Source organism: Ktedonobacteraceae bacterium, from assembly GCA_035653615.1.
Taxonomy (GTDB): Bacteria; Chloroflexota; Ktedonobacteria; order Ktedonobacterales; family Ktedonobacteraceae; genus DASRBN01.
Map to the genome: position 1 here is coordinate 115,344 of DASRBN010000033.1, position 57,671 is coordinate 173,014.

At 53.7% G+C, this 57,671-nt stretch carries 50 protein-coding genes and 1 tRNA gene (2 of these 51 cut by a window edge); 26 read left to right on the forward strand and 25 right to left on the reverse strand.

The features are described 5' to 3' along the window. From VFA09_18725 to VFA09_18740, 4 genes are all read left to right on the forward strand, one after another. Positions 1–765, forward strand: the 3' portion of a protein-coding gene (locus tag VFA09_18725) for an ABC transporter ATP-binding protein (GenBank protein ID HZU69319.1). It extends 6 nt beyond the left edge of the window; 765 of the gene's 771 nt are visible here — the last part of the coding sequence; its start codon lies off the left edge, out of view; it ends in the stop codon at positions 763–765. After that, positions 762–1,535, forward strand: a complete 774-nt coding sequence (locus VFA09_18730) for an ABC transporter permease (protein HZU69320.1) — start codon at positions 762–764, stop codon at positions 1,533–1,535. Before VFA09_18725 ends, VFA09_18730 begins: the two co-directional genes overlap by 4 nt. Positions 1,536–1,553: 18 nt before the next feature. Then, positions 1,554–2,672: an ABC transporter substrate-binding protein gene (locus VFA09_18735; protein ID HZU69321.1), complete on the forward strand. Its 1,119-nt coding sequence runs from the start codon at positions 1,554–1,556 to the stop codon at positions 2,670–2,672. 104 nt (positions 2,673–2,776) lie between these two features. Further along, positions 2,777–3,784, forward strand: coding sequence for an alpha/beta hydrolase (locus tag VFA09_18740; GenBank protein HZU69322.1), 1,008 nt, complete (start codon positions 2,777–2,779; stop codon positions 3,782–3,784). A gap of 158 nt (positions 3,785–3,942) precedes the next feature. Here VFA09_18740 and VFA09_18745 read toward each other — a convergent pair whose 3' ends face one another. Both VFA09_18745 and argJ read right to left on the reverse strand, forming a co-directional pair. Beyond that, positions 3,943–5,181 (reverse strand): acetylornithine transaminase, encoded by a 1,239-nt coding sequence (locus VFA09_18745; protein HZU69323.1) that lies wholly within the window; start codon positions 5,179–5,181, stop codon positions 3,943–3,945. Between the two features lie 59 nt (positions 5,182–5,240). Beyond that, a complete protein-coding gene (gene argJ, locus VFA09_18750; protein ID HZU69324.1) occupies positions 5,241–6,452 on the reverse strand; it encodes a bifunctional glutamate N-acetyltransferase/amino-acid acetyltransferase ArgJ in 1,212 nt (403 codons plus the stop codon). Between the two features lie 237 nt (positions 6,453–6,689). Between argJ and VFA09_18755 the strand changes: the two genes are divergently transcribed. Beyond that, on the forward strand, positions 6,690–7,673 hold the full coding sequence (locus VFA09_18755) for a hypothetical protein (GenBank protein ID HZU69325.1): 984 nt from the start codon (positions 6,690–6,692) through the stop codon (positions 7,671–7,673). 64 nt (positions 7,674–7,737) lie between these two features. On the opposite strand, the gene VFA09_18760 is transcribed toward VFA09_18755, so the two are convergent. Continuing rightward, entirely contained in the window at positions 7,738–8,004 is a 267-nt protein-coding gene (locus VFA09_18760; GenBank protein HZU69326.1) for a DUF6582 domain-containing protein, read from the reverse strand. A 366-nt stretch (positions 8,005–8,370) separates the two neighbouring features. Between VFA09_18760 and VFA09_18765 the strand changes: the two genes are divergently transcribed. Further along, the gene (locus VFA09_18765; protein HZU69327.1) at positions 8,371–9,561 is read left to right on the forward strand and encodes a hypothetical protein; all 1,191 of its coding nucleotides are present in this window, start codon (positions 8,371–8,373) and stop codon (positions 9,559–9,561) included. Positions 9,562–9,793: 232 nt separating this feature from the next. Here the strand turns inward: VFA09_18765 and VFA09_18770 are convergent, their stop codons facing one another. From VFA09_18770 to VFA09_18780, 3 genes are all read right to left on the reverse strand, one after another. Beyond that, entirely contained in the window at positions 9,794–12,295 is a 2,502-nt protein-coding gene (locus VFA09_18770; GenBank protein HZU69328.1) for a mannose-1-phosphate guanyltransferase, read from the reverse strand. A 166-nt stretch (positions 12,296–12,461) separates the two neighbouring features. Continuing rightward, positions 12,462–12,644: a hypothetical protein gene (locus VFA09_18775; protein HZU69329.1), complete on the reverse strand. Its 183-nt coding sequence runs from the start codon at positions 12,642–12,644 to the stop codon at positions 12,462–12,464. Between the two features lie 274 nt (positions 12,645–12,918). After that, positions 12,919–13,167, reverse strand: a complete 249-nt coding sequence (locus VFA09_18780) for a DUF433 domain-containing protein (protein ID HZU69330.1) — start codon at positions 13,165–13,167, stop codon at positions 12,919–12,921. Between the two features lie 642 nt (positions 13,168–13,809). Between VFA09_18780 and VFA09_18785 the strand changes: the two genes are divergently transcribed. The 3 genes from VFA09_18785 (at position 13,810) to lysS (ending at position 16,873) form a co-directional block, all read left to right on the forward strand. Beyond that, positions 13,810–14,667, forward strand: coding sequence for a biotin--[acetyl-CoA-carboxylase] ligase (locus tag VFA09_18785; GenBank protein ID HZU69331.1), 858 nt, complete (start codon positions 13,810–13,812; stop codon positions 14,665–14,667). Positions 14,668–14,744: 77 nt separating this feature from the next. Next, on the forward strand, positions 14,745–15,209 hold the full coding sequence (gene greA, locus VFA09_18790) for a transcription elongation factor GreA (protein HZU69332.1): 465 nt from the start codon (positions 14,745–14,747) through the stop codon (positions 15,207–15,209). 185 nt (positions 15,210–15,394) lie between these two features. Then, on the forward strand, positions 15,395–16,873 hold the full coding sequence (gene lysS / locus VFA09_18795; GenBank protein HZU69333.1) for a lysine--tRNA ligase: 1,479 nt from the start codon (positions 15,395–15,397) through the stop codon (positions 16,871–16,873). Positions 16,874–17,027: 154 nt separating this feature from the next. On the opposite strand, the gene VFA09_18800 is transcribed toward lysS, so the two are convergent. Further along, positions 17,028–17,759 (reverse strand): phosphatase PAP2 family protein, encoded by a 732-nt coding sequence (locus VFA09_18800; protein ID HZU69334.1) that lies wholly within the window; start codon positions 17,757–17,759, stop codon positions 17,028–17,030. Between the two features lie 123 nt (positions 17,760–17,882). On the opposite strand from VFA09_18800, the gene VFA09_18805 reads away from it, so the two are divergent. The 3 genes from VFA09_18805 (at position 17,883) to VFA09_18815 (ending at position 19,379) form a co-directional block, all read left to right on the forward strand. Next, positions 17,883–17,954 (forward strand) — tRNA-Val (locus VFA09_18805). A gap of 161 nt (positions 17,955–18,115) precedes the next feature. Next, complete coding sequence (locus tag VFA09_18810) at positions 18,116–18,760, forward strand: protein-L-isoaspartate(D-aspartate) O-methyltransferase (protein ID HZU69335.1); 645 nt, start codon at positions 18,116–18,118, stop codon at positions 18,758–18,760. A gap of 97 nt (positions 18,761–18,857) precedes the next feature. Continuing rightward, positions 18,858–19,379, forward strand: coding sequence for a hypothetical protein (locus tag VFA09_18815; protein ID HZU69336.1), 522 nt, complete (start codon positions 18,858–18,860; stop codon positions 19,377–19,379). 15 nt (positions 19,380–19,394) lie between these two features. On the opposite strand, the gene VFA09_18820 is transcribed toward VFA09_18815, so the two are convergent. The 6 genes from VFA09_18820 to fdnG all read right to left on the reverse strand — a co-directional run bounded on the left by VFA09_18820 (position 19,395) and on the right by fdnG (position 29,990). Beyond that, the gene (locus VFA09_18820) at positions 19,395–21,158 is read right to left on the reverse strand and encodes an ATP-binding protein (GenBank protein ID HZU69337.1); all 1,764 of its coding nucleotides are present in this window, start codon (positions 21,156–21,158) and stop codon (positions 19,395–19,397) included. A 21-nt stretch (positions 21,159–21,179) separates the two neighbouring features. Beyond that, positions 21,180–21,563 carry a hypothetical protein gene (locus tag VFA09_18825; GenBank protein HZU69338.1) on the reverse strand — a complete coding sequence of 128 codons (384 nt, stop codon included), beginning with the start codon at positions 21,561–21,563 and terminating at the stop codon, positions 21,180–21,182. Between the two features lie 391 nt (positions 21,564–21,954). Further along, positions 21,955–24,603, reverse strand: coding sequence for a CDC48 family AAA ATPase (locus tag VFA09_18830; protein ID HZU69339.1), 2,649 nt, complete (start codon positions 24,601–24,603; stop codon positions 21,955–21,957). A 142-nt stretch (positions 24,604–24,745) separates the two neighbouring features. Then, positions 24,746–25,843, reverse strand: a complete 1,098-nt coding sequence (nrfD, locus tag VFA09_18835; protein HZU69340.1) for an NrfD/PsrC family molybdoenzyme membrane anchor subunit — start codon at positions 25,841–25,843, stop codon at positions 24,746–24,748. A gap of 17 nt (positions 25,844–25,860) precedes the next feature. Further along, positions 25,861–26,820, reverse strand: a complete 960-nt coding sequence (locus VFA09_18840; protein HZU69341.1) for a 4Fe-4S dicluster domain-containing protein — start codon at positions 26,818–26,820, stop codon at positions 25,861–25,863. 14 nt (positions 26,821–26,834) lie between these two features. Continuing rightward, positions 26,835–29,990: a formate dehydrogenase-N subunit alpha gene (gene fdnG / locus VFA09_18845; protein ID HZU69342.1), complete on the reverse strand. Its 3,156-nt coding sequence runs from the start codon at positions 29,988–29,990 to the stop codon at positions 26,835–26,837. Positions 29,991–30,900: 910 nt separating this feature from the next. Between fdnG and ftsH the strand changes: the two genes are divergently transcribed. Beyond that, the gene (ftsH, locus tag VFA09_18850; protein ID HZU69343.1) at positions 30,901–32,748 is read left to right on the forward strand and encodes an ATP-dependent zinc metalloprotease FtsH; all 1,848 of its coding nucleotides are present in this window, start codon (positions 30,901–30,903) and stop codon (positions 32,746–32,748) included. A gap of 5 nt (positions 32,749–32,753) precedes the next feature. Next, positions 32,754–33,356 carry an RNA 2',3'-cyclic phosphodiesterase gene (gene thpR / locus VFA09_18855; protein ID HZU69344.1) on the forward strand — a complete coding sequence of 201 codons (603 nt, stop codon included), beginning with the start codon at positions 32,754–32,756 and terminating at the stop codon, positions 33,354–33,356. Between the two features lie 211 nt (positions 33,357–33,567). Here the strand turns inward: thpR and VFA09_18860 are convergent, their stop codons facing one another. Further along, on the reverse strand, positions 33,568–35,127 hold the full coding sequence (locus tag VFA09_18860; protein HZU69345.1) for a hypothetical protein: 1,560 nt from the start codon (positions 35,125–35,127) through the stop codon (positions 33,568–33,570). Between the two features lie 503 nt (positions 35,128–35,630). Between VFA09_18860 and VFA09_18865 the strand changes: the two genes are divergently transcribed. After that, on the forward strand, positions 35,631–36,050 hold the full coding sequence (locus VFA09_18865) for a hypothetical protein (protein HZU69346.1): 420 nt from the start codon (positions 35,631–35,633) through the stop codon (positions 36,048–36,050). Here the strand turns inward: VFA09_18865 and VFA09_18870 are convergent. The 4 genes from VFA09_18870 to VFA09_18885 form a co-directional block, all read right to left on the reverse strand. After that, positions 36,047–37,105 carry a type I phosphomannose isomerase catalytic subunit gene (locus VFA09_18870; GenBank protein ID HZU69347.1) on the reverse strand — a complete coding sequence of 353 codons (1,059 nt, stop codon included), beginning with the start codon at positions 37,103–37,105 and terminating at the stop codon, positions 36,047–36,049. The two genes, VFA09_18865 and VFA09_18870, sit on opposite strands and share 4 nt — an antisense overlap. Next, positions 37,095–37,448, reverse strand: coding sequence for a thioredoxin domain-containing protein (locus tag VFA09_18875; GenBank protein HZU69348.1), 354 nt, complete (start codon positions 37,446–37,448; stop codon positions 37,095–37,097). The genes VFA09_18870 and VFA09_18875 overlap by 11 nt, the downstream gene beginning before the upstream one ends. A 100-nt stretch (positions 37,449–37,548) precedes the next feature. Next, positions 37,549–39,273, reverse strand: a complete 1,725-nt coding sequence (locus tag VFA09_18880; GenBank protein ID HZU69349.1) for a DNA repair helicase XPB — start codon at positions 39,271–39,273, stop codon at positions 37,549–37,551. 7 nt (positions 39,274–39,280) lie between these two features. After that, positions 39,281–39,973: an alpha/beta fold hydrolase gene (locus VFA09_18885; protein ID HZU69350.1), complete on the reverse strand. Its 693-nt coding sequence runs from the start codon at positions 39,971–39,973 to the stop codon at positions 39,281–39,283. A gap of 1,011 nt (positions 39,974–40,984) precedes the next feature. On the opposite strand from VFA09_18885, the gene VFA09_18890 reads away from it, so the two are divergent. After that, positions 40,985–42,058 carry a response regulator gene (locus VFA09_18890; protein HZU69351.1) on the forward strand — a complete coding sequence of 358 codons (1,074 nt, stop codon included), beginning with the start codon at positions 40,985–40,987 and terminating at the stop codon, positions 42,056–42,058. Positions 42,059–42,150: 92 nt separating this feature from the next. Then, a complete protein-coding gene (locus tag VFA09_18895; GenBank protein HZU69352.1) occupies positions 42,151–42,573 on the forward strand; it encodes a hypothetical protein in 423 nt (140 codons plus the stop codon). A gap of 9 nt (positions 42,574–42,582) precedes the next feature. Here VFA09_18895 and VFA09_18900 read toward each other — a convergent pair whose 3' ends face one another. Then, positions 42,583–43,281, reverse strand: coding sequence for a hypothetical protein (locus VFA09_18900; protein ID HZU69353.1), 699 nt, complete (start codon positions 43,279–43,281; stop codon positions 42,583–42,585). Between the two features lie 171 nt (positions 43,282–43,452). Between VFA09_18900 and thiL the strand changes: the two genes are divergently transcribed. Further along, positions 43,453–44,496, forward strand: a complete 1,044-nt coding sequence (gene thiL, locus VFA09_18905; protein HZU69354.1) for a thiamine-phosphate kinase — start codon at positions 43,453–43,455, stop codon at positions 44,494–44,496. Positions 44,497–44,647: 151 nt separating this feature from the next. Here thiL and VFA09_18910 read toward each other — a convergent pair whose 3' ends face one another. From VFA09_18910 to VFA09_18930, 5 genes are all read right to left on the reverse strand, one after another. After that, complete coding sequence (locus VFA09_18910; GenBank protein HZU69355.1) at positions 44,648–46,966, reverse strand: ABC transporter substrate-binding protein; 2,319 nt, start codon at positions 46,964–46,966, stop codon at positions 44,648–44,650. Between the two features lie 40 nt (positions 46,967–47,006). Next, the gene (gene ruvA, locus VFA09_18915; GenBank protein ID HZU69356.1) at positions 47,007–47,600 is read right to left on the reverse strand and encodes a Holliday junction branch migration protein RuvA; all 594 of its coding nucleotides are present in this window, start codon (positions 47,598–47,600) and stop codon (positions 47,007–47,009) included. Between the two features lie 101 nt (positions 47,601–47,701). Next, positions 47,702–48,235 carry a crossover junction endodeoxyribonuclease RuvC gene (ruvC, locus tag VFA09_18920; GenBank protein ID HZU69357.1) on the reverse strand — a complete coding sequence of 178 codons (534 nt, stop codon included), beginning with the start codon at positions 48,233–48,235 and terminating at the stop codon, positions 47,702–47,704. Between the two features lie 47 nt (positions 48,236–48,282). Continuing rightward, positions 48,283–49,047 (reverse strand): YebC/PmpR family DNA-binding transcriptional regulator, encoded by a 765-nt coding sequence (locus tag VFA09_18925; protein HZU69358.1) that lies wholly within the window; start codon positions 49,045–49,047, stop codon positions 48,283–48,285. A gap of 124 nt (positions 49,048–49,171) precedes the next feature. Continuing rightward, on the reverse strand, positions 49,172–49,882 hold the full coding sequence (locus tag VFA09_18930; GenBank protein HZU69359.1) for an alpha/beta hydrolase: 711 nt from the start codon (positions 49,880–49,882) through the stop codon (positions 49,172–49,174). A 311-nt stretch (positions 49,883–50,193) separates the two neighbouring features. Between VFA09_18930 and VFA09_18935 the strand changes: the two genes are divergently transcribed. The 8 genes from VFA09_18935 (at position 50,194) to VFA09_18970 (ending at position 56,475) form a co-directional block, all read left to right on the forward strand. Further along, positions 50,194–50,616, forward strand: a complete 423-nt coding sequence (locus VFA09_18935) for a YraN family protein (GenBank protein ID HZU69360.1) — start codon at positions 50,194–50,196, stop codon at positions 50,614–50,616. A gap of 121 nt (positions 50,617–50,737) precedes the next feature. Next, a complete protein-coding gene (locus tag VFA09_18940; protein HZU69361.1) occupies positions 50,738–51,235 on the forward strand; it encodes a zinc-ribbon domain-containing protein in 498 nt (165 codons plus the stop codon). A gap of 331 nt (positions 51,236–51,566) precedes the next feature. After that, complete coding sequence (gene tsaE, locus VFA09_18945; protein HZU69362.1) at positions 51,567–52,121, forward strand: tRNA (adenosine(37)-N6)-threonylcarbamoyltransferase complex ATPase subunit type 1 TsaE; 555 nt, start codon at positions 51,567–51,569, stop codon at positions 52,119–52,121. Further along, positions 52,102–52,932 (forward strand): tRNA (adenosine(37)-N6)-threonylcarbamoyltransferase complex dimerization subunit type 1 TsaB, encoded by an 831-nt coding sequence (tsaB, locus tag VFA09_18950; GenBank protein ID HZU69363.1) that lies wholly within the window; start codon positions 52,102–52,104, stop codon positions 52,930–52,932. The genes tsaE and tsaB overlap by 20 nt, the downstream gene beginning before the upstream one ends. After that, complete coding sequence (gene rimI / locus VFA09_18955) at positions 52,916–53,557, forward strand: ribosomal protein S18-alanine N-acetyltransferase (protein ID HZU69364.1); 642 nt, start codon at positions 52,916–52,918, stop codon at positions 53,555–53,557. The genes tsaB and rimI overlap by 17 nt, the downstream gene beginning before the upstream one ends. A 4-nt stretch (positions 53,558–53,561) precedes the next feature. After that, complete coding sequence (tsaD, locus tag VFA09_18960; GenBank protein HZU69365.1) at positions 53,562–54,797, forward strand: tRNA (adenosine(37)-N6)-threonylcarbamoyltransferase complex transferase subunit TsaD; 1,236 nt, start codon at positions 53,562–53,564, stop codon at positions 54,795–54,797. A gap of 15 nt (positions 54,798–54,812) precedes the next feature. Then, entirely contained in the window at positions 54,813–55,820 is a 1,008-nt protein-coding gene (locus tag VFA09_18965) for an ROK family protein (GenBank protein ID HZU69366.1), read from the forward strand. 46 nt (positions 55,821–55,866) lie between these two features. Continuing rightward, positions 55,867–56,475 carry a GNAT family N-acetyltransferase gene (locus VFA09_18970; protein ID HZU69367.1) on the forward strand — a complete coding sequence of 203 codons (609 nt, stop codon included), beginning with the start codon at positions 55,867–55,869 and terminating at the stop codon, positions 56,473–56,475. A gap of 1 nt (position 56,476) precedes the next feature. Here the strand turns inward: VFA09_18970 and metG are convergent, their stop codons facing one another. Then, positions 56,477–57,671: the 3' portion of a methionine--tRNA ligase gene (gene metG / locus VFA09_18975; GenBank protein HZU69368.1), read on the reverse strand. It continues 473 nt past the right edge of the window; 1,195 of the gene's 1,668 nt are visible here — the last part of the coding sequence; the start codon falls outside the window, past its right edge; it ends in the stop codon at positions 56,477–56,479.

Sequence of the window (57,671 nt, forward strand, 5' to 3'; positions counted from 1 at the left end):
GCACCGAAATTGCTGGTGCAGGAGGTGACAAAAACATTTCATCATGGAAGGCAAGAACTGGAGGCGCTGCATTGTATTGACCTGACCGTTGCCGGGGGAGAATTTGTTTCGATCATCGGGCCGAGTGGCTGTGGCAAGAGTACGCTGTTTAACATCATCGCGGGCGTAGAAGAACCCACTTCAGGCACGATTGCCATCGATGGAGAAATGAATACTTCCCGAGCAGGCAAGGCTGGATACATGCCCCAGCAGCCGCTCCTCCTTCCCTGGAGGACCGTCGAAGAGAATGTTCTGCTGGGATTGGATGTGCGCCATGTGCCGCGTAAGGAAGCACACCAGGAAGCATATAAGCTGCTCAAGCGCTTCGGACTGGCTGAATTTGCGGAGAGCTACCCCGCAACGCTCTCCGGCGGGATGCGCCAGCGCGTAGCCCTCCTGCGCACGGTACTGTTCAACCGTTCCTTCCTGCTATTAGATGAGCCATTTGGCGCGCTCGACGCGCTCACCCGGCTGGCAAGTCAAATGTGGCTGCTCAACGTCTGGAACGAGTTCCATTCCAGCGTCCTCTTTATCACGCACGATGTACGTGAAGCAATTTTGCTCTCCGATCGCATCTATGTCCTGAGCGCACGCCCGGCCCGCGTTTTGCGCGTGGTAGAAGTTGATCTCCCGCGCCCGCGCAAAACTGAACATCTCGCGCTCGAGCAATCCGTGCGACTGGAGCAAGACCTGGTAGCGCTACTGATGAAGGAGCAACGTCTATGAAACTGCGCTGGATAGCCAGCTATGGACCCGCTTTCGTGCTGGCCGTAGCGTTGTTAGCAATCTGGGAACTCTATGCCGGCATAGGGCATATCAGTCCCCGTGTGCTGCCCACTCCTATCGCCATTGTGCAAGGGTTAATCAACAATTGGGGCGTCATCTACGATAACACCATACAAACCTTGCTAGAGACGGTCCTGGGCATGGTAGCCGCCACTGTGGTTGGCCTGGCGCTGGCGATCATGCTCGATACCTCCAACTGGATGCGGCGGGCCATCTATCCATTGCTCATCACGTCGCAGACCATTCCCATCATCGCCCTTGCGCCGCTCCTGCTCATCTGGTTCGGCTACGATATCGGCCCCAAAGTGCTCGTCGTCGCTCTCTACAGCTTCTTTCCTATAGCCGTAGCATGTGCCGATGGATTGGCAAGCGCCGAGCCTGAACTGATGAAGCTCTTACGTAGCATGCGCGCGACACGCTGGCAAATGCTGTGGCTGGTACGCCTGCCCGGAGCGATGCCCTCGTTCTTCTCCGGCCTGCGCATCGCGGCGACATATAGCGTGACCGCGGCGATTTTCGGCGAGTACGTGGGTGCGGCAAAAGGCCTTGGCATCTACTTGCAGCTTGAAGCCAATTCTTTTGCCACCGTCCAGGTCTTTGCCGCCATTCTGGTGACGGCGATACTCAGTCTATTACTCTTCGGCCTTGTATCTTTGATCGAACGTATTGCTCTTCCCTGGTATCATGGCGCAATCGCGCGCACGATGTGAGTTATGAGGAGGTCGCTTATGAACAGGCGCACACGTTTATTCTTGAGTATTGGCATACCTGCACTCCTGGTCATCGTCGTTGCCGGCGCTTTCCTCTGGCAACAGTATGCCGCCGGATCAGGCGTAAAGCAATCACAACCCATTTCTGGAACGCTGGAGCCACAGTGTGCGGCATTGACAAAGTTCGATACGCCGTCAACACAGAATCTCACAGGCATGAGCCTTGCTCTCGACTGGACACCCAATACAAACCATACCGGCATCTATGTTGCGCTGGCCCAGCACTGGTATCAGGCTGAGGGTATCGACCTGCACCTGCTGCCCTATTCCGCCAGTGTCTCGCCCGATGTGCTGGTAAGCACAGGCAAGGCCGATGTGGGTGTCAGTTCAACAGAAGGCATTGTCGCCGATGCCGCGGTTGGCCAGCCCGTAGTTTCAATCGCCGCCATCATCCAGCATAACACCTCGGCACTGGTAACATTGGCAAGTTCTGGCCTGTCACGGCCGCGTGACCTCGACGGCAAAACCTACGGCGCGTTTGGCGCTCCCTATGAAACGGCGGTGGTGAGCGAGATTATTAAGCACGATGGTGGAACCGGGCAATTTAAGAGCGTGACGCTGGATGTCGATGCGATGCAGGCGCTCGAATCGCACCGCATCGATTTCGTCTGGGTCTTTGAGAGCTGGGAAGTCATCCAGGCGCAGCGCGAGGGCTACAAACTGAACGTCTTTCCGATCATCAACTATGGCATCCCCGACTACTACACGCCAAACCTGATCACCAGCCCAACCGAGATTCAGCAGAAGCCGGAGTTGCTGCGTAAATTCATGCTGGCTACCGCCTGTGGCTACGAATACGCGCGCGCGCACCCCAAAGAATCGGCGCAAATGTTGCTCGATCAAAATGCTAACGGGACGTTTCCTGATCCCGGGCTGGTCTTCGCGAGCCAGAATTTTCTCAGCCCGCGCTACGCCGAGCCCGGTCGCAAGTGGGGCTTGCAGGATGCATCGGCCTGGCACGGCTATCCACAATTCATGTTGAACTCCAACGGCGTCGATGATGCCTCCGGCAAGCCAATCCATAGCCTGAACTTCGATGCATTGTACACGAATCAGTTCTTGCCCTGGGGAAGTTGAAATGAATGCTTGCCTTTTTATCACAAGAATGCTACATTGCAGGAGGTATTCTATATCTTTGCGTTCATTACTCGCATTATCACCATAAATTACGGGAGATATTTATGCCCTCGCGTCCGCTTTCTCTCGCTGGAGCAGGTGGTAAAAAACACCGCTCACCCTGGCTCTTCGCTGTCCCATTGCTGGTCGCAGGGGTGCTGGCTTCCGGCTATGCCGCCATCTCATTGCTGATCGCGAAGAAACTGGCCTATGCGCCCCATGTCTTGCCTCACAGCACCCCGGATTCGCTGGGTCTGGAGTACCGGGACGTGACATTTCCCAGCCGGGAAGATCACCTGCAAATCCATGGCTGGTTTATTCCCGGCGTATTGCCTGATGGCAGCCTGACTACCCGGCGAACCATCATTATGGTGCATGGCGTCCGGACCAACCGTGCTGATAAAGACGCTGGCTTGCTGGAACTTAGCGGACATCTTGCGCGCCAGGGCTTTGCCGTGCTTGCCTTTGATATGCGCGGCTCAGGCGAATCGACCCGCGCGCCGCTCACGCTGGGCTTTTTTGAACAGCGCGACGTATTGGGCGCGGTGGATTTCTTGCAATCGGGGCCGCTGCCTTATCCTGAACTGGGGCGTCCGCGCGTCATCGGTGGTTGGGGAGTCTCCATGGGTGGTGCGACGCTGCTGTTAGCCGCGGCTCGCGAGCCTGCTATTCGCGCTATTGTCTCTGATAGCGCGTACTCGAATATCATTCCCATTCTTGAACGCGAAATCCCCCGCAATAGTCGTCTTCCACGCATATTTACGCCAGGAGCGCTGCTCGCCGGAAAAATTCTTTACGGCGCAAATTATTATGCCATCCGTCCGGTAGATGTAATAGCCAGCCTCGTGCCGCGCCCGGTCCTCTTTATTCATGGCGCTGAGGATCTTTATATTTCCCCATCGCATATGCATGAACTTGCTGCTTGCACCGCCACTGGCTCCTGTATCCAGGCATGGCTGGTGCCAGGAGCCGACCACGCGCAATCATTCAATACCCTGTTGGACGGATATGTAGCTCGCGTGGCCGCTTTTTATAACGAGGCATTGGGAACTGATAGTGAAGTTTTTCCTTGATAATGAATTTTCACCAGCAAAATGAGAAGCACTTGCTCCCCCCATGTCATTCTGAGCGCAGCGAAGAATCTGCATCCATGACCACGGAGCTTCTTCCCTTTCGCTGCGCTCAGGGCTTCGGCTTACTTGCTCAGAATGACATGGGGAGGCCTGAACTTCTACTCGTTCGCTACCGGCATCTGTGCCACGTCCGCCAGCGCCTTATCCAGTAAATCTGCCGCCTCGTCAACATCTGCCTGGCTCACAATCAGCGGCGGGACGATGCGCAAGGTGTTTGGGCCAAGCGCATTGAGCAGCAAACCGTGTTCGAGCGCCTGTTGCACAATCGCGTGGGCAAGCTCATGCTTCACATTGACCGCCTGCATCAGCCCCATGCCTCGCGGACTATCGATGAAAGGATATTTCGCGCAGAATTGCTCCAGCTTGCCGCGCCAGGTATTGCCCATCTTCGCGGCATTCTCCATCAGGTTTTCATCGAGGATGGTTTTGATGGTTGCTATCGCGGCAGCAGAGGCAACAGGGTTCCCGCCAAAAGTCGTACCGTGATCGCCAGGAGCGAAGACATCCGTGCGCGGTCCGGTCAGCATCGCGCCAATCGGAATGCCTCCGGCCAGGCCTTTCGCCATCGTCACGATATCCGGCACAACCCCGTAGTGTTCCCAGCTGAAGAACTTGCCGGTGCGGCCCATGCCTGCCTGTACCTCGTCACAAATCATCACCAGATTCTGCTCATCGCACCACTGGCGCACACCCTGGATGAACTCCTGCGTCCCAGGCCAGATACCGCCCTCGCCCTGGATCGCCTCCAGCAAAATACCGACCGTTTTCTTGCTTGTCGCCGCCTTCAGCGCCTCCAGGTCATTAAATGGCACCTGTTTAAAGCCATCTGGCAGCGGCACCCAGGTCGCCTGGTAGTATGCCTGACCCGTAGCTGCCGTTGTAGCCAGCGTTCGCCCATGGAAGCTGCGCTCCATGCTGATAATTTCAAAAGCTCCATCACGGTGGAGGCGTCCATATTTACGTGCCAGCTTGATGGCCCCCTCGTTGGCCTCGGCCCCGCTGTTGGAGAAGAACGAACGCATGCCGCTGCTCAACAGGCCAAGCTGCTCCGCCAGTTCAATCTGGCGTGTATTATAGTACAGATTAGAAACGTGTATAAGCTGCGTTACCTGCTCCTGTACCGCCTGCACAACGGCAGGATGGCAGTGCCCCAGCACATTGACGGCAATGCCTGCCACGAAATCGAGATACACTTTCCCATCAGCATCCCAGACACGCGTCCCCTCGCCCCGTACAAATGTAACAGGCTGGCGTTTGAAGGCGCTCTGATAATATTTGTGTTCCAGCGTCACCCAGTCGCGCTTGTTCACTTCTGTCTTCGCGTCTGTTGTTGTCATGTCGATTTTCTCCTTTGAAAATGCTACTATTCACCGGTCAAACTTTTACTTCTTAAAAACTAACGTGTATAGAGTGTGTTCTCATCAATATAGCCATGGGTCAGATCACAGCCCCATGCGGTTGCTGTGCCGTCGCCAAGGTGAAGGTCAATAGAAATAGTGACTTCGCTGCCCGCCATAGCCGCGCGCGCATCGTCCTGGTTGTATTGAGCGGCCAGCCCCTGCTGTACGATATGCACATCACCGATGAAGATGTCGAAGTTGTTCGTATCAAGCTGGCAACCACTGGCTCCCAGCGCGGCCACAATGCGTCCCCAGTTGGGATCTCCTCCGGCCAGCGCGCACTGCCACAATGGTGAAAGCGTGACCGCGCGTGCCGCTTTTATAGCATCGCTTTTATGTCGTGCCCCTTTCACATGCACCGTCATCAGCTTCGTTGCGCCCTCGCCGTCGCGAGCCATCTCGATTGCCAGGTACTGCGTCACATGCCGCAACGCGGCGCGGAATGTCTCCGCCTCTGGATGCTGCGCGTTGAGTGGTGTGTTGCCGGCCAGACCGTTGGCGAACAGGATGCAGCTATCATTTGTCGACATATCCCCATCCACTGAGATCATATTGAAGGTCTCCGCGACGGCTGCCTGCAATTCTGCCTCCAGCCATCCATGTTCGACGGCGGCATCGGTCGTCAGATAGCAGAGCATGGTCGCCATATTCGGGTAAATCATACCGGCGCCCTTAGTTACGCCGCCCAGTCGCACACTACGCCCCTCGATCTCAAATTCCAGCGCGATGCGTTTGGGGCACGTATCGGTCGTCAGAATCGCCTCTGAGAAGGCATTGCCCGCGTCAGCACTCAGCTCGATGGCTTTCACGCCTGCCTCGATCTTCTCAATAGGAAGTTGCCGGCCAATAATGCCGGTGGAGGAGCAGAGAACAAGCTCGTTCTCAATACCTAAACGTGCGGCGACAAATTCGGTCATACGATAGGCGTTGAGCAGGCCGGGGTTGCCGGTGGCGCAATTGGCGTTGCCGCTGTTCACAATCACCGCCTGAGCGCGACCACTGCGCAAATGTTCCTGGCAGACGATCACAGGCGCCGCTTTTGTTGCGCTGGTCGTGAACGTACCCGCTGCAATGCAAGGCACATCCGAGGCAAGGATAGCGAGGTCTTTGATCGAGGCATCAGATTTAATACCACAAGCGGTTACGCCCGCGCGAAAACCCTGGGGGGCCGTTACACAATTATCAATTTCGCGAAAAGTATGCGCCAACGAAGCTACCTCCTAAAAAATAAGAAAAGCATGAAAAAAACTGACTCTCGTGTGGAGTTCCCTATTAGCTGTTGCCGGAAGTGGGAACGGGAAACCAGGAACCTGCCTTTTCCTTCATTGTACAATGCGCAAGAGCGTTTTCACAACCCCTTCCTCAAACCCCGTTCAAGACTCTCGACAGCCCGTTTCCGTTATGTTACACTTCAGTAAGAAAGATGTATTGGAGTGTTCGTGTCTATGCCTAAACCCTGGGATCGCGAGATGAAGCGATTGTTTAGAAAAGCACCACGTGATATCGTGCAATGGCTTTTTCCTGGAGCAGAATTTCATGGCGTTGTATCAACCGAATTAGATGCGGAACCGATCTTCGCAGATCATCTATTTAATATTTCCCAAGATGGGAAACACTTTCTATTGCACCTTGAGTTTCAAAGTAGCCATGACCCGGATATGGCCCGGAGGTTGTGGAAATACAATGTACGTGCGACAATACAGTATGAACTTGCTGTCTGGTCGTGCGTAATCTATCTGAAAAAATGCAGTACGCTTCAAGAGCCTTTCCTTATAGTGAAGCTACCTGGTGGTAGATCCATCCATCAATTCGATTTTTCCATGATTCGATTATGGGAGGTGCCGACCAGGGAACTTAAAGAGAAAGGGCTTGCCGGATTGTTTCCTCTGCTGGTATTGACGCAAGAGGGTGCGAGACGAGAAGTAATTGAGGATGTCATTACAGGGTTACCGCCATCAGAGGAAGCATCAAAAGCTGATTTACTGGCGTTGACATTTGGATTAGCGTCGTTAGCATTTGACAATGAAGAAGACCAGCAATGGCTCATCAGGAGGTTCGCTATGTTGGATGATATCTTAATGGAGACACCTGCGTTCCAACACATCAGAAAAATGGCTCTTGAAGAAGGGCTTAAAGAGGGGCTGGAAAAGGGGCTTGAGAAAGGGCTTGAGAAAGGGCTTGAGAAAGGGCTGGAAAAGGGGCGAGAAGAAGGAAGACTGGAGGGGCTGCGTGAAGTCGCGCTCAGGGTTGTTCAAGTGCGTTTTCACGACCGCCGGCTCCAACAATTGGCGAAATTTCGGGCATCTCAAGTGGATGATCCAACAGTACTTGAGGACTTGATAACGAAGATCGCCCTTTCCCAGAGCGTCGAAGAAGCCCACAACATTCTTCTTGATGTATCCGATGCTGACGACGAGCAATTGGAGTAGCAACCAGCCAGATGACCCTTGCCTTCACCCTGGACATCTCCGGCAAGGGTCTTGCTGGATAAACTTAATCTTTGGGCACCGGGCGCCCATTGCGTTTAAAAAGTTCGCGCCAATCCTGCTCCTGCAGCTCGACATTAAACTTCTTTGCCGCCTTCTGGATGCGTTTCCAGGCTTCATCGCGTTCCTTGTTCGTCACTCCCTTAACCTGGTCGAATCGTGCCACAGCCTCTTGAACGTGGCGCGCATCTTCGAGCGGTTCTTTGCGTTCTTTCGGGAAAGCGAACTCTTTATCCGGCAGTTTTTCGCGCTCTTTGTTTGATAATTCGGCCATCGTTTGCTCCTTTTACAAGAATTTGTGAGCTATTTCACATCTTTTTACTTCCCTGTACTATATACTCAATAATGCACGGCAGCAAAATCCTGACGAGAACACCCGATGACCCTTGACAACCAAATGCAGGATTCCTGCGGAATGTTGATATCCGAAAGGGCAACGGCTGGAGAACCTGGTGATCTTTGGCAACCAGATCAGGAAATCCCTCTGCCCTGTAGGGCCAACCGCAGGCCTTACAGTCTTCTCCCGCAAGGAAAGCCCCTACCAGTACCAGCATATGTATGTAATACGTTTGAAAAAGGTCTCTTTAAGACAATGAATTGAAAAAAGCCGCCAATAAGCAAGCGGCAAAAGGAAAAAAGCATGAAAAAACTATGGCAAATGTTCTTCTTATCGATTGGTTTGTTCTTGCTGGTCTGTTCACAAGGGGATTTGGTACAGGCTGCTCCAGTAAGTAGTGGGAGCTGGAAGATCATTGCTAGCTCCAATCCTCCTGGTGACGATAGTCTGTTCGCGGTTGCTGCCATCTCTTTGAATGATGCCTGGGCGGTTGGCTCCTCCGGTCAGGATGGTCCTAGCCCTATGACATTAACGGAACACTTTAATGGCACGCAATGGAGCGTCATCCCAAGCCCCAACCCCGGCCCCAGCAGTAACAAGCTCTATAGCGTAGCTGCCACCACAATGAACGATGTCTGGGCCGTGGGGTACTCGTATAATAGTCCTCCCCAGACCTTGATCCTGCATTACGATGGCACGCAATGGAGTGTAATCGCCAGTCCATCTCCCGGATCATTCAACAACCAGTTACTGAGCGTGTCCGCCATCTCCGCTCATGATGCCTGGGCTGTAGGCTATGCCGCGAGCAATACGACGACCCAGGCATTGATCGAACACTACAATGGCAGTAGCTGGGAAGTTATTCCTGGCCCCGCGCTCAGCTCCTCGTATTATGAGCTGGATGCCGTAACCGCGCTCTCATCTACCAACGTCGTGGCTGTTGGAAGCTTTATCAATCAGCAAGGCAATTCACAGGCGTTGATTGAGCATTGGAACGGCTCGCGTTGGAAGGTGCTTTCCGGTCCAAATCCTGGTTCATCCAGCAGGCTGAATGGCGTGGTAGCCGTATCGTCCAGTGACATCTGGGCTGTGGGCGAATTTACCCCTCCACAAAGTAATGCAGCAACGCTGATCGAACACTTTGACGGCAACACCTGGCAGGTCGTCTCCAGCCCAAACCGGTCGGCTTTGAATTACAATGGCCTGGTGAGTGTGACTGCTCTTTCCGCCAGTGATGTCTGGGCTGTGGGTCAATCAGGCATTTCAAATGGAGATGCTCCACATGGCAGCTTCTCTCAGAGCCAGGTTTTTCCCCGCACCCTGATCGAGCACTTTGATGGGAGCAAGTGGCGCATTGCGGCCAGTCCAAACCTCGGTACGAGTGATACGCTTACAGGCGTCTCCAGCGTTTCCGGCACCGGCCATGCCTGGGCTGTAGGCTCCTACTATAATAGCGCGCCACCTGTGCAGACACTTACCGAGTTCTATGGCTAGCGGGCGGCTTTCTATTCCTTCAGATTGATTTCTGAGCAGTTCTCTACAGCGTACAATCAAACCGGCCATCCATTCTATCGAGTATTCCCCCGAAAGATGGAGAGCAGGATTGAACGATTGCTAAAAATCGTCCTATTCAGCACAGTTATGCTAAATAGGACGATTCGCGTCAGCACTATCCTCTATACAATGAGATCAGTTGACTGTAACAGTGTATCTGGTCGGAGTGCTACTACTGTTGCAAGCCGCTCACAACGCGCGCGTATTTCTCCGCCAGCGCCTGGGCCTGTTCGTTGGAAACGGACTCGGCCACCACGTGGAACAATGGGCGGTCGGCATCGGGCAGCACCAGCACCCATTCTTTGCCTAGATCGATCTTGATGCCGTCAATCGGCTTCGTGCGCCTGTCTCGATATTGCTCGCTCAGGATGCGCATCACCTTGCCCTTGCTTTCCCAGGGGCAATTCACCATGGTCCTGCTGATGTAGTAAGACGGCAGGTCATCGACTACCTCTGAAAGGCGCATCTCGAACGTCGCCAGCAACTCGAGTAACTTTATGACGGCGAGCATGCCATCGAAAGCAGGTTGCATGGCCGGGAAGACAAACCCTCCTGTACCATCACCGGCCAGCACCACACCTTCGCGTCCCGCGGCGCTCAATATCGCGTAGGTCTGCACGCGCGTATGCTGGATATGCCCTTCGTAGCGTTGCGCGATATGCTCTAACGCATTGGGAGCCGTCACCGGCGCCGCTACCGTCCCGCCGCGATATTTGCGCAAGAACAGGCTTGTCATCACGGCCAGCATCTTTGTCCCGTCCAGGATGCGGCCCCGATCATCGACTACCGAAAGCCGTTCGCCACCTGGGTCGATGCGTATGCCCATATCGTTGTTCAATGTCGCGGTAATCGTTGCCAGGCGTTGCAGGTCTTTCTCTATTTCTTCCATGGGACGCGAGAAACGCGATTCGTCCGTATTGTTATTCAGCACGATCACCTCGCAGCCAAGGCGATTGAAAAGCGCCGGCAGTATCTGCACGGTACTACCATTAGCGTAATCGACCACCAGTTGGAACCTGCGCTGCTGCACCAGCTGGGCATCAACGACTTTCGCTGTGCTGTCGATGTATGGATTGATGACATCTGAATTTTCCAGCACCTCGATTGATCCCAGGTCATCCAGGTACACGCGGCGGAAATCCTCCCGGAAGTAGAGATTTTCGATCTTGCGCTCGGTCGTCTTATTGATGTCAAGCCCATTCTGATCAAAGAACTTGATATCGACGATGCGCGGGTCATGCGGCGATAGCCGTACATGCACACCGCCAACCGCGTCGGTGGTACGCACAAAATAGCGCGCTACCGGTATCGGCACCTGGTTAATGTCATGTACATTAATCCCGGCAGAGGGTAAGCCCGCTACAATCGCGCGCTTGATCATGCGCGAGGTGCGATGCGATGAATCGCGGTTCAGGCAGACTGTAGAACCCTTGGGGAGAATTGCCCCATAAGCTGCCCCCAGCTTCGAGGCAAATTCAGGGGTAATATCGACATTGACCAGGCCCGTCACACCGAAGCGGCTGAACAGGCCGCGCCTCCCCTGCGACCCCCAGATGATGCTGCTATTGACCACAGCCCCGGATTCGATCTCCTTATCCGGCCAGATTTTCACGTTGGGCTGGATGATGGCCCCCTCCTGAACGATAGAGTTATCGCCGATGACCGAACCCTCAAACATAACCGCTTTACTCTTGATGTTCGTTGAGGAACCAACGATTGCTCCGCGCAGTTCGGCCCGTTCGCCAATGTACGAATTATTCCACACGATACTGCGATCTACCTGCGAGCGTTCGTCAAGGATGGTGTAGTGCCCAATCGTGCTTGGGCCATGCACGATTGCTCCCGATTTAATCTTGCAATCATGTGCCAGGTAGATTGGGCCATACAGTTGAGCATCTTCGTCGATTTCGACGCCTTCCTCGCACCAGATGTTCCCGCCCATGTTTTTCGCGGGTATCTCAACATCAACACGTCCCTGCAACACATCGGCATTGGCGCGCATATACTCAGGCAGGTTCCCCACATCGCACCAGTAGCCATTCGCGATATAGCCATAGATGGGATCGCCTTTATTCAGCATGAGGGGGAATAATTCCTGGCTAAAATCGTATTGTTTATTCTTCTCAAAATATGCAAAAATCTGTGGGTCCAGCACATAGATGCCGGTATTGATGGTATCGCTGAAAACCTCGCCCCAACTTGGTTTCTCCAGAAATTGCGTAATGTGTCCCTCTTCATTGGTAATAATCACGCCGTATTCCAATGGATTCGGTACATGGGCCAGCGTCAGTGTTGCCAGCGCCTTTTTCTCATGGTGATAGCGAATGATATCGGTCAGGTTGTAATCCGTCAGCGCATCGCCGCTGATGACCAGGAACGGCTCGGTCAACTGGTCCTCCGCGTTTTTCACGCTGCCGGCAGTACCCAGTGGCACATCTTCCCGTGAATAGGTAATGCGCATACCGAATTGAGATCCGTTGCCGAAATAGTCTTCGATACTGCTTGCCAGGTACTGGACGGTGACAATAACCTCGGTGATACCATGGCGCTTGAGTAGATGCAGAATATGTTCCATCACCGGTTTCCCGGCGATAGGTACCATTGGTTTAGGGCGTCGAATCGTCAGTGGACGTAGCCTCGATCCTTCCCCACCGGCCATAACAACCGCTTTCATAGAGGCCTCCTTGCATGTATGGTGAACCAGAAATAAAAACTCAGGAATATCAGAAAAATGAAGACGGCGCGGCTTGCCGCCTCGCCGTCTCAATTGTACAACAATGGTCAAATCAACTGCAAGTGAGCAAGAATACCTCACCCCATTGCAATCGGAGAAACTGGTTTCATCGCCAATCACTTATCCGGCCATGTTCGACAAGCCAGCGTACAAAACGATGATAATTCGTCTCTTCCGTGGCTTGCCTTTCTTCATACTCTTCGCGAAGTTGGATGAGCTTGCTGGCTTCTTCTACAGTAAAACCCTCGTCCAGGAGGGCGTCGATAAGCAGATCGATATACTGCTGCATATTTTTGGGTCCTCCTTTGCTTATTTACTTTAAAAGTGCGAACAAACCGTCTAACGAGTACAATCTTATACAGCATCCATGTGAAAGAGCAGGCACCCTTGCAATCGATTTGGATACTGATTAATTGACTGACCGAAACAGGAGTTCCGTAGGAGCTTCACTTCACCCAACCCTACCATCCAGTCGCTGATACCTCATTTTTGCTACCTACTATAGATAGTATAGCGTGAAAGCAAATTTTTTTAAAGAGGAAAACGAACAAACTGCGCTTAATTCATGCCCATGTCTCGTTGTGGATGTAGTGTTCGATCTCGGCATCGTTATCGTAGTAATAGCTCAGGGCATCGTAGACCTGTGCCAATGTCAGGCGATGAATATTAGCGATTTCCTCGGGGTCTTTTCCCGACTGGAACAGTAGAATGACATGGCGCACACCGGTGCGCGTTCCCTCGATAATAGGTTCCCCACCGTAAATAGCCGAATCACGAATAATATGTGGATGAGGTGTTCGTTCGATTGCCATGGTCCGCATGTCCTTTCTTCCTTTGTTTGTTTCTCCTAATCGTAGTGTAGTCTTAAAAAGCGTCCAGCGTCAATCTATGCTATTCCCTATCCCGAAATTCCTGGAAATTGCGTAGAAGAAGGTAAAAAACCCCTACCATATTTGCCTGTTTTCACAAAATATTCACAATGATGAGGTCGGCTTTATCCCAACTCACAAGCCAATTGACCGCACTTGCATGTCTGCTTGCTGTCAGTGAATTTTCATCAAAACCTTGACAGAAAACGAAATGCAATGTACAATAAACGCAACGAAAGGAGGTGGTGTGTAATGGACCAACGTAATCGCTGCACAGGCAGCGAGGTAATTTCCCACACCTTCCAGTTGAGAGGTGACCGGCGTTAAGCTGGTTTTCTGCCGCTGGTAGGTGAATTTCTTTCTCGACAGAGATTGAAAGACTTTATAATCCCTACCTGTGCAGCGTTCCCCAGAGTAATAGCAAAATCAGAATTGCCGTTACTCTGGGGTTTTTATCCACGATTTACTTCCCCTCCATTGCTTGCGCTGCAATAGGGCACCTTTTCCCGTCTCTATTTCCCTTGGTTTTTGTTAGCACTTACGCATATTTATAAATCTATACATAAAGAAGCAGGATTGTTGAACGTGCAGGGCGTTTCGCTCGCTTTAGGAACTCTTCAGCGTCATCTTACTACTCATTTGATCGGAGTTGGAGACCGGTTGGTCTATCTTCCAACCGTAGCATCAACAAATTCGTTGGCTATGCAGCTGGCTTTTGAAAGGCCAGACGAAGGGCTGGTGGTGCTTACTGATAATCAAACCGCTGGAAAAGGCAGGCAAGGTCACCGGTGGGTAGATGTGCCAGGATGGAATATCCTTTCTTCCACTGTACTGCGACCAGAATTCCCGCCTCACTTGCTCATAATGGTTGCTTCGCTTGCTGTCGTTGACGCGATCGCTGAAACCGCTCATATAGCTGCCACTATCAAATGGCCTAACGATGTTCTCATTGGAGAGCGAAAAGTTGCCGGTATTTTGATTGAAACCAGCCGTGATCCCTGGGGCCGCGTGGTTGCCGTCGTCGGAATAGGAATCAACGTCAACGGGCATATTCAGGATATGTCACAGAAGCTCTCTTCGCAGGCGTCTCTGCTGGTCAATGCAACCACCCTTGAGACAGAGTGCGGTCACCAGCTCAGCCGAGAGATTCTCCTGGCTCACCTGTTGCAGCATATTGAAAACGACTACCTTGCTTTGCAACAGGAAGCAGCAGGAACAAGTCCGGCGCAAATGCCAGCTTCTATGCCTTCCGCTCGGTTGCTTCGAGAGCGATGGAAAGGCCGATTATCAACCCTTGGACGCGCTATTACCGTCCGGCAAGGAGATTCCGTAATCAACGGGATCGCTGAGAATGTGGATGAGAATGGAGAGCTGTTACTCCGTAACCATTCAGGAGCATTGATCAGTATTACCTGGGGAACATTGGAGTATGCTGCCAGGTAAAACCTATCTTTAGAGATGGGCCTATAAGTTATGGTAGTGGAAGGAGCCCCTGCCATAGTAGAAGGGAAATATAGGAGATGGAGACACAGAACGTATTCCTAACAGATGACGGACGACAACGAGTACTCAATCAACTTGAGTTCCTGCGCACCGTGAGAAGGGCGGAAGTCGCTCAATATCTACATGATGCGAAGGAATCTGGCGATGTCATCGATAATGCCGCCTATGATGATGCAAAGAACGAGCAGGCCCGCCTGGAAGGGCGTATTATGGAGCTTGAGCAACTGCTGGCGAGGGCGATGCCGATCAGCAAGGTTGATACCGACGTCGTTTCGCTGGGGTCTGTTGTTCGCTTGCGCACCCCCGATGAGCGCGAGTATTGCTATACCATCGTGGGCGCTTTCGAGGCCAATCCGACTGCCGGCCGCATTTCCAATGAATCTCCGGTGGGTAAAGCACTGCTGGGCCATAGAGTAGGCGATCTGGTGATTGTATCTACGCCCGGCGGTGTGAAAGAATATACCATTATCTCCATCGAGTAACCCTCCCGGCTTTCTGGGCATACATTCGTAAACCATCGACCGACCTGTGGCTCACTTAAGGCAGCCGCAGGTCGGTTTTTGCTTTGAACAAGCTCACCCTGAACCTTTTGTATAGAGAGGATGCAAATTCCTGAAATCAATGTTACAATAGGTGGCACAATTCTGGCAAAGAAATGAGGTAACACATGGCCGAAGAACGTGAAATACGATTACAGCGCCTGCGCGAGTTGCGCGAGCGGGGCATCAACCCCTATCCCAACCGCGTTGAGCGCACGCACACTATCGCAGAAGTGCTGCGACATTTTGATGAATGGCAAGGACCCGAGGGTTCCTTTACCCTTGTTGGACGCATCCGTTCCATGCGCGACCAGGGCAAGATTACCTTCGCGCATATCGAAGATGGCACCGGACGCATCCAGGTCTTCTTCCGCATTAACGACATTGGAGAAGATGCCTATAATACCCTGAAATTACTGGATATTGGTGACTTCGTGCAGGTGAGCGGTTTCCTTTTCACCACAAAGAGAGGCGAGCGCACCCTGCATGTGCGCGATTTTCGCATCATCAGCAAGGGGTTGCGCCCATTACCCGAAAAGTATCATGGGCTTGAGGACGTGGAACTGCGCCAGCGCAAGCGTTACCTGGATTTGATCGCCAATGGCGAAGAGGCCAGGCAGGTCTTCATTATTCGCAGTCGCACGATCTCTGCCATGCGCCGTTACCTGGACGATCATGGCTTCATCGAGGTCGAAACCCCCATCCTGCAGCCCCTTTATGGTGGCGCTACCGCCCGTCCTTTCATCACACATCATAATGCCTTAGATCGTGATTTATATCTGCGTATCGCTGTAGAGCTATATCTCAAACGCTTAATTATTGGTGGCTTTGAGCGCGTCTATGAAATTGGCCGTGATTTTCGCAATGAGGGTATCGACCGCAGCCATAACCCTGAATTTACAATGATGGAATGCTATCAAGCCTATGCTGACTATAACGATATCATGGATCTGGTCGAGAATATGATTTGCTCTATCGCCCAGGAAGTAAAGGGCTCGCCGCGCATCACGTACCAGGGAACCGAAATTGATCTTACCCCTCCCTGGCCGCGCTATCGCCTGCTCGACGCCATCGAGGAGTTTACAGGCATCGACGTCAATCGCTTCCAGACAAGGGAAAGTCTGGCGACAGAGATGCGCAAGCATGGCTACGAAGCTGACCCCAAAGTTGGCCGCGGTCGCTTGATCGACGACCTCAAGAGCGCGATGTTCCGCAGCGGCATTCCGGTGTTGCGCCAGGCCCTGTTCCTGACCGATTATCCGCTGGATATCTCTCCCCTGGCCAAGCATCACCGCGAGATTCCAGGGATGGTCGAGCGCTTCCAGCCCTTCATCGGCGGCCTGGAAATGGGCAATGCCTTTACCGAATTGAATGATCCACTCGATCAACGCACTCGTTTCGAAGACCAGATGCGCCAGCGTGCCCAGGGCGACGATGAAGCCCAGGTGCTCGACGAAGATTACCTGGAGGCAATGGAGATTGGCATGCCCCCTACAGGCGGTCTAGGCATTGGCATCGACCGCCTGACCATGCTTCTTACCGATAAAGAGTCCATTCGCGACGTAATCCTGTTCCCGACGATGCGTAAGACAGCAGAAGAGCAATAGGAGCTTCCCTGGTAAGGGTCTGGCTTGGCAGGGTTTGCATCCCTTGGGAAGATAGATGTGGGGCCGGTTCGCCGTACACACCGCCGATTGATCGACCCCACGTCCATTACCACCGCACTTTATTAAAGCGCATCATCTTTTGCAAAAAAGCGGTTCATGGCTTCCTCAACTTCAAATAAGCCCGCAGCGCCAGCGCTAACCCTGACCCGCCTAGCAGGTAGCCTCCCAGCACATCACTTACCCAATGGTCACCCAGGTAAACGCGCGAAGGGCCAACAAGGATTATAATCACGGCCGGGACAGCTAACACAATTTTCTGCGCCCTGCCTTTCAAGTGTAGAAGGCCCAGGGCAAATAGCCATCCCCAAAAAGTGACCGATGATGCCACATTCCCACTGGGAAAACTCTTACCGCCCGCTCTTTTATAGACGCGCACAAGCGCCGGATTGGGGCGAGGACGGCCAACAAAATGTTTTATCGTCAATTTGATTATCTCGTTCAGGAAAGAGTTTGCCGCGAATACGACCACAGCTAAACGCAGGTGCTTCTTCCAGAAAAAAAGCGAAACTGGAACCTGAATCGGCATCATGATCTTGGGGCTACTGATATAACTACATATCAGCGCCGCATAGTGTAAGAAACGAGAATCCTTTTTTTGTAAAATATGCGTAATCCTCAAGTCCTGCACAGAAACTAAATGCTTACGAACCCACGCTGCTAGCAGGCCAAGGAGTGTAAGCTGTAAACTGGCCAGTGCCACCACTAATGCATCGGTCTTTCCAAAAACAAGATTCGAGGTGCGAACCTCAGAACCGATGCTTTTCAATACTTCAACAGGCTCTTGCCGAATTGCTTCAGCTTGTATACCGGGAATTATGCTTTTCATACCACCTCCAGGGGTCTAAACCTATCTATTTAGATACTAATAGCACGTTATAGATAGGCTTTTTGTTTCTGTAAAATCCTTGACAATATCCCTGTCTAATGCTATAGTTGCATGTGTCAGCAAGGGCGCTTAGCTCAGTGGAAGAGCGCTTCGTTCACACCGAAGAGGCCACTGGTTCGAGCCCAGTAGCGCCCACTTTTATCCCCCGCTGCTTGCTTCTCTTGACTATCTCCATTTCGCCAACTACACTACGTAACAAGAGCTTTCACTCGCAAGCACATTGTCCTTCGTACATTGAACCAGGCAAACACCTATCAACCCCGGCGCCGGCATATAGCTGGATGGAAGAGTCCGGTATGGCTGAAGACCTTGGAATACAACGCCAACAGATGATAGAAGCACTCCGCAAGTCAGGTGTGCATGATGAACGTCTTCTCTCCGTTATCGCAAGCACACCACGCGAGCTATTTGTCGATGAGGCGCAAGCTCGTCTCGCGTATGAAGACCGCGCATTGCCCATTGCCATGGGCCAGACAATCTCTCAACCCTTGATGGTCGCTTTAATGACACAGGCCCTGCAACTGCGTGGCCATGAGCGTGTGCTGGAAATCGGCACCGGCTCTGGCTACCAGACGGCTATCCTGGCTCAGTTGGCAGCCCATATCTACAGCGTCGAGCGTTTCCCGCAGCTTGCTTATACGGCAGCTAAGCGCCTATCGCAGCTTGGAGTGCAAAACGTGTCTATCTTTGTTGGTGATGGTTCATTAGGCCGGCCCGAATCAGCACCCTATGATCGCATTCTAGTCACCGCAGCTGCCCCGGAAATCCCTATGCACCTTTTGGCTCAGCTTGTGAACTGGGGGATCTTAGTAATACCTGTCGGCAGCCAGGAACGCCAGGAATTACTCGTCGTCCACCATGCACCCTGGGGCCCGGAGATACGCTCGTTAGGGACCTGCGTCTTTGTCCCTCTAGTCGGGGCAAAAGGCTGGAATAAGTAAATGTACAGTTGCTGATTGGTAAAAAAAAGTTATAATATAAGTAAGCGAAACTGTTTGCTCTCCAGGCTACGATGCACTCAGTGCAAGGAGAATTGACATGCCAACATCGATGACCGGCATTCATATCACAAATATTCTGGGGTTTATAGCTTTCCTGCTGGTATGGATTGTGCTGTGCGAGGTCGCCAAAATGCTGGTCCTATTGTTGCGCAATGACCCCTTGATTGGTTGGGGCATCGGCCCCCTGGGAATCTCGACCCTCTTTCTTTCCGAACCATCCGCCGCCTACATCATATTCAGGGCCCTGTTTCCCGCGCTCGTCTCAGGCTGCATACTCTACTTCGGCCTGTTCACCACATTTCCTGAGCCGGTCGTGATTCCGCACCACCCCTTTATCGAAATTCTCGTAGTTGCTGTCGGCGTGCTGCTGACCAGTACCGGGGATTTCCTGGATGCTCTGCGTGATATACGCTATCCTTTGTGGGGCGAGGCTCGTATCCTGCGTACCCTGCAATCTATGCGCGCGAGCTGGGCCACCATCCACTTCACTGCATTCGGTCTCTCCTACCTGCGCGACCACTTTCATTCCACGCCGACCGATATATTGCAGGCCTTCTAAGTTTGTTCCCAGCAATTAACCTAACTGCAACGTACTGGTCTTTGGAGCCCTTGGCAATGTAAAGTAAAAAGTGCTTCCCGCGCCTTGATTGCTCGAGAGCCAGATGCGCCCGCCGTGAGCCTCGACAATCGCGCGCGCGACAAACAGGCCCAGGCCGATGCCCGAATATTGCCGGCTGGCCGTATTGCGCACACGATAGAAACGCTCAAAAATGTGATCGAAATACTCCGGACTCACACCAATGCCCTCATCGATCACGCTGATCAGGTATTCGTTATTTTGCTCTTCCAATTTGACCGTTACCTGCCGGCCCTGCGGTGAGAACTTCACCGCATTATCCAGGATATTGCCGACAACCTGGCTAATACGGGCCTGATCGGCCACCACTTTGCTATCAAGCACCTGGATATCAAGGTAAATAGTATGCTGCTCCGCGCTTACCTGGGCCTGTCGCACGCGCTCTGACAACAAATCGGCAAGGTGGAAGTTGGAATATTGCAGGTGCAGCTCCCCCCATTGTACTCGTGAAAGATCGAGCAGATCATTCACCAACCGCTCGAGATGCTCGGTCTGGCTCTGCACAATATGCAGGCTGCGCAGGTCATAGCTTTCCGGCGGCTCAGCCAGTGAACCCGACTTCTTCTGTACCTGCCGCACCTCGCGTAAGCGTCGCTCGATGCGCCGCATTAGGTGCTGCGTGTAACCCTTGATGGCCGTTAATGGCGTGCGTAGCTCGTGTGAAACAACCGAGACAAACTCGTCCTTCAGTTTTTCGATCTGCTTATGATAGGTAATATCGTTTAGAACGGCCACCACACCCACAGGACGTATAGGAGAGACACTTGCATCGTGCAACGGCGCGGCGCTGATACTCAGCGTGAGCGGAACATTCTCCCCACTGATACCGGCGATCAACTCTCGATTCATCACCGTATTGCCTATCAAGGCCTGTTCAACAATTCCGGCCAGGTCAGATAACCAGCTCACGTTACTGCTGGCGGCCAGTTCGCGTAATGAGGTTGGAGTTTCCTGCTCTACATCTATTTGCGTCTGCGCAAACAATTCACGGGCCGAGCGATTCAAGGAAGTGATTGTACCCCTCGCATCGGTAATCAGCAATCCTTCCGCCATACTGCTGATAATGCGCTCGAGGCGATGACGTTCCAATTCCGCCGAGTGCCAGAGCGCCATCTCGCGTTCGTGCAGGCGCACATTCTCCAGGGCGACAGCAGCATAATCGGCAATCATCGTCGTGAGTTGTAGCAGATCTCTATCGAAAGCGCCCTCGCGCTCGTCAAAGAGGCTCAGCATGCCAATGATACGATTCTCCACGGTCAGGGGAATAGTGAGGGAATCACCGACGCTACTTGCTACGTGCGCAGCATCGGCATGTAAGGAGCTAAATTCATCCGGCGCATCCAGGTCGGCAACTGCGGCCAGTTCAGGGGCCGACACCTTTGGAAAATCGATCACACTGGCGGCACGTGCGAGCTTGGCAAAAATTTCTTGTAAAAATGTGCTGCTGAGGGGGTAACGAGGAATGATGGAGAGTTCTATCGGGTCGCCTTTTAACAGGATGGAACAGGCCGAGAAACTGTAGAGTTCTTGTAAAGTGGCAAGGAGCGCACGATGAACCTGAAACCGATCAATCGCCGCGACAAAACGCTTCCCAATGGTATTGAGAAATTCCATCTGGTGACGAAGAGCGCTGAGCCGATCCTCATCTTGTTCAATGAGGGGGTGATACGCGCTTTCCGTTACCCTCGATTCTGGCTGCACGCTGCTCTCCCAATCCCTTTATCAAGGTAACTGCCTCAACTGGCGCCTCACCTCGTCATGAAGTGGCGGCACGATCAGATCCCCGGTCAGTTCTTGTAAACCGGCAAAGCATTCCTGCAATAGCGCATCCATACCGGCTGCAAGTTCCATAGGTGTGACACTGCTTAACTGCTCGCGCACTATCGCGGGAACAACTTCAGTATACGGCATCTTTTCCAGGAAATGCAAAAAAGGGTAATTGCCGGCCACTCGTCTCGCGGCGCCCTGCACCAGCACACGCGTGGTTGCTTTCCCTAAAAAAGGTGTGACGCGATCATCAATGAGTTGGATAGCCTTTAGATATGCCTCAGTAACTTGCTCATGGGAGAGGGAAGAAGGGTTATCGGACATATTTGGCATATACATCGTTGCCTCTCCCTTCACTGCTTCGGCGAACTCTCTTACTCCCTATTATAACATAGTTCCCTAGCAGATTGTAAGTGGATAACCGACCAGTAATTACAAATTATGCAAATGTAGCAGGTAATACCATACCTTCGAATAACATTTACAAACATTTGCGCTTATATTGTAACACAAATGTTTGGTAGGTCCCCTCTAATGGTAGCAACGATCTATGCCTCACATTGTAACCCACCGGCTCAGCAGTGATTGCCCCTGTCCCATCTGGCGCCGCTCGCAAATATCATTACATTTCATGCACCAAAAAGTACTAATCGGATGAGCATAGAAAAAGGGATGAACTCTCAGCTTGCGTTCATCCCTTGCTACTTCATAAAAAGGTTCTATTGTGCTCTCATGGAACCAGCCTGAAGAGACGTGCCAGCCACAGCCGGAATCCCCTCAACGCCGGTTTATTATTAGCAGCGCCGTAATTCGCTGCTATATCAAGTAAACGCTGGCGACCTGCTTCTTTACGTGCCCTTTCCTCTTCTGCCGCTTCCTGGATCGCGTAACGTTCGCGCTGCTCTTCAATAGCATGCTCAAAATGATCAAGACGAATCTGGAAAAGCGATGTTGAGGCTTGACCAGGCGTATTTTGTGCCTGCGATACTGTATCATCCGCAGGCACAGCGGTAGCAGTATCTCCATTGTTCATATGTGCCGTTCCGTTAGTTGCAGTCTCGCCGCTCGCAGTCACCGGCTCCCCTATTTCTGTGACCTGCACGTGACCGGCGGTCAGCTTCGGAGCAATCCACTCGCGCAATGCCAGTAGCGAGGCGCGCCGGCAGATCGCTTCGATATCCGCGCCACTACGTCCCCCGGTCATGCTGGCCAGCTTTTCCATCGTGATATCTGGAGCCAGAGGACGACCGCGTGTATGAACGGCGAAAATGGCCGCCCGTTCGATTTCATTAGGATACTCAAGCTCAACCACAAGATCAAAGCGACCGGGCCGCAGTAAGGCCGGATCGATCAGTTCAGGACGGTTGGTAGCCGCCACCACGATCACGCCGGTGCGCCCTTCGATGCCATCCATTTCAGTGAGCAGCTGCGCGATGACCCTGTCACCGACATGACCATCTATATCACCGCCGCGGCGTGGCGCAAGCGAGTCAAGTTCATCAAAGAACACAATACAGGGCGCGGCCTGTTTCGCGCGCCGGAAGATTTCGCGTATGCCTTTTTCCGATTCGCCGACCCACTTTGAAAGCAGTTCCGGCCCCTTAATCGAGATGAAGCTCGCTTCGCATTGATTAGCAATTGCCCGCGCGATCAACGTTTTGCCCGACCCGGGAGGTCCTGATAGCAGCACGCCGCGTGGAGGCTCAACCCTGGCATGGCTATATATTTCCGGGAAGCGCAAAGGCCATTCTACACCCTCCGTCAACAATGTTTTCACCTTCTCCAGGCCGCCAATGTCATCCCAGGACGTTTCGCTGACCTCGACATACACCTCACGCGTCGTTGATGGCTCAACTTCGCGCAATGCTACCTGAAAATCGGCCATCGTTATATTCAGGTTTACCAACGTCTCATAGGGGATATATCCACGCTGGTAATCGATATGGGGAAGGACACGACGTAGCGCGATCATGGCCGCCTCGCGACACAATGCTTCCAGGTCTGCTCCAACGAAGCCAGGCGTCAATTGTGCCAGGCGCGCAAAGTCGATATCATTCGCCAGCGCCGCGTCGCGACTATGAATCTGCAATATCTCCATGCGCCCGCGTACATCAGGCACGCGCAGGGAGATTTCGCGGTCGAAACGACCGGGACGGCGTAGCGCCGGGTCGAGCGCATTAGGCTGGTTGGTAGCTCCAATCAGCACCACCTGGCCGCGTGAAGCCAGCCCATCCATTAATGCCAGCAATTGCCCCACGATACGCCGTTCAACCTCGCCGCCCGTCTCGGCACGTTTGGGAGCCAGCGCGTCCAGCTCATCGATAAAGATAATGCTGGGCGCGCGTCTTTGCGCTTCCTGGAAGACCGAACGTAGCCGCGATTCGCTTTCCCCGTAGAATTTGTTCATGATTTCAGGGCCATTAATGACGAAAAATGCCGCATTCGTCTCAGAGGCGACGGCCCGTGCGATCAATGTCTTACCGGTGCCGGGAGGCCCATATAGCAGCACGCCTTTCGGTGGCTCGACGCCCAGCCGGTCGAAAACGGCAGGATATTTCAGCGGCAATTCGATCATCTCGCGGATGCGCTGTAATTCCTTGCCCAACCCGCCGATATCCTCATAGCTCACTCGCCCAAGACCACCGGGGCGTGTCGCCCCACGTGCCTGCGCTCGTACAACGGTGCCCGCATGCACCAGTACCGCTTCCGTGTCGGTCACCATCTGAGGTTGAACAGGAGGCACAAGGTTTTCCAGTTCCCCCGTGTTGCGCTTTTGGATAGTATAGCTGGGAGTGGCAGGCGTGGTACTGATGATCAAAAATTCGCGCGGCGCGGCCCCCGGCGTACCCACGCGCAGTAAATCACCGATAGTCACAGGGAGACCCACCAGGTATCGAGCAATATATTGCAACTCGCTTTCCTGAATGGGAGCGCCACTGGTCAATGGGAGCAGCGTTATTTTTTCAGCATTGCTGACCCGTGCCTTACGAACGCTAACACGCTCACCCAATCCCGACGCGCTATTCTGCCGTACCTGGCTATCCATCTGAATAGACTGCTTGCCACGATCTATAGTGCTGTTGGGGAGAACTTTGGCCGCCGTTGTGCGCGCCCCGGTAATCAGCACGATATCCCCAGGCTGGCAGCCAAGGCGCTCAATATCATTCGGGTCCACACGCGCGACGCCTCGTCCAACCTGAAAGCCCTCGACGACGACTAGTTGTAGCGTACTTGCATTTCCGCCCGGCTGGTTTCCTGAATTCTGCTGGCTGTTGTTATTTGGAGCTACAGTCGTATTGTCCGCAACATTCTCCGGTGGGAGTTTGCTGGTCGTTCTGCCCGTGTGCGGAGTGTCTCCCACGTTTCGAAATTCCTCCATGAGCCTTCTCTCTTCCGAATTTTTGATGAAGTGATGATACCTTCTCTTAGACTATCACATGTACGAGAGGCGAGGGGAAAAGTTGAAGCTCCTGATTGTATCCTATTACGGCCAAAACGCCAAAAACATATGGGGTCCGATATTATCGTTTCGCATTCCACAACGTCGTTCTGGCGTCAGCACTCGAAGTGCGACCGGCCTCTATCATCGTGCGCCGTAAAAAGTAGCCCCCCACTAAAACCAGCAGCGATATGGCAATCCCTCTAGCATTTCTGGTCTTTCCCGGACGACGCTGCAACAGCGCAAGCGTCGTGAGCAGCCAGGGCAAAGCCAATCCGCTTCCAAATACAAACCGCCAGAATGTCATTCCATGTTGTGCAGGAGCGGTACCGACCAGGGGACGAGCCGCTCGCCCACCTCCTCGTAAGAAAGCGAACAACGCAGTCATCTCGACAAGCAAAGCCGCCCATTCAAAACGCTCGAGTTTGTGTAGGGCCTGAGCTGGAGTTCCCGCCAGTCGCAGCACCAGCGAGATCAATGCACTGCTCGTTGAAATAGCAGACGAGAGAAAAACTGCCCCCAGCACTTTACTGCGCGACCAGAGTGGAATGCTTGTCGCCGTCAACAGCACGCCGGTGTAACCACCCAGAAACAGGCCAAAAGCCGTTCCGGGCAGCGCAATCAATCGCTGCGGCAGTGCCGCCAGCATGCGAGCGCCCCACCAGCGTCCCAGTACTCCATCCCTTGCGGCCTGAATGACGGCCGTAACCCCGCTGAATAACGAGAAACTCAACAGGCCCCATGTGCCCATCGACATCGGTGATTTAACCTTGAAAATGCGCAGCATGTGCAGAAACCGCTCAGGCCTGCCCAGGTCTTTGATGAGCAAGATAGGACAGGGAATCAAGGCCAGCAATGAAAGATAATAGCCCGCGCGCGCAATAGCCCGGTCATCCTGTCCGCCAAAAAGTGATACAAGGCTGGCAATCACATAGTTGCCCGCCGCCAATCCCCCAAAAAAGAAATACCAGATAATCTCCCAGCGCCACAGAGGCGCTTTCAATACGGGATAATCATAGTAGGATGGCTCTTCTAGCTCCTGCTCTATGTCAGGCTTATACCCCGTCGTCAACGTTGCCAGCCGCTCGGCCAGGTCAGTAAGCGCGAGACGTTCGCGCACAAATTGCAAGGGCATGCCTGTCCTCAACTGCGACCCAATTGGCACCCGTGTTTCTTGCATTGCAAAAACCTCCCTATTTACTCCTTAAAGAATAAAATACCGAGCAGCCCTAATACCATTGCCGCCACAATCGTCCAGAATGAGGCCGGTGCGACATTATTTGATGGCCGGGCCGGGTTCTCCGGCAGATTGTACACCTCCGGCGCATCCAGCAGCAAAAAGAACGCGTGCAGCCCACCCTCAAGAATATCATCATCGACACCATACAGGCGCGCCTCAGCAACGCCGCGCCTGTGTAAATCTCCCAGCCGTTCGCGCGCCCGCGCCTTCAGTTGATCGACCTCGCCAAATTGAATCGAGCCGGTCGGACAGGCCTTGGCGCAGGCCGGTTTCATATCATCTTTCAGGCGATCATAACAAAGCGTGCATTTATGGGCCATGCGATCACCCTCCTCGTCACGCGCAATAACGCCGAACGGACAGGCAACCACGCAATAACCACAGCCATTACAAATGTCTTGCTGGACATAAACTGTGTCGAACTCCGTACGAATAATCGCTCCTGTAGGGCATGCTTCCTGGCAGGGCGCATTCGCACAGTGCTTGCACACGTCGCTATGCATCAACCAGCGCTCGGAATTGAAAAAAGGAAGCGCCGTTCCTGGTGGCACAAATGGGATAATTCCCTCGCTGCGCGCCTCCTCAATGCGGTCACGCAGGTCTTCCACATTGTGTCCATTCTGGAATCCAGCGCCAACGTGTTCAATGAACTGCACGTGTCGCCAGGTACGCGCGCTCAACTGGCCGGTATTATCGTAGCTCGTACCTCTCCAGTCGGGCGCCTCCGCCGGTAACTGGTTCCACTGCTTGCAGGCCACCTCGCAGGCCTTACAGCCAATGCACAGGCTGGTATCGGTAAAGAAGCCCATAGCAGGCTGGGGCGGTAATGGAGCTTCTTTATTGCCCACCAGGGAAGATAGCCTCATCTGTAATGGCATTCCTCGTGTTTGCTTCGCTTCAGAAGATTCGATAGCCATACAATCCTCCATTTTCATGCCAGCCGGCCTGAGCGCACATTGCACATGAACGCCTTTGCCTCTTCGATACTCACATTTGGCTCCAATACCATATGAGCCAGGTCATTCGTAATGCTGCCCGTCACCTTGCCCTGGAAGCCCCAGTGAAACGGCAAACCGATTTGATGTACCACGCGTCCCTTAATGCGCAATGGCCGCATGCGCCGTGTCACCATCGCTCGTGCCTCGATCTCGCCACGCGGCGTGCTGATGATGATCCACTCTCCATGGCGAATCTTCCGTTCGGCGGCCAGTTCCGGGCTTAGCTCCGCGAAAAGAGATGGCTGCAGCGCGTTGAGCCAGGGCATCCAGCGCGTCATCGGACCGCTCACATGATGTTCCGTCAGCCGGTAAGTGGTAATTACAATCGGATAGCGTTCATCTCCTACCGGAGCGAGGGGATTATCAGGCCGGTCCTGGAAGTACTTTGCCGCGGGATTGCTCTGCTGGCTATATAACGCATTTGTTACCGGAGCCTCTACCGCTTCATAGTGGGCAGGTAAAGGTCCATCCTTGAGTCCCTTTGGCGCAAATAGCCAGCCCTTACCATCCGGCTTCATAATGAACGGATCGCTGCCCGAATGTGCATCTATCCCGACTCCATCTGGAGGGGGTGTATAGCTCGGTGGTTTGTTCACGGGGAAATCAGGAACATCCACCCCGGTCCATTTCTGTTGCTCCTCGTCCCACCAGACATACTTCTTGCGTTCCGACCACGGCCGTCCCTGCGGGTCAGCAGAGGCGCGATTATAGAGGATACGCCGGTTGGCGGGCCATGCAAATCCCCATTGCAGGAACGTATATCCCTCCGGGTTGCGCGAAGCCGCCCGGTTATTGCCGGGTTCCGGGTACACACCGCTATAGATCCACGAGCCACAGGCCGTACTACCATCACTTTTTAGCACCGTAAAATTCGGCACGTGTGGGGCATCGCGCAGCGTGTATCTTCGCCCGTTACTATCATCCTTGCTTTCTGGCGGCAGCACGTAATAGCCGTTAATCTCTTTCAGTACTAACAGCACATCCGGCTCATCGGTAATGCGCGATCCCGGTTCAGGCTCCGTTCGTTCATAGTCCCATGTCAATGCCTGCAGCGCTCGATCTCCAGGCTCCTTGCTCTCGGCATACAGCTCTTTCAAACGCTTGCCCAGGTGGTAGACAAACCATAGATCAGAGCGGGCATCCAGCGGCGGATCAACGGCCTTATCGCGCCATTGCAGCAGGCGCTGCGTGTTGGTGAAGCTACCCTCTTTTTCCGTCGAAGCGGCGGCAGGCAGTAGAAACACCTCCGTCTTAATCTTGCTCGAATCCACCGGTTCCGTCTCCGGCCCAAATCCAGGTTGCTTGTACCAGAATGCCGCCGATTCGACTTCATACAGGTCGCGCACCACCATCCAGTCCAGTTGTTCAAGCGCCTTGCGCTGCATGCGCGCGTTCGTGCTGCCCGCCGCGGGGTTCTGCCCGAACAACAAATAGCCCTTGACCTTGCCATCCAGCATCGCATAGCTCGTGGGCAGGTGTGAATGGTCGCCGGTAATCTTGGGCAGCCAGCGATACACGCAATTGCCGTCTTCCTCGTTGGCAGCATCTCCATACCATGCCTGTAACAGGCTGCGAATATAAGCCGGAGTGTTTGACCACCAGCCCAGCTTCTGCCCTGTGCTGTCGATATATTCCTGCAAGGTCTGCTGCGACTGTACATTTGAGGGTGTATCCCTCTTCTCGCCCCATGTGGTTGCATCAGGAGAATGTTCAGCGCGTGGCTGCGGCTGCACGAATGCTGCTGGCTGTGGCATGTAACCGGCCAGTAGATCGTACAAAGTCGGCACATCCGTCGAACCCTGGATCGAGGCATGCCCGCGCAAGGCCATGATACCACCACCAGGGCGACCAATATTGCCCAGCAGCAGTTGCAGCATTGCCGCCGCGCGAATGATCTGTACACCTTTCGATTGCTGCGTCCAGCCAACCGCGTAGCAGATGGCCGAAGTGCGTTCGCGCCCCGAGTTCTCGATCAGCGTCTGCGCAACCTTCAACCATTCCTCGCGTGGTACTCCACACACCTCCTCCACCATCTCCGGCGTGTAGCGAGCAAAGTGGCGCCGCATAATCTGGAAAACGCATCTTGGGTGCTGCAATGTAGGGTCGGTTAAAGGCCTCCCATGCTCATCGTACTGATAGTCCCAGCTGCTCTGGTCGGCATAAGTGCCCGTCTCGGGGTCATAACCGGAGAAGAGGCCATCCAGGTCCTCTGTATCGCGGTAATCCTCACGAATCAGCGTCGCCGCGTTCGTATAATTCACCACATACTCATGAAAATAGCCACCGTTTTCAAGCAGGTGACGAATAATCGCACCGAGGAATACGATATCGCTGCCTGCGCGCGTCGCGACATACAGATTGGCCAGCGCCGATGTACGCGAGTAATGCGGGTCCACGTGTATCACCTTCGCCCCGCGTTCCTTCGCTTTCACGACATTTGCGAAAGCTACAGGATGCGCCTCCGCCATGTTGCTGCCCATAATCAGAATAGCATCGCTATTCACCAGGTCCTGTGGAAAGGTCGTAGCACCGCCACGTCCAAGCGATGTACCCAGACCGGGTACCGTCGAACTGTGTCATATACGGGCCTGGTTCTCAATCGAGACAATCCCCAATCCGCCGCTGAAGAGCTTCTTCATTAAATAATTCTCTTCAACATCCAGCGTGGCCCCGCCGAGCGATGCGATGCCCAGCGTATGATTCACCTCGCGACCATCGGGCAGGCGCTCCACAAACGTCTCATCGCGCGTCTTTTTGATGCGCTGCGCAATCTGCTCCATCGCCCAATCCAGCGACTTTACCTCCCAGTGATCGCTGTACGGCGCGCGATAAAGCACCTGTTTCAAACGACTCGGATTGACTGTGTACTGGAAGGTCGCCGATCCTTTCGGGCAGAGCGTCCCATGATTAATCGGACTATCGGGATTGCCTTCAATATCAATCACCTCACCATCCTTCACGTACACATTCAAGCTGCAGCCTACCGCACAGTATGGGCACACGCTCTTCACCACCTTCGCATCTTGTATGCGAGGAGCTTTTGTCCGGCTCTCGCTGCTGAAAGGTTGTGTTCTGGAGCCGATCTGCATTACCTCGGAGACAGCATTTTGTACGGGTTTGGGTAGCATTGAAATCTCTTGCATAGTCCTCTTCTTTCTCTCTTGCGGCCGTCTAACTCCTCCTCCGCATGGGGCGTAGGGACAGGATACGATTGCTCCAACCAGATGACGGCGCAGCCGTAGTCGCGAGGTAGAGTGCGGATTGATCCGGCTCGCCGGCGTTTCCGGTCGGAATAAGATCATTGAGATCGCATCCGGAGGATGTCCGCTGGTAAAAGTAAAGGTGGCTAAAGTCCTTTATGGTAATATTTTACCACCTTTCGTCCATGATAGCCTCTGGTAATTCCCCCAGAGAAGGCGAGGATTCTTCGCTTCACTCAGAATGACAGGCCCCGGACTGTCCAGACCCGCCCGGGGCCTGTCATTCTGAGTGAAGCGAAGAATCCCCCGTGCGAAGTTGTGCAATGGCCCCGCCTTCCGTTATCCAGACTACTTCTAGGGAATCACCCGTAAAGCCTCTCATTGCGCCTCGTGACCCCTATCCATCTATCGCAATCCATCATTTGCTATGAAAATTTCCGTTTGACAAAAATCAACTAAACAATAGTCTTGATTACTTGTAGGGTTTGATATATACTTCCCAAAAGCCAATGTTTTGACACACTTAAATGTGCTCTGGCACACAATGAAGTACGCCAGCTAATTTTAATATGCAAGTCCACTCTTTCCGTCCTGCCAGAGTGCTTTGCAATGACCGCGTTGAGTGCGGATTGATCCGGCACGTGGGCGTTTCCGGTCGGCATAAGATCATTGAGATCAATATGCCGGCGTCGACTTGCCGGGAAGGAATCAGGTAGGACGGCCAGGTGCCTTTGTCTGGGGCAAAGGTCAGGTATATCAATCGTGCATCCACAGCAATAGAAGGGGCTGACGACAATCCATGCAACCACTGAAACAAGATAACCGGGAACAGAAAGTTCCTGATCCGGGCCGGCCCACACCAAAAACAGCTAAGAAAAGACCCGGCTGGCTTCGTTTTGGCCTTCCTGCAATGCTCCTATTTGTAGGAATGATGATAGTTACGGCCATAGCGATTCGTGTCGTAGTCGGCAATGGCGGCCAGGCGAATACATTGGATGAACCAATTAGCTACGTGTTGAACCTCGCCGATCAGCATGCACTCCAATCCGTCACTATTAGTGGCGATGATATTTACGCTACCGCTAAAAATGGCCAGCAGTATCATGCCGTAAAAGAAGACGGGCAATCTGTTACGGAAACTTTCCGTCATGATGGAGCCACGGTTACCGTAGACAATGGGCAGCCCAATGCCTGGGTTCAGGGCGTCATAGATGTTGTCTTCGTTGCACTTATTGCCGGCGTGCTGCTCTTCTTCTTGCGTCGTGGTGGATTGGGTGGCCAGCTCGGCACTTTTGCCCGCTCGAAAGCCAGGCGCTTCAATGAAACGCATCCTACCGTTCTCTTTAAGGATGTTGCCGGCGTCGATGAAGCCAAGACCGAGCTGCAGGAGATCGTTGAGTTCCTCAAATATCCCGAACGCTTTACTGCCATGGGAGCTCGTATCCCCAAAGGCGTCTTGCTCGTCGGAGCGCCCGGCACCGGCAAAACCCTCATCTCCCGTGCCGTCGCGGGCGAGGCCAATGTCGCTTTCTATAGCATCAGCGGCTCCGAATTTGTCGAAATGTTCGTCGGCGTTGGCGCATCGCGTGTTCGTGACCTCTTCAAAGAGGCCAAAGAACATACGCCCTGCATCGTCTTCATCGACGAAATCGACGCCGTAGGTCGCCAGCGTAACAACACCGGCACCGGTGGCAACGACGAGCGCGAGCAAACCCTCAACCAGCTCCTTGTTGAAATGGACGGCTTCGATAAACAAACCAACATCGTCGTCATTGCTGCTACCAACCGTCCCGATGTACTCGACCCCGCTCTCCTGCGCCCCGGGCGCTTTGATCGCCAGGTCATGCTTGATAAACCCGATATTCGCGGGCGTCTCGCCATTCTCGAAGTCCATGCCCAGGGCAAACCTTTTGCCGAAGACGTTACCCTCACCGGCCTCGCGCGTCAGACTGTCGGCTTCTCCGGCGCCGACCTCGCCAACCTGCTCAACGAGGCCGCCTTACTCGCCGCCAGGCGCGGCCAGGGCGTTATCTGCAAGCCGGAACTCGATGAGGCTATCCTGCGCGTCATGGCCGGACCCGAACGCAAGAGCCGCGTGATTACCGAGGCTGAGAAAGCCATCATCGCCTATCACGAAGTTGGCCATGCTATCGTCATGCGCTCCATTCCAGGCGCCGACCCCGTCCAGAAGGTGACCGCTATCGCGCGTGGTATGGCCCTCGGCATCACCGTCCAGGCCCCCAGCGAAGACCGTTATCTCATGCGTCGTTCCGAACTGCTCGCCAAAATGGCCGGTGCCATGGGTGGGCGTGCCGCCGAAGAAATCATCTTTGGCGATATCACCACCGGCGCCAGCCAGGATATCGAATACGTCACCAACATTGCGCGCCGCATGGTCTGCGAATTTGGCATGAGTCCATTGGGCAACGTCGCCATCAAAAAAGATGCCGATGGCTCCGCTATGATTAGCGCCGAGACCGCCATGAAGATCGATAAAGAAATCTCTTTCCTCGTCGATCAGGCCTATGAAACGGCCCTCAACATCCTGCGCGAGAAAAAAGACAAATTGATCGAGATCGCTGAACATCTCATCGAGGTCGAAACTATCGACGGTTCAGAGCTCGATGCCATGCTCTTCGCCGCGTAATTTCTATGACACGTACATTTATTGCGCTTGAATTAGATGAATCCCTGCGGCATTTCCTGGGCCAGGTGATTGACCGCCTGGCCCGCCAGCTGCCTGCTGTGCGCTGGGTCGACCCCGCGGGGATTCATCTCACCCTCGCCTTTCTAGGTGAGCTTTCGGATGAACAATTGGCGGCAGCTGAACAGGCTGCCGCGGTGGCGGCACGACAAAGTATCCCATTTGAGCTACGTCTGAAAGACCTCGGCACCTTTGGTTTGCCTCGTCACCCACGCGTCATCTGGATGGGCATCGAAGAATCATCCGGTAACCTGGTTCGCCTGCATAGCACGCTGAATAGAGAACTGCTGCAGCGTGGATTCGAAGTCGATACGCGCCCATTCTCGCCTCACCTGACGCTCGCCCGTGTTAAACAACCACTGAATCCTACCGAACTGCAAACCTTGCAGCGCCTGCTCGCCGGAAAAGAATCCGCATCATCCTCATCTCGCCAATACATCCAACATTTGAGCGTCATGAAAAGCGAATTATCGCGGTCAGGGGCAAAATATACCTGTTTGCAAGCATCTGTGCTGGGCAATCAATCAGATCGTTCAGGGGAGAGCAATTGAACCTTACCGTCTACGAAGTCGATGGAAGCCGCTCCCTTGAAGAGATGACAGCGCTGGTCGAGAAACATTTTGAACCATATCTCATCGAACGATTGAGACAGATGGATCAACTATAAGCATTAGTTGTATGTTTCACGGAATAGATAGGTTACAAGGGCGACCGCAACGGTAGAACTTGCGGTCGCCCTGATTTATCCTCAGATCCAGATAATCAATCGGTGTGCGGCACACATGGATTAGGCATAATACCACTGCTCGAATCGAGATAGCTCCATTGAATATTCGGCGCGCCATATTGCAGATCGCGACCAAAATCATTCACTGTAGAGCCTCGAATATCGTTACCGAAGGTAAATGTACAACTGTCGCCATGCCCGGATTGCGCGAAAAATGGGTAGAATTGTGACCCTGGCGGTGGAACGGTACACCTCGAAAGATGATCTCGCGTACACGTTTTTTCCGTGGCCAGCACTTCAGTATCGAACTGGAGTGAAGAGTAGGGATGCGTGTAGTCTGATTGACCGTCCGGAGAGCTGACAGGCCCAATACCATTGCCCAGCACCGAACTCATCACAACCGGCGTAGGCGTATGCCGCGTACCGTCGGGCCAATCGGGCAGGTAGGATGAGCCATCGAAATCAACATCTCCCCCTAGCTTGAAATCAAGGCAACCGGGCAGCGTCGGCCCCTTGAAGCAGGGTGCATCATCCTTGTCTCCATCTCCGCCGAGGCCAGGAGTGAAGTGGCCGATCTCGGTATCGTAACCAACATTGCCCTGTCCCAGCCCCCAGTTGAGGAAGTTTCCGAATTTCGTCGTCGAGTACTCAGGATGGAAGCTGAACTTCGTCGGTTTGCAGGTGTTCAGATCCAGGTCCTCGAAACCATTCTTGGCGCTGGCCACCATGTAGCCCGATTTTCCCGTCGTGAGGTCTTCGATCTTGTTCAGCATACCATTAGAGGTATCTTTGACCGTTATCTTGAGCTTATCGCCCTGGTTCATGAGCAGGGTCTCTTTGTTGGGGGTAAACGTTGAGTTGTTAGCGTCAGCCGGCCCAGGAGGCCCGGGTGGGACACCATTCATCTGGATGAATGCAAAGTTGACCGGCTCGGTGCAGTTTGGATTGCAGAAGGACATGTCCGGGTTGCATTCCAGGCTGTCGATGTTCAATGCCGCACACCAGTGCGTGCTATCGCAACTGATCTTGTGAATGAACGGGTAGAAACCAGGAGGGTACAACTGCAACTCCAGGAAAGCAGAACCTGATGTGTTGGGGTCTCCAGCATAGCGCGCTGGATGGTTCTGATCGCTATCAGGGATGCAGGGCTTTTCTGGAAACGATCTGGGGTCGCAGATTACCATACCAACCCAGAGCGCAATGGTATTCTCAAAAGTCTGGGTTGCCGGTAATGCATGCTCGGTGGGCAGCGTAATTTGCCACTGTACATTATTGCCGGAACCGGGGGAATTCGAGAAGAAGTTGACCGTTGGCTCATCGTGGCCGATATAGTGACCGTTGTCGTAGAAACGCTCGCCATCGTAACCGATGGGATCAGTACATAGCATCGAATCCTTTATCAGCTTCTGGATGTTGCTGAAGCCGTTACAATCCAGGTCGCCTGTTGGGGCAAATTTGGGACTTGTCGAGTTTGTAGGTGAGGTGGATGCGGCATGCGCGCCTGCCCCTGAAACAGCTAATGGGAGAGCGATTACAGCCAGTATCACTGCCGCGACCAGTGTCAGGGTCAATCTTGACCTGGCGAATCCTTTCATGAACAAATCTCCTTTTTCGACAGAAATAATGGTACGGTACGATGACGAGCAGATGGATATCCTGAGATTACTGAGCAAAGAAATGCAAAGGCCACTGCTTACAATTTAACCACAGAAATATTTCGCTGTATCTATCCGGTTGGTTAAGACCTGGTGAAGAATCGGTGAAGAAATAGTATCCAGCATGATAAAAACTTTACTTTCTCTTCCCCAAGAAACGTTTTCTAAGCGCGGGGCGATTGAACAGTCGAGCGAACGCGAACAGCTCATGATGAAATTTGACGACCGAATGGGGTAATGGGAACGCCAGTAGGGACAGGGACGCAGAACAGGCAGAAGAACCCCAGCCAGTACAGGGACAAGCCACTGTCCCTACTGGATGCGTAAATGGCCCTGTTCTAAGCGTAAAATGTAGTGACACCCAAAAGCAGGCATGATACAATATGCCGTAGAGATAGTTTGGCAGCGAACATCCGTAGGCGGCATTATAAGGAGTGCAGGCCGTGAGAAATTTAAGACCACGCCGTACATTGATTCCACAGTGGGATATGCCTTCGGACCCCGTCAAGGCCGTCTTCTGGTTTTTACACTGGTCCTTGCGTGTGCTTGTCCGTTTCTTTTATATCCTCATCATTGGCGCGGTCGTCTATGAAAGTATCGTCAATGGTCTCGTCGGCTTCGCCGGTACGCTCCTGGTTGGCCTTGGTGTCTGGCTGGGCCTGGCAGTTCTCCTGTTCTTCGTGAATGTCACCACCGGTGTCTCGCGCGTCTTTTCTGAGGTCAACCGCCTGCAGCAGAACTATCCGCCTCGCGCGCAGTCTCCTTTCTTCAATTTCACCGAACCCAAACAGGATCGCGTCGTCGAGGGCACCATTACCGACCTGGAAGAAGAACGTAAGAAGCGCAGGGGCGAGATGGGTTAGCTTTCAGTGTTTCTGTCTCTCCACAACCTCCACGCCTCATCTTGCGCTTCCGGCACGTAAGAGAGCAACAGCCTTCCAGGCCCCTCGATGCAAAATTCACCCAGGCCAGCCGGCACTACTATTGTCTGTCCCGGCGAAAAAACCTCACCGTATTCAAAATTCTTCCCGTATCGTATCGCTCCTTGCGCGCCAAGCGAGGAAAGAATAATGCAACTGCCCCGTGTCTTATCCTTCATATAGCCGTGAGGGGTATCGTGTTGAAAGATCAGTTCGCGAGTTACAAAATATGGACATGCTACCAGGCAGCGTTCGGTATAGCCTGTGCCACCCGCCATAATGGCAGGTTGTACCTTCACAGAGGGCGATTGTTCATAGCGGGAAACATTCAAAGCCTGTTCGATATGCAGTTCGCGCGTTTTACCCGCGGCATCTTTGCGCCCATAATCATACATGCGATAGGTGATATCAGAGTATTCCTGCACCTCGTACAGCAGCACGCCCGCGCCAATCGCATGCACCGTCCCGGCTGGCACAAAGATCACATCGCCGGCTGCCACTGTTTCATGATGCAGCAGTTCCTCCAGCCTCACGCTTTCAATGGCCTGCTGCACCTCATCTCGTGATGTACGCGCCTTGAAGCCATGTACAACCGTCGCGCCCGGCTCCGCGTCCAGCACGTACCAGAACTCCGTCTTGCCCAGTTTGCCCTGCTCAAAACGCGCTGCATACTCATCATCCGGGTGTACCTGTACCGATAATTTATCGTTAGCATCGATAAACTTTGCCAGCAAGGGGAAACGCTTACCAACCATCGCCACGCACTGCTCGCCCAGAAGGTCTGTGCCCAGTTCCTCCACCAGCGCCTTCAACGTCATTCCCGCGTATGGTTCGTTCTGCGCAATCGTATTCAGTTCTGTTTCCCAGGATTCCCCAATTGCCTTATGGGCTGGAAGGCACTTCCAGCCATTCTGCTCCAGTCGTCTTCCACCCCAGATTGTCTCATGTAAAGAAGCTTCTAGCCGTATTGGATGTAAATAAAGATCATTAACTGGCAAGCAAGGTACCCTCAACCTGGCGGCGTAGTTTATCGCGCATCACGATCCCCTTAATGCGATTGATCTCCTGCCCATTCTTGAAGAAGATCACCGTCGGGATGCCATCCACATTCCACTGATTGGTCACATCTTCATTAGTATCTACATCCAGCTTGGCAAAAGTCACGCGCCCCTGGTACTCCTTGCTGATCGCCGCGAATTCTGGATCAAATATCTGGCACGAGCCGCTCCTCCCTGAGGAAAAATCGACCACCACCATTTGTTGCGAGCTGAGCACCTTTTCGGCAAAATCCTGGCTCGTTACATCAATGTAACTCTCTGCGGGGTCTTTAGGGTCTGCCATGATGTCCTCTTCATACTCTAATCTATCAAATCGACCTATCGGCTACTGTGCTAAAAGGGTACCACCCATGCTTTAGGATGTCAAGAAAATTTTAACAGCCTCAGGCGTTCAGGAGCAATTCTTCCGCATCCTCTATTACATACCGGTATCCTTGCTCCGTCAAGAAGAGTTGGCGATTGGCCGAAAATTCCTGGTCGCGCGTATCGCGTGTCACGATAGAATAGAAGTAAGCCAGCCCACCATCCTGCTTCGGGCGCAGGATGCGCCCCAGCCGCTGTGCCTCCTCCTGGCGCGAGCCAAAAGTACCTGATACCTGGATCGCGACATTCGCGTCGGGTAGATCGATGGCGAAATTTGCCACCTTGCTTACCACCATACGCTTGATTTCACCACGCCGGAATTGCTCATACAGTTTTTCACGCTGCGCGTTGGTAGTCTTCCCGGTTAGCAGCGGCGCATCCAGTTCCTCCGCCAGCAGCTTCAACTGGTCAATATACTGACCAATAATCAGCACCTGGTCATCGATGTGTCGTTCCGCCAGGTGTCGTGTAATGCTCAGCTTGGCCGGATTCTCCGCGGCCAGCCGGTATTTTTCGCGTTCTTCCGCCACTGCGTAATTCAGTTGTTCGTCCTCGTTCATGCCCACCCGAATCTCGTGGCATTCGGCAGTCGCGATCCATCCCTGCCGCTCTAATTCGCGCCAGGGCACATCATACTTCTTCGGCCCAATGAGGCTGAATACATCTGCCTCGCGCCCATCTTCACGCACCAGTGTCGCCGTCAGGCCGAGGCGGCGGCGTGCCTGGATTTCCGCCGTAATGCGGAAAACCGGTGCGGGCAGCAGGTGTACCTCGTCATAGATGATCAGGCCCCAATCGTAGCTGGTAAAGAGCGCGAAATGCGGGTAATCATCCTCTGAAATCTCCTCACTCTCCGGCCCTTTCCTTTTACCATTCACGCCGTGCTTGCGATACGTCAGAATCTGGTAGGTGCTGACGGTAATCGGGCATATTTCTTTGCGGTCTCCCGTATATTCGCCGACCAGCTCCGGCGGTATGTCGGTCTTGTCCAGGATTTCTTGAATCCACTGGCGTACCGCGATTGTATTGGGGGTAAGGATCAATGTGGCCCGCTGTATATCGCTCATCGTGGCCAGGCCCACAATCGTTTTGCCCGCACCACATGGCAGCACCACCACTCCGCTGCCGCCGCTAGGAGCGCCACCCGCGTAAAATGCCGCCGAGGCCGCGTACTGGTAGGCGCGCGGCGCGAAAGCTTTTCCCTCGGCTGTGACCGGCAGCAGTTTCATAGGAAGCGGCGAGCCATCGGTATAGCCTGCCAGGTCTTCAGCCGGGAAACCAATATGAATCAGCGCCTGCTTGATATGCCCCCGCCGCGACGCATCGACCTGGATCGTATGGCTATTCAGCTGGCGCAGCAAGAAAGGTTGCGTGCGCCTGTGATGCATCACCTCAGCAATCAAGGCCGCATCTTCGGAAATCAGCAGCAGCGCCTCACCCTCACGAATCAATTTGAGACGCCCGTAGCGACTGATATATTCACGAATATCCACGATAATGTTTGAGGGAATATCATATTTGCTGTACTGCCGCAGCAATTCAAGAATTGTTTGCGCATTCATACCCCCGGCTGCAGCGTTCCAGAGCGAGAGGGGTGAAAGCCGGTAGGTATGGATGTGTTCGGGCGATTTTTCCAGTTCCGCGAACTGTGCCAGCGCATCTCTTGCCTCGGCGTGTAATGGATGATCGACTTCCAACAAGATGGTGCGGTCGCTCTGTACAATGATAGGGTTATTTGGATTCATACTTCCTCTAGACTCCCGGCATATTCGCCCATGCCTGAATATATTTCAAAATGGTCGTTACTGCTGCCTCTTCATAATTGCGCATCAGGTGGCGCGCCCCCATAATTACTTTAATACCCTTAGGACCTTTGAGTTGCTCGACAAACGGTTCCAGTTTATAGAGCGGGCAAAGCTCGTCAAATTCGCTCGTGACGAACAACTTCGGGCGCTCGAATGCTTTAGGAAGTCCACCCTCTGCCCTGAAAAGTGGCACGCTAATCGCTACAACCGTCCGTACGCGAACATCGAATGGCGCGTAAAGAAGAGCGATATATGCGCCAAAACCGTGGCCAATAATGCCAACCTTGGCCGGATTTCCCCCCGGCTGTGCCAGTAGACAATCGACCGCTCCGGCAAGGTCGAGTGGCTCCAGGCGTCCATCTGTTGGTTGCCCCTGGCTTTTGCCTACCCCACGAAAATTGAATCGCAACGCCATCATCCCGGCAGCAGCCAGCTGCCGTGCCAGTGCGACCGTCAATACATCGTTCATATCGCTGCTGGCCGGTTGCGGGTGGCACAAAACAATTAACGGCGCATTTTCCACCCGTGCAGCTTTATGGAGTACTCCTTCCAGGAGAAATGAAGGCTGGCCCTTACTCTGAAAGGTGATCGGTCTCTCCACAGGCTCTCCTGAAGCTTCCCCGGCTGGCAATGAGGTCATCTACTCCCTTTCTTCTCACTTTACCCGTGTCATACTGTAACTCTGTTAATCTTATCGCAGCAAGCGCCATGCGTCAACTGGCAACTGAGCCGTTCAAAATCCTGTAGGGACAGCGTCTGGTGCCTGTCTTCCTCAGGACTTAGAACATGTTAATAACAATACATGTTATTCGTTTGAATACATGTAACCTTAACAATTTTGTAGGAATGTGTTGAATTTGTATCGACAAAGCCTTTTCATATGCCTCTAAGGATGTTATACTGATTACTAAGTAGCGCGTTGCGTATTTTTTAACTACGATTTGTCTGAATTGTCTATCTCAGGCTCGCATCTCCTGCCCGGTACAGTGAAATGTAGCGGCACCCTTGTGAGAACCGTGTCCGAGCGACAGGTGATCAAGCAGGATGGCTAGATAAAGGCAAAGCGTAGATATCTGACAGCGCTGCATACCTGGATGTAGTACGATCGCTAAGAGAGGGTATTTATAAAGGGCGGTGTGCAAGTCTAACACGCTTGTGCGCTCCATGCAGAAGGGGAATCCTTGTGTCGAACCCGGTTTTTTGATTCCCGATCCTCTCCCTGTGATTTCTACCTGGGTGGCTCCTTTTGAGGGGTAAAAGGTCTCACCAGGTTTTGTACTGAAAGCATCGTACAAACAAGAGGCATCTCCTCTCGTTCTGCCTGAGTGCGCAGCACTCGATGTGACGGAGTGCGGATTCGCGTGGCGTGCAGATGTGGAGAGAGTCGATTCATCGCACTCGTGACTCCGGCGCTAGCCAGATGCGAAAGGACCAGGCAGAGTGGATAGATGCCGACCACCGACCTGCCGGGGATGATCCGCGCGTGGGAAGTTTTTAATAATCCGGATTCCTGTTGCTCAAAAGCCAGGATCATTAGATTTGTCCTGGCAAATCTTCTTCAGCAGCCGGTAGTTGTAAGGCGGTCAAGCCTACATCGCCTGTCAGAGATTGGGCCTGCGCAAGCGGTCGCCCTACAAGTGGAGGCAAGATATTGATAGCCAACATTTTAGTCGTCGAGGACGAGCAATTGATAGCTCGGTTGCTCAAGGAAACGCTGCAGATAGAAGGATATCAAGTCGTAACCGTCCAAAACGGCGAAGATGCTGTAACAATTGCTTTGCGAGAAACTCCTCATCTCATTATCCTGGATATGATGCTGCCTGGTATCGATGGCTATGAAGTCGCCCATCGTTTGCGCTCCCATCCTAAATGCATCCACATCCCTATTATCGTGCTCAGTGCTTTAAGCGAACCGGAAGATAAGGTACGAGCTTTTGAAATCGGCGTTGATGATTATGTTACAAAACCTTTCAATACCGATGAACTGCTTGCTCGTATCCGTTCGCAGCTGCGCCGCGTGCAGCAAAATTTCCTTTCCCCGCTGATCGGCCTGCCCGGTGGTTTTCAGGTCGAATTAGCCATCAATCACAAGCTCAATAGCCTGGAACCCTGGAGTATCCTCTACCTGGACCTCGATAACTTCAAAGCTTTTAACGATGTCTATGGTTTTCTTACCGGCAACGATATGATTCGCCTCGTCGGGCGCATCTGCCAGCGCACAGTGCGCGAATATGGCAATCCCGATGATTTCGTCGGTCATATCGGCGGCGATGACTTCGTCATTGTAACTACTCCTGACCGCGTCAATACCCTCTGCCTGCACATCAGCGCGCGCTACAAAGAAGAGAGCGCCATGTTCTATCATCCTGAAGATCTCAAACGTGGCTCAATTAGTGGTGTCGATCGGAAAGGCCGCTCCTACCAGTTTCCTCTGGTCTCGCTATCAATTGGCGTCGTCAATAATCCGCATACTATGCAGGAAGTCAGTTATCTGGCAGCCGAGGCCAAATATCATGCCAAGCAGTCCAGCGATAACGTCTACCATATCACGCCACGCCGCGATCCCATTAATCCCGAGCCCCCTAATGCTTCGCGTTTTTCATCATCGATGCACCTGCCGCCTTCTCTGGCGCAGTTTACATGCCCCCACTCTGAACGCGACTCCGGCCCCCTGTACGAAATCGAAGACAGCCCCCTCGCAAAATACGGCCAAAAAGTCTATTGACCTGAAGGAACTGCTCCCTCCAAAAACCCTTGCGGTCGCCATGATTCCTGTGCTATCCTGGAATCAAGGCATTTTATTCACTCAGAAAAGTGGTGATCATCACGGATTTACAAGACAAAGAAACAGAATTTATCTTCAGCGAGGAAGCGGATCAGGCCAGGCGTATGGCAGTGCGTGAAAATGCAAAACATATCATGCAGGAAAGTGGCCTCGCCGAAATGCTGAAAACCATCAATAGAAGCGCTCTTAAGGGCCGGGGGAATTTTGAGGAATTCGACTCCATGATCCTGCTCCGTTGGGGTACAGGCTACACGCGCCGTCATATGTGGATCGAAATCAACGGCAACACCATCCGCTTCAGGTTGACCCCGCATCGCAAATGTGACATCGCGGCCCCATTGTGCGACGGCGAGTATCATACATTCACCACCGCCATGTGGGCCAATCGTACCCTCCTGCAAGCTGAACTGAATAAATACTACGCGAAGCCGGTACCTGAAACATCCTCAGATTAACCGAACGGCTCATGACAAAGGCTCCAGATCGAGTACCCGAACAGCACCAATACTGTGCAAAACAGTATTGATGGCTTTATAATTCTGATCGGCATAAAAATCCTGGCGATGCGTCTCGTCCGGCCAACTGAGGAGATTCAAGAAAACCTGGCCGTATGTGGGTAAAGACGATGCAGATTCCTCATGCTCATCCTTCAGCCTTGACGACAGAACATCTGCCCCCGATAGAGAGTCTGGCAAGGAAGTATCTTCACTTCTGCCACGCGCTAAAAACGCAAAAGCCAGTACCGGTTCCATAGCCTGGCGGCGCAAGCTCTCAATCCAGGCGCGTTCTATACGATCGGCCTGCTCAGATCGTATAGTGGCAATATGCACTGCCGCAATATTGGGTTGCGCCGAGGGGCGACTATAGCCCCAAAGGTAATGCATCAACCATTGTTCTGGCGGTGCCGTCAGGAGTTCTCTATCTGATGCTAACAAAAGATTGCGGGGGCTATAACGCGCCTGTGCTTTCTGCCACAATTCCTCGTCCTCCCAGCTCGTTAGTAGAGCATAATAAGAGTGCGCCTGCTCCCTGCTGTGATAAAAGCGCGCATTCATCAGCCCCGGCGCGTTGCGTACCGTCTCTAAAATCAAGCGCATGCGCGTCGTGACATCTGCAGCCTTGTTTGGCGAGGTATGCGCTAATGTGACTATCAGTAATTCCATTGCTCGCTCACTCCGCTCGTTATTACTAATCTCTAGCATGACATAGCAAGACCTGGTTGTCAACGCTATCAGGCAAGATATTTATCGATTGCCGACCTTGAGTCTTCCCCCTCGCAGTGCGTATATTACGTGCATACAGGCATAAGTACTTTTGAGTACGAGATAAAAACTATGACAAACACCCGGCCGGATGAATTTGAACTCATAGCTCGCCTGACGCAAGGTCTTTCCTCGCGTCCAGATGTTGACCAATCGGTAGGCGACGATTGCGCCGTCCTCGACATGGGCGGAAATATGCAACTCCTGGCAACCTGCGACAGCCAGGTCGAGGATGTGCATTTCACCTTCGCGACCTCCAGCCCGCGGGATATTGGGCGCAAGGCGCTGGCGATCAACATCAGTGATATCGCTGCCATGGGCGGCGAACCACGCTACGCCCTCATCTCGCTGATCCTGCCATCAAGAAAAACCTTTCGCCTGGAAGTGCTGGATGCTATCTATAGCGGCTTGCGTCAGGAAGCTGAGCAATTTAACGTAGCCATCGTTGGTGGAAACGTTGCTGGTACAGCCAGGCATGAACATGCATCTTTGATCATTGATATCTCCCTCCTTGGCGCCGTCGAGCGCGGGCACGCCCTCTTGCGCAGTGGAGCACGCGCGGGTGATACCCTGTTCGTCACAGGCGCGCCCGGTGAATCCGCCGCCGGGCTATTCACCCTGCTCCACCCTGAGCTACCCTATCCATCGCAGGCAAGAGAGACAGCGCGTGCTATCTTTCGCGTTCCTCGTCCCCGCGTGCGCGAGGGGCGCATTCTCAGCAGTTTTGGCCCATCCATTGTGACGGCCATGCTCGATATCAGCGATGGATTAAGTGGCGATCTCCAGCACATCTGTGAGCGCAGCGGTGTTGGAGCGCGCGTCGTCGTTGCCCAATTGCCCCAATCCTCTGCCCTGCGCTCCATAGCAACCGTCGCATCCCATGATCCACTCGATTGGATTTTAAACGGCGGCGAAGACTACGAACTGCTCTTCAGCGTCTCGCCCGGCCACGAAGAGACAGTCGTGAAAGCAGTGCAATCGGCAACTGGAACACCGGTAACCGCCATCGGCACTATCTGCCCTCCTGAAGAAGGTATGAAGCTGGTATGGCCCGGTGGTCGTGAAGAGACTCTGGTTCCCAAAAGTTGGGATCACCTGAGGTCATCGAGTACATAAAGAAAACAGGGATCGCGGAGTGGTTCCTGTTTTCTTTATGTACTCGATGGCAATATCCTGGTGCCTTTCCACCGGACTTTTTCGGGGTTGCGAGGATATGCTCCCCAGGGAGAAGCGGCAGGAACCAGGCTCCCGCTGGGGATTGAAACAACTATCCTACAATTTGTACGCTGCCATCCGGCTGCATGCCCAGCATCACCGGCAGAGCTTGTGTGCTGGTTAGTAGCACGTTGTCCCATAGGCGTAGTGCGATAGGATCACTTACACCTTCGAACTTCTCCCTGCTGATATTCAACAAGAGCTGTTTTGACGAAGGAAATTGGCCGGACGAGGAGACAGGCCCGATAGCATTCGTCACAATCTTGATGCCATCCCCGAACAGCAACGCGCCCTGGTCAAGCGCCGCCGCGCCACTACAGAAATTGCCGGGAGTAGCAAACGAGGTGCAGAAACTCGCGTAAAACTGCTTCTGCCAGTCCGAGTTTGTGGGTGGACGCGCAGCTGACACCACTCCCACGTATATACGCGGCAGGCTCAATTGCTGCTGGCGCGCCCATAAGACCAGGCTTTGTAATGCGGATGGCTGTACGAATTCCCCGCCGATAATTAAGACCGGTTGCTGGTTGGCGGGAAGTTGCGCGATTGCTTTTGCCAGCGTGATTACATCATTGGTGAGCAGGGGAGCATAAATCACGTCTGGTTTTGCTTTCAACGCGTCATTCAAACCGGCAAGCAGATCATCAGGTGAAGCCTGTGGACGGCCATTTGCGGCGAGCAACCCGCTGGCAACCGCCGTCTCCTGCGCTACAATGCGCGCGCCTCGCTGCTTCACGAAATTGTTGATGAATCCTCCTGCCGAACCCGATGAGGATGGATTGCTGGGATCATAAAAAACGGCCGCCCTGCGCAGGCGCAGGCGCTTATAAGCAAAATTGGCAGCCAGCTGGCTTTGTGCCGCGTCATCCGGCGAAAAACGGATAAAGGCAAAGCCGGGTGCGCAATGACGATAGAGTGATGTACTCGCCAGCAGGTTAATAATAAATACCCCTGTCGCCGTCGGCGCAATTAAGGGCACTCCCGCCCGGCAAAAGACGGGCAAGGCTACCTGCACCAGGCTACTCGGCCCCAGCCCCAGCACTGCCAGCAGGTTGGAGCTATCCTGCGCCAGCAACCCGTAGTGTTGATAGTCCAGCTTTGACGATAGATCGGCAACCGAATTCGCTATCTGCAAAGCTCCTTGCTCGACGCCGGTAGTATTTGCCAGGACAAGGTAGAGCAGGGGAGCGCCGGGAGTCAATATCTGGGCCGCGTTATACTGCTGTTGCGCAATGAACGCGCCCACCAGTTCCTGCGTGTAAGCTGCGTAGAGAATGTGACGATCAGTGCCACCGGCGGGATCGGCATTCCCCGGCCCGCTGTCGAAGCTGACCACCATCACACCATAGGGCCGGCCAGATTGCCGCACATGGAGATCCTCGCGGTATATCGCTGCCTCCGCGCCGTTGCACCCCGTTGTATCTGTACTGGCTACACCTGTCCCAGAAGCCAGCAACGCATCCGCGCGCGAGAAATTATGCTGCAACATCGCCTGCGCCGCTTCTCGTTTGTATTGGTAGCTGCTCGTATTACATGCATCATAGACCTTCAGGCCATCGCTCAAACCAATACCGTCGGGAGTAGGAATAGTGTGATGAACAATCGGCGGATGATAATAGCGCGCGTCATCCCAGCGGATAGAAAAATAGCTGGCCAGCGATGCCACTACCAGCAAAAGCAACAGTGTACCATAAGATAAGGCCATAGGGGACACCGGCACCTGCCCACCGCGAAAGAACCCCGTCAACTCCCAGCCAATCGCGCTGAATGGATCGCGCACGGGCCGCCGCCGGTATTTGCGATTGGCCTTCGCCTCCTGCCGGAACAAATCAAGCAATACCAGGCAACCGCTTTCACAGTTAAGCAGGTGATCGTATACTTCTGTATACAAAGTCTGCACATTCTGCCCATTATCCATCGCCTCGGCGTACTCGCGCAATTGCTGGCGGCATTCGAGACATGAAAGCGGACCACCTGGCGGAGAATCTGAAGGCGCCGGTGCCTGCACGGGCCCTTGAGGAGCCGGTGGCGGCGTTGGCACAGATAAACTGCGCTCTGCCAGCACAGCGGGTGATTCCGGCGCCTGTACTTGCGTCGCAAATGCCCCGGAAGCCGCCTGCTGCTGCCGGGTTTCTACAGTTGTATCAAAGATAATCGATGTGGTATCAAACGTTCTCTCCGCCCGGCGCGCCTTTTTCTTTTTGCGAGGTGTACGAGCGATGGTGGCAGCATTCAGGCAGCGCGGGCATGTCGCCATATGATGTTGCGCGGCCTCTACCGCTTCCTCCGGTACCGCATCGGGATCGAGATCACGTTCCTCAAGTACTGAGATTGCGAAAGCGCACGCCGGCGGTAGTTGCTCATCGATGGCCATGAGCATCCTCCATGATTAAAATAGTCCCGTCCCCAAATCCCTATTCGCGTCTGCTAAATGAGCGTAAGGCAAAGGTAATCTGCTCCTCTAGCGTCATGGGCCGGTCCTGCGGAATCTTCATCAACGCCGCCTGCGCCTCCGCCGCCGAGTAGCCCAGTCCCATCAATGCCTCCAACACCTCCGACTGCAAGCCCGCTGGAGAGCCGGTTGTTCCTGCCCCCAGACCGACCAGCGACGGAAGCTTCCCTTTCAGTTCAAGCACCAGCTTGGCCGCCAGGCGCTTCCCGACGCCAGGAGCCATCGCCAGGCGCTGTTGATCCTCATCGGCTATTGCTTTATAAAAAGTGCGCGCGTCCATCGCCGATAAAAGCGCCAGCCCAATCTTTGGACCAACCCCACTCACATTGATGAGCCTCTCGAATGCATCCCGGTCCTCTTCGCTGGAAAAACCATATAAGCTCATACCCTCTTCGCGCACGTGGAAATGCGTGTAGAGTGATACCTCTGCGCCTGGTTCACCCAGGCGGCTCAACGTTGAGGATGGAGCGAAGACACGCAGGCTGAATCCGCCTACCCGTATGATAGCTGAGTCCGCTCGCCGCGCTTCAAGAATACCATGAATGCTGGCAATCATCGATTTGCCCTACCTCTTCTGTATTAGAGTAACGTCCAACATGAAAATGAGCATCTTGCATAGGAGATTTGGCTGAGAATCAATCGAGGATAAGGGCCGGTTTATCCCACTATCAGAGAACTTGCTCGGAGAAAAGGAACTGTGTGTAGATGGCAGATAGCTACTGCTGCCGCGTCTGCCGCGTCATCTGGGCGAGGAATAGCTTTGAGACGTAGCAGGATGCGCACCATCTCGCCAACCTGTTGCTTGTCCGCTCCGCCGTAACCCGTCACCGCCTGCTTGACCTGCATTGGCGTATATTCGGCAATTGATAGGCCACCATTCGCCAGCGCCAGCATCGCTACACCCCGTGCCTGCCCAACTGATAAAGCAGTACGCGCATTTTTCGCGAAAAATAACTCCTCCATAGCTGCTTCGTTGGGCTTGTAAGTGGCGATGATTTCGCTCAGGCGCGTATAAATGTGCTGCAAACGCTGTGCCAGCGGCATACCGGCAGGAGTAGTGATCACATCGCAGGCAATCATATTCAGTTCGCTCCCTCGCGCCGCGACCACCGCGTAGCCAACAATAGCTGTACCCGGATCAATGCCCAGGGCAATGCGAGGTGCCTGCGAGCCATCAGGCATATTACCCATCGCGCGATCTACTCCTCCTCTGCCGCTCATTGCTCATGATTGTTCGGCTAGCCTTCGAACGAAGCCGCGAACTCTTCAGGGAAGTCCGCGTTCGTATACACATTCTGCACGTCATCAAGCTCTTCGAACTTTTCAACCAGTCGCATTACCTGGTGTGCGACCTTCTCATCGGTCAGTTCGATCTTCGTCTTTGGCACCAGTGTGCTTTCGGCTTTGATCACGTGGTAATGTTTCGCTTCCAATCCCTGGCGCACCTTATCAACCTCTGCCGGATCGGTGTAAATAGTCAGAGTCTCATCATCCGGTCCAACAGGTTCAACGTCGTCCGCGCCCAGGTCTATGGCCTCCAGGCCGAGTTCATCCGGGTCGTGTCCTTCTAGCTCTACCTCAATGATGCCCTTGTTCTCGAAAAGCCAATCGACGCAGCCGTTCTCACCCATGTTCCCGCCATTGCGGTTAAATACATTGCGCACCTCGGCAACCGTGCGGTTGCGGTTCTCGGTCAGCGTCTGTACCAGCATAGCAGTACCGCCTGGCCCATATCCCTCATACGTGATCTCTTCCAGCGCGGCACCCTCTGAGCCGCCCAGGGCCCGCTTGATAGTGCGTTCAATGTTATCCATCGGCATATTGGCATCACGAGCGCGCTGCACAGCCATACGCAACCGGAAGTTGGCGTTGGGGTCGCCGCTGCCTCCCTCGCGTACAGCTACAACAATTTCACGCCCCAGCCGGGTAAACAGTTGGCCCCTGCGAGCGTCATTCACGCCTTTCGACCGGCGAATTTGTGCCCATTTTGAATGACCTGACATAGTATCGCTCCCTATTTCATTATAGGCTAATCACAGGAAAAATAGCCCTCGTCTATGCGAGTTTCTTTGTGAAAGTCTTGTTGTACGCTATTGTAACATGAATGTGCATGAGGCGTCGAGGGGGTCAACTCTCCCGCATCCATTCCTCAATTGCCTTATTCACCGCTTCCGGTTGCTCGCGGAAAACGTAATGACCTGCCTGGGGAATGGTGATCAATGTCGAACCTGCGATGTGATTGTGCAGGTAGTCACTGTATTTCACCGGCGTTAAACGATCCTCGGTCCCGCAGATGATCAGCGTAGGCAAGTGGATTTCATCCAGGCGCGCCATCACGTCAAAAATATTGCACGCGGTCAGGTCGCGGTAGAGCATATTCGGCTCGGTTTTTGCCTGCTCATCCGCGGGACCGTTGAGAATTGCGGGATCGGTGGTTGTAGCAAGCGCCAGGCGCTGCATTTGCAGGTTAGTCTGCTGCGGCGTCTCCCTCGCCCCTTTCAGCAGATCGGGATGCACGCGCAGCCGTGCCCCTGTGCCGATTAAGATCAGCCCCCCCAACTCAGAGCCATACTCCAGGCCCATTGCCAGGGCAATTGCACCCCCTAATGAATGGCCGGCAACAACAGGATGATCAAGCTGTAATTCATCAAAAATAGTATTGTGTGCCGCCCTGGCATAATCCATGACGCTGACCTCTTCCGGCAGACTATCGGGTCTTTTCCCATGCCCCGGTAGATCAATCGCGAAAGCCCTCTCTGTGCCAAAATAGTCAATCTGCGGACGCCAGATGCGGGCGCTATCGCCTGAACCGTGAATAAAGACGATAGGGTGGTTCATATGCTTGTCCTTTCAATACGTGGGAAACTCTCACTCCTCCAGCGCCAGCGTCAAATCAACCCGCCAGCCCTTCTGTGGAACCGAGGTAATTTCCAGATTTTTGCCTCTTGCAATGCCCCTCCCTTCTAGTATATGCTTGAGGCGAGCAGAAACGCCAGGTATCGGGCGTTCTTCCACCTGGTGGAGGTATAAGTGTTTCCTCCGACAATGATCCCTGCGCAGAAACGCCAGGTATCGGGCGTTCTTCCACCTGGTACAACTCGATCAACAAAATGTCGTATTACGTAATAGCATAGCGAAAGCGGGATTTCGTGAACAATGCCTCTACTTCGGACCAGAGTTCTCCACCCGTCCAGGTAAAACTGAAGAAGACCGCCCGCCAGGGACTGGGTCGGACGGGCGAACGTATGGCGGGTGAGGCATTGCAGGCCCGCGGCTATTGCATCCTTGAACGCAACTTTCGCTGCCGGTATGGCGAAATCGATCTCGTGGCCGAACATGAGGGCGAACTGGTCTTTATAGAGGTGAAAACGCGTCGCGGGACTTCATTTGGCCGTCCAGAAGAGGCCGTGACATTCCGCAAGCAACAAAAAATTCTTGAAGTAGCCGCTTTTTATCTCGATATGCATCATTGCTCGCAGCGCGCGTGGAGAATTGACGTTGTGGCGGTGCAGTTCAGCCAGGCCGGTAAATTCGAGGAAATACGCATTTACCAGCATGCTGTTACCGGTTGAAAGAATATCTTGCATGCAAGCAATATGAACAAATCCATTGACCGGTGAAATGTAATGGCCCCCCCTTGTGGGTGTCAGGTTCTTTTCCACCACATACATTTTGAAAAGGGAGGCGTAAGTCATGTCAGACTTTGTAGAATCCGCGAAAAATATGGTCAGTGCCGCTGTCAGCCGTACCAGCTGGCAGGCTCAAAAACAACTCCGTATACGCAGCAAACAAACCGAAATTGATGAACTCTTTGAACAGCGCCAGAAATTGGTCGACGAACTCGCGCAGGTCGCGATGACTCTCTACCAGCAGAACAAATTGACCGACCAGCAGCTTACTCGCTTATGTGCCAGCATTCAGGAACTCGATCATGACATGCAGAACCGCGAAGCGCAGTTGCAGGAAATAAAAAATGAAGTCTACCCGGCGTCTCAGCTCGCCCCTACTCCAACAACGAATTATACCCCGCCTCCCGCTTACGTTCCGCCTGCTCAAGGAGCGCAACAGGCTCCAGGAGCAGGACCGCAGCCGCGACCACAGCAGCCACAGCCGCAGATTTGTCCGAATTGTGGCAATCCCGTGCGTCCCAACGCCCTCTATTGCCGTACCTGCGGCGCAAAACTGCGCTAATTCATTGCATGATCGCGCAGCTCACAATAGTGGACAATACCATACGGCAACATGAAAAGTAGTGGCACCCACAAAGGGGTGCCACTTTCCAGGCATAGTTTCGTTGCGCAACTCTGTCGTACCCGCCTGTGGGAAAACACCGCGGCTATGTTGATTCCAATACAACGAACTGTGTTATAATGGTTGTTACCTTGAGAGTTCAACACTCAAGGGCTCAGGTTTTTTCGATTCGCAAAACAATACGAGACGAATGCAGAACCATAGTAAGGGCGCACCCTTGCGGTTGCCCGCAGCAACACACGATAGGCAAGTTGGCGTGAAGGGCAGTATATTGATCAGGCATACTCAAGAGGAAGGCAGCCTCACCCTCGACATCATCAGCCATAGCGCGGCTCAGACACAAAGGCTGGGTATGCGATTAGGCGAAATAGTGCAGGGCGGAGAACTCATCTTGCTCAATGGCCAGCTGGGAACGGGCAAGACGACATTCACCCAGGGCTTAGCTCAAGGTATGGGCATCACTGCGCCTGTCAATAGTCCGACATTTACCCTCCTCAAAGAATACCCTGGCCAGCCTCGTCCCAGCGGTGGGTCACCCGCTCGCTCTCGCGTCGGCCCCCCACTCTACCACTTTGACTTGTATCGACTGGATGATCCTGAAGAGATTGTTGATCTCGGTTTTGAAGACTACTTTTATAGTAACGGCGTCTGTATTGTTGAATGGGCCGATAAAGCCGATTTGTTGTGGCCGAGCGATCACCTGCGCATTCGCATGAAAATGATGAGCGAGACAAAGCGCGGCCTCTTATTCATCGCAACAGGAGCGCGTTATTGCGAGCTGTTGCGACAGTTTCAGAAAAATACCTATGCTACTACTGGCACTTGATACATCCACTCGCCAGGCAAGTGTCGCGCTTTGCAGCGAAGATACCTTGTTCGGCGAATATACCTGGCAGGTAGGCAACAACCACAGCGTGGAGTTGCTGGAACGCATTCAGCGCCTGTTGGCCGAATGCGGTAATACTATGCAGGATATCGATGGCGTGGCGGTTGCCACCGGGCCCGGCTCGTTCAATGGCTTGCGCGTAGCTGTAGCCTCGGCCAAAGCCCTTGCTTTCGCCCTGCAAAGGCCGCTTGTAGGGGTAAGTACGCTTGATATCATTGCCGCTCAACAGCAACAGTGGCATGGTCCGATCTGCTCTATCCTCGATGCAGGCCGGTCAGAGGTCTATGCCGCCTGTTATCTTTTTGATGCCATGGATCAGGACGGCGAGATCATCTATCAGATGCGCAGGCTCAGCGATTACCTGTTGCTCACGCCCCAGGACCTCAGCGCCTATCTCAAAGATCAACTGAGCGCCTGGGTTGGCATTCCCGGTGAACGAGACCTGCCGCCATTTCTATTTTGTGGCGAGATCACACCGGCAGTGCGCGAAGCCCTGCATCAATTGTTGCCGGAGCATAGTTTCTTTGTCAATGCGCTTCAGGCGACCCGCCATGCCTCCACGCTGGCTATGTTTGCCGTGCAGCGCATACTCGATGGCCTGGTAGACGATCCTTTACTACTCGAGCCTATGTATTTACGACGACCTTCAATTACAACCAGTACTCGTAAGCAGCCGCTGCTTGGTAAGAAAACACAGCGATCTACTGATGCGAGCCTGACAGAAAGGGAACAGGGTGCGTTACGTCGTTGATCGCATGACAATGTCAGACGTGCCTCGTGTCATCGAGATCGAGCGCCTGGCTTATCCATCCACCTGGCCTCCCAGCGCCTACCGCAAAGAGTTACAGGATAACCGCTGGGCACACTACATTGTATTGCGCGATAAAAAAATTTCTGATGAGCGGGTGGCTGCTCAATCCAGACCGGCCCAGGATTCTGACAAATCACGTCGTTTCTTCCCGCTCTCATTATTGCCGGGCCGCTCGACCGCTACGGCTTCGTCACCTGACCTGGCTTCGATTATTGGCTTTGCCGGCCTGTGGCTGATGGTTGATGAGGCGCATATCACGACGATTGCCATGCATCCCGATTATCGCCGCCTGGGATTGGGAGAACTGATGCTGGCCAGCCTGGTCGATATCGCCTATGAGATCGGCGCGAAGTGGGTCACCCTCGAAGTTCGCGTCTCCAACTATGCCGCGCAAAACCTTTACCGCAAGTATGGCTTCCGCGAAGCAGGACTGCGCCATCGTTACTACAGCGATAACCAGGAAGACGCCCTGATTATGTGGACCGAAGAGATAAACTCTCCCGCCTACAAACAAAGATTCCAGGAATTGAAAGCCGCGCTTTATAAAAAACTTGAGGCACAATAGGTAAATGCTCATATTAGGTATTGAAAGTTCATGTGATGAAACGGGAGCCGCCATCGTCAAAGATGGACGTTTTCTGCTCTCAAATGTGGTCGCCTCTCAGATAGAGATACATAATCGCTACGGGGGGGTGGTACCCGAAGTTGCCTCGCGCCAACAACTTACCACCATCATACCGGTAATAGAAACAGCAATGGAACAGGCCGGGTGTAACTGGGAACATATCGATGCCATCGCCGCTACCTATGGTCCTGGCCTTGCCGGATCGCTCCTGGTTGGTCTCACCGTTGGTAAGGCCCTGGCCCTCGCGCATAATCTCCCATTCCTGGGCGTCAATCATCTTGAAGCGCATATTTACGCCAACTGGCTGCGCAAACCCGGTACGCCTTCAATGCAAGACGTGGCCGATGCCGCCTGGGAATATCAAGAGGGCGATCCGATCTTCCCCTTGATTTGTCTCGTCATCTCAGGCGCCCACAGCGAACTCGTACTCGTGCGCGGTCATGGACAATACGAGTTGCTCGGCCATACCCGTGATGATGCCGCCGGGGAGGCATTTGACAAAGTCGCCCGCATTTTAGGGCTGGGCTATCCGGGTGGTCCTGCTATTCAAAAGGCCGCTCAGCAGGCTGAAGAGGAATTCGAGCGCCATGGCAAATCTCCCGCATTGGCCCGCAATACGTACCGCCTGCCACGCGCCTGGCTGCGCGGCACCTACGATTTCAGCTTCAGTGGACTGAAAACAGCCGTCCTGCACCTGGCGGAAGGCGCCACCGCGGACCCCCAGGAAATATCCGAGGCGGCGGTGCCGCGTAGGGGCCGATTGGTCGCGCCCAGCGCCGATTCACCGGCCTCGCGTGATCGCCACCAGGTCAGCCAGTATACACGCATGGGCGCGCAATCTGCTCAAAAAGGTAATATCAGCATCCCCTTACTTTCGTCCAGTTTTCAGGAGGCCGTTGTCGACGTGCTGGCAGTTAAGACCCGCCTTGCCGCGCAGGAATATCATGTGAAGCAGGTACTCCTTGCAGGGGGAGTAGCCGCCAATGCCAGCCTGAGAGCACGCCTGGAGCAGGAACTACGCCCGCTCAATATTCGTCTCGATTATCCGCCGGTAGAATTCTGCACCGATAATGCTGCCATGATTGGCAGTGCGGCCTTTTTTCACCTGCTTCGAGGCGAACAACATGGCCTCGATCTGGATGTTGATCCCGGATTGAGCTTACCGTTTTCAAAAAAGTGAGAAGTGAGGTTTGTCATGCCCAAACAGCCAGTATTTGCCCTCGGTATCGACCTTGGTGGAACCAAAACGCTTGCCGCAGTTGTTGACATAACTACGGGAGAAGTCATCGCCTCTGCGCGCAAACGCACGCGTGCCGAAAGAGGACAGGATTTCGTAGAAAAGCGTACCATCGAGCTGGCTACCGCTGCAATTAATGCCGCTAAGCTGCCATCGAATGCTTCTATTGTTGCTATTGGTGTGGGAGCTGCCGGCCAGATTGATCGCAAGGCGGGCGTTGTGGTGGATGCTCCTAACCTGGGCGTCAAGGATTTTCCTTTAGGAACCATCCTCGGCAATCAGTTCAGCAAGCCGGTCGCGGTTGGCAACGATGTCGAGGTGGCCGCGCTGGGCGAATACCTCTATGGAGCCGGGCAGGGCTACAGTAACTTCGTTTGTGTCTTCGTTGGTACTGGCATTGGTGCGGGTGTCGTGCAGAATGGGCGCATGTACACCGGACTCACAGGCACGGCAGGTGAAGTTGGGCATATGACCATCGTAGCAAACGGTCGCATCTGTGGCTGCGGCTCGCGTGGTTGCCTCGAAGCCTATGCCTCGCGCACCGCCATCACCAAAGCCATCATGGCGGAAATACATCATGGTCGCAGTTCGGTGCTGGCTGAGGATGCGGAGCTCCAGTTGAAGGAGGGTGAAACAATCATCCGTTCGGGCCTGCTCGCCCAGGCGCTGGCGCATGGTGATGCGCTGGTTCAGGAGATCATTACCGAGGCCGCCGACTACCTGGGTTATGGCCTGGCTTCCGTTATCAATTTCTATAATCCTGAATGCATCATCCTGGGCGGCGGTGTTATCGAGGCCATTGATTTACTCTTTCAGCGGGCCATTCACCGCGCACGCATAACGGCTCTGGCCGCACCTGCTGCCCAGACAAAAATCCTACGCGCCAAATTGGGAGATTTCTCCGGCGTCGTCGGAGCGGCTTGCCTTGGGGCGCAGGCGGCAGGATACACATTCCCGGTACGTTAGATCTTGCCTCTTGCGTCGTGAATTAATTGCGAAAGAAGGGAAAGATATGGACGGTGCATTACCTCACATCAATGTACGTGCCGTACATGTCGATGATGCTCATGCTCTACATGAACTCGACAACAGTTTCGAGACGGATCGGATTTATACCTTGCGTGTGCATGGGCACCTGGCGCAGGGCGATAATAATGCGCCTATCGTAGACAAACCCGCGCTGGCATTTGAGCTTGTCGAAACAACCATCGAACCCCCCCTCTACAAGGATTATTGTAAATTTGAGGGCACATCGGAGAAGGTCGAGGCCAGATTAGGGAAAATCGACGGCGGTTATGTAGCCCTCGCCGATGACCAGGTAGCAGGGGTAGTCCTGTTGAACGTGGAAGAATGGCGATCGGTAGCCCGTGTTGAGGAGCTTATTGTTGGCCGCCAGTTTCGTCGCTATGGCATCGGCTCCCTGCTGCTGAACTGCGCCTCCGACTGGGCGCGCAAGCATGGCTGCTGGGCCATTGTGCTGGAGACGCAGAATGTAAATTATCCCGCCATCCAGTTCTACCTGCGCAATGGCCTGGAAATCTGGAGCATTCAGCAGCATTTCTACCCTCCCGGCCCCAATGAACACGAGGTCGCGATTTTTATGGGAAAGAAATTGCGCTAACTTACTCTACAACCGCGACCTCCTCCAACTTCGGGAACAATGGAGACGGCACAGGCAGCCTGATTCCCTCCGGTACGCTTGTCAATCGCCAGCCGGCAGCTGTCACATCGCCCTCGAAGCCAAGGTAATGGTGCAGCTTTTGTGATGAGAATGGCAGATAGGGGCTGAAAAGGATGTGCAAACCGCTGATTACCTGCAACATCACATAGATGGTTGTACCGGCTGACTCGCGGTCGGTCTTGATCTGTTTCCAGGGCGCCTGCTCGTCGAGGTACCGATTTGCCGCACGCGCCACCGCCATCGCCGCGTTGATGCCGTCTTTGAAATGGCAGTTCGCGATATTGTGCCCTACCACCTCGAAGCCTCCCTCCACCTCGGCCAATATTTCGCGGTCCGCCTCGCGCAGCGCCTGGGGATTGGGCACAACTCCACCAAACTTGCTCTGCAAGAAGGTCAACGTGCGATGCACGGCATTTCCATAAGTTGCCACCAGCTCATCATTATTGCGTCGAATCATTTCCTCGTAGGTGAAATCAGTATCTCGCCCTTCGGGAGCGGTGACCGACAGGTAGTAGCGCAGTGCATCGGCGCTATACCTGTCCAGCACATCCTTCGTCCAGATCACGTTGCCCCGGCTGCTCGAAGCCTTGGCCCCGCTCATCGTCATAAACTCGTTGGCAGGCACATCATAGGGCAGGTTGCGGTTGCCGTAACCCATCAGCATGGCAGGCCAGATAATCGCATGGAACGGGATGTTATCTTTGCCAATGAAGTAATACGACTTCACCGGTGGATCGGTCTGATCCGGCACCCACCACGTCTTCCAGGCCTCCGGTGTCCCCTGCCGCTCCGCCCACTCGACCGTGGCGGAAAAGTAGCCGATGACCGCGTCGAACCAGACATAGATACGCTTATCCTCGTATCCCTCAATCGGTATCGGCACGCCCCAATCCAGGTCGCGCGTGATTGCTCTTGGGCGCAGACCCTCTTTGAGCCAGTTCATCGCGAAGGCCAGCGTATTCGGTCGCCAGAAATCTTTGCCATGCGATAACCATTCCATCAAAGGTTCCTGCAATTTGGGTAAATCCAGGAAAAAGTGTTCCGTCTGGCGAATCTCCAGGGCCTTTTCCTTGCTCCCGCACAGACGGCAGCGCGGATCGATCAATTCAACAGGATCGAGCGTGCGTCCGCAATTA

Excerpts from the sequence above, each read along its gene's own strand:
- VFA09_18730 (HZU69320.1), top strand. The coding sequence starts at position 762 with ATGAAACTGCGCTGGATAGCCAGCTATGGACCCGCTTTCGTGCTGGCC.
- VFA09_18735 (HZU69321.1), top strand. The coding sequence starts at position 1,554 with ATGAACAGGCGCACACGTTTATTCTTGAGTATTGGCATACCTGCACTC.
- VFA09_18740 (HZU69322.1), top strand. The coding sequence starts at position 2,777 with ATGCCCTCGCGTCCGCTTTCTCTCGCTGGAGCAGGTGGTAAAAAACAC.
- VFA09_18745 (HZU69323.1), bottom strand. The coding sequence starts at position 5,181 with ATGACAACAACAGACGCGAAGACAGAAGTGAACAAGCGCGACTGGGTG.
- VFA09_18755 (HZU69325.1), top strand. The coding sequence starts at position 6,690 with ATGCCTAAACCCTGGGATCGCGAGATGAAGCGATTGTTTAGAAAAGCA.
- VFA09_18760 (HZU69326.1), bottom strand. The coding sequence starts at position 8,004 with ATGGCCGAATTATCAAACAAAGAGCGCGAAAAACTGCCGGATAAAGAG.
- VFA09_18765 (HZU69327.1), top strand. The coding sequence starts at position 8,371 with ATGAAAAAACTATGGCAAATGTTCTTCTTATCGATTGGTTTGTTCTTG.
- VFA09_18770 (HZU69328.1), bottom strand. The coding sequence starts at position 12,295 with ATGAAAGCGGTTGTTATGGCCGGTGGGGAAGGATCGAGGCTACGTCCA.
- VFA09_18775 (HZU69329.1), bottom strand. The coding sequence starts at position 12,644 with ATGCAGCAGTATATCGATCTGCTTATCGACGCCCTCCTGGACGAGGGT.
- VFA09_18780 (HZU69330.1), bottom strand. The coding sequence starts at position 13,167 with ATGGCAATCGAACGAACACCTCATCCACATATTATTCGTGATTCGGCT.
- greA (HZU69332.1), top strand. The coding sequence starts at position 14,745 with ATGGAGACACAGAACGTATTCCTAACAGATGACGGACGACAACGAGTA.
- lysS (HZU69333.1), top strand. The coding sequence starts at position 15,395 with ATGGCCGAAGAACGTGAAATACGATTACAGCGCCTGCGCGAGTTGCGC.
- VFA09_18800 (HZU69334.1), bottom strand. The coding sequence starts at position 17,759 with ATGAAAAGCATAATTCCCGGTATACAAGCTGAAGCAATTCGGCAAGAG.
- VFA09_18810 (HZU69335.1), top strand. The coding sequence starts at position 18,116 with ATGGCTGAAGACCTTGGAATACAACGCCAACAGATGATAGAAGCACTC.
- VFA09_18815 (HZU69336.1), top strand. The coding sequence starts at position 18,858 with ATGCCAACATCGATGACCGGCATTCATATCACAAATATTCTGGGGTTT.
- VFA09_18825 (HZU69338.1), bottom strand. The coding sequence starts at position 21,563 with ATGTATATGCCAAATATGTCCGATAACCCTTCTTCCCTCTCCCATGAG.
- VFA09_18830 (HZU69339.1), bottom strand. The coding sequence starts at position 24,603 with ATGGAGGAATTTCGAAACGTGGGAGACACTCCGCACACGGGCAGAACG.
- nrfD (HZU69340.1), bottom strand. The coding sequence starts at position 25,843 with ATGCAAGAAACACGGGTGCCAATTGGGTCGCAGTTGAGGACAGGCATG.
- VFA09_18840 (HZU69341.1), bottom strand. The coding sequence starts at position 26,820 with ATGGCTATCGAATCTTCTGAAGCGAAGCAAACACGAGGAATGCCATTA.
- ftsH (HZU69343.1), top strand. The coding sequence starts at position 30,901 with ATGCAACCACTGAAACAAGATAACCGGGAACAGAAAGTTCCTGATCCG.
- thpR (HZU69344.1), top strand. The coding sequence starts at position 32,754 with ATGACACGTACATTTATTGCGCTTGAATTAGATGAATCCCTGCGGCAT.
- VFA09_18860 (HZU69345.1), bottom strand. The coding sequence starts at position 35,127 with ATGAAAGGATTCGCCAGGTCAAGATTGACCCTGACACTGGTCGCGGCA.
- VFA09_18875 (HZU69348.1), bottom strand. The coding sequence starts at position 37,448 with ATGGCAGACCCTAAAGACCCCGCAGAGAGTTACATTGATGTAACGAGC.
- VFA09_18880 (HZU69349.1), bottom strand. The coding sequence starts at position 39,273 with ATGAATCCAAATAACCCTATCATTGTACAGAGCGACCGCACCATCTTG.
- VFA09_18885 (HZU69350.1), bottom strand. The coding sequence starts at position 39,973 with ATGACCTCATTGCCAGCCGGGGAAGCTTCAGGAGAGCCTGTGGAGAGA.
- VFA09_18900 (HZU69353.1), bottom strand. The coding sequence starts at position 43,281 with ATGGAATTACTGATAGTCACATTAGCGCATACCTCGCCAAACAAGGCT.
- thiL (HZU69354.1), top strand. The coding sequence starts at position 43,453 with ATGACAAACACCCGGCCGGATGAATTTGAACTCATAGCTCGCCTGACG.
- VFA09_18910 (HZU69355.1), bottom strand. The coding sequence starts at position 46,966 with ATGGCCATCGATGAGCAACTACCGCCGGCGTGCGCTTTCGCAATCTCA.
- ruvA (HZU69356.1), bottom strand. The coding sequence starts at position 47,600 with ATGATTGCCAGCATTCATGGTATTCTTGAAGCGCGGCGAGCGGACTCA.
- ruvC (HZU69357.1), bottom strand. The coding sequence starts at position 48,235 with ATGGGTAATATGCCTGATGGCTCGCAGGCACCTCGCATTGCCCTGGGC.
- VFA09_18925 (HZU69358.1), bottom strand. The coding sequence starts at position 49,047 with ATGTCAGGTCATTCAAAATGGGCACAAATTCGCCGGTCGAAAGGCGTG.
- VFA09_18930 (HZU69359.1), bottom strand. The coding sequence starts at position 49,882 with ATGAACCACCCTATCGTCTTTATTCACGGTTCAGGCGATAGCGCCCGC.
- VFA09_18940 (HZU69361.1), top strand. The coding sequence starts at position 50,738 with ATGTCAGACTTTGTAGAATCCGCGAAAAATATGGTCAGTGCCGCTGTC.
- tsaB (HZU69363.1), top strand. The coding sequence starts at position 52,102 with ATGCTACTACTGGCACTTGATACATCCACTCGCCAGGCAAGTGTCGCG.
- tsaD (HZU69365.1), top strand. The coding sequence starts at position 53,562 with ATGCTCATATTAGGTATTGAAAGTTCATGTGATGAAACGGGAGCCGCC.
- VFA09_18965 (HZU69366.1), top strand. The coding sequence starts at position 54,813 with ATGCCCAAACAGCCAGTATTTGCCCTCGGTATCGACCTTGGTGGAACC.
- VFA09_18970 (HZU69367.1), top strand. The coding sequence starts at position 55,867 with ATGGACGGTGCATTACCTCACATCAATGTACGTGCCGTACATGTCGAT.